Raw genomic sequence first — 54,928 nt, 5'->3', positions numbered from 1 at the left:
CCGCGGGGGGGGGGGGGCGCGCTGCTTTTTTTTTGTTGTGTGGGGGGGTGTTTTTTCTTGGGGGGGGGCGTCGTTTCCCCCCGCCCCCCCCCCCCTCGTCACTCCGTCAGACGTTCGCGTAGGCCAGCGAGGGGACCCGGTGCACGGCGAACGAGGCCCGCCGGTAGAACCACCAGGTGACCCCGGCCATCACCAGGAACGCGGCGGCGTACGCCCAGAAAGCCGGTTCCATGGTGCCGAAGTTGGTGTTGGACAGGCGCAACGCCTGCTGCAGGACGAAACCGCCGAAGGCGCCGACCGCGCCGATGACCCCGATCGCCGCGCCCGCCTGCCGTTTGGCCGAGGCCGCGGCTTCGAGCGGTTCGATTCCGTGTTCGGAGGCGTACTTCTTTGCTTCGGCGCTGAAGATGGACGGGATCATCCGGTAGGTGGAACCGTTGCCGATACCGGTGAGCACGAACAGCACCAGGAAGGCCATCAGGTACAGCGGGAAACTCTTCATCTCCAGCGCGGCCATGATGAGCGCCACCGCGACCGCCATCCCGGCGAACACGGCGATGGTGATCTTCGCGCCGCCCCCGAGTTTGTCCGAGATCCAGCCGCCGAACGGCCGGGAGAACGAGCCGACGAGGGCGCCGAGGAAGGCCAGGTTACCGAGGGTGGTGATCCAGCCGATGCTCGCCAGATCGGGGAAGTTGGCCTTGATCAGGGTCGGGAAGGCGAACGAGAACCCGATGAACGACCCGAAGGTGCCGATGTAGAGAAAGGCCATCACCCAGGTGTGCCGGTTGGTGAGCGCCAGTTTGTAGGAGCGGCCGTCGGATTTCGCGGTGGACAGGCTGTCCATATAGCGCAGTGCGCCGAACATGGCGGCGAGGATGAACGGCACCCACACCAGCACCGACAGGGTGATGCCGAACCGGTATCCGGCGGCGTCCTTCGCGGTGAGATGGGTGCCGAGGGTGATCAGCAACGGCAGCAGCAGCTGGGTCTGGGCCACCCCGAGATTCCCACCGGCGGCGTTGATTCCGAGGGCGGCGCCCTTCTTCCCGTCGGGGAAGAAGAACGAGATATTGGCCATCGACGAGGAGAAGTTGCCGCCACCGAAACCGGACAGTGCCGCCAGCACCACGAAAACCCACATCGGGGTGCCGGGCTGGTTGACGAAGAAGATCAGGCCCAGGGCGGGAATCAGCAGCATGCCCGCGCTGAACGCGGTGAAGGCACGGCCGCCGAAGCGGGGGATGGCGAAGGTGTAGGGGATGCGTAGCGCCGCGCCGACAAGTGTCGGGATGGAAGTCAGCAGCAGGGCGTTGCTCACCGCGACCGGGTTACCGCTGCCCAGGCCTTCCAGGAAGCCGAAGCCGGCGGCACCCATACTGGTGACCACGCTGGCCCAGAGGACCCAGATACTGAATCCGAGGTTCTCGGCGAAGACCGAGAAGATCAAATTCTTGCGCGCCGTGCGGTCGGCGCCGGCGGACCAGAACTGTTCGTTGTCGGGCTCCCAGCGGTCGATCCAGCGCCCGCGGCGCCGGTGGGTGAACGATGGTGCCGTATCGGATGATTGCTGGCCGGTGTCGACAATCGCGGTCATCGGCGTCCCTCTCGTCATGACTCGGTATGCCCGGAGAACCGGGGCGTACGGCGCGGCGGCCGGGTGGTCGAGTGCGGTGTTGTGACGTGAGAAAACGCTAGAAGCACGGTGTTTCAGCGGAATAGCGCGCTATGACGATCGGCGCAAATCCCGCTCACGATCACCGAATGGGTGGGTGATCGGTCCGTAACCTCGCTGGAACTCGTCAGCGGTCGGGGTATTCCGCGAGGAGTGAGTCCAAGAAGCAGCGGGTGGTTTTGGCGGCGCGTTCGGCGTCACCGTCGGTGATCGCCTGCACCAGTTCGGTGTGTTCGGCGCTGTACCAGCTGTCGATCCGGTTGGTCCGCGAGCGGATCGAGGATTCGATACAGCCGAGCAGCGAATCGTAGAACTCCAGGTACACCGCGTTGTGGCTGGCGACCACGATCGCGCGGTGCAGCTGGACGTCGGCTTCGATCGCGGCGGCACGGTCGATGCGCCACAACCGGTTTCGTTCCCCGAGCAGATGGGTGAGCTCGGCGATATCCGATTCGTCGCGGCGGTGGGCGGCCAGCGCGGCCGCGGTGGCCTCCAGACCGTGCCGTAGTTCGAGGACATCGCGTTCGGCGGCCTCGGCGAAGTATTTCCCGAGGGTGCCGCCGACTTCGGAGGTGGCGATGACATAGGTACCCGAACCCTGCCGCCGTTCCAGCATGCCGGCATGGACCAGCGCCTGGACGGCCTCGCGGAGGGTATTGCGACCGGTACCGGTCAGCTCGGCGAGTTCGGGTTCGGTGGGGATCCGCGTCCCGACCGGCCAGCGTCCCGAGCGGATATCCTCTTTGAGTTGCTCGGTGACCTGGGCGATGAGACTGGTGCGGCGAACGCTTTGCACGCTGACAGAGTACCGCCCGTCACAACTCCCTTGCCCCAGTCATAGGGTCATCCTATGATTTCTCGGTGACTGCAGCGTTGCCCCAGGCCACCCGTCCGGCCGACCCGTCTCCTGCGGGCCGGCGTCGCACGCTCACCGAAGGTCGCCTGCTGGTACTGGCGGCGATCATCATGTCGGCGCTCACCCTTCGCGTAGCCGTCACGGCATTCACCCCGCTCGCCGAGGAGATCGGCGAACGCATCGGCTATTCCACGGCCGTCGTCGGCGTCTTCGGCATGATCCCGACCCTGATGTTCTCGGTGACCGGTCTGCTCACGCCCATGCTGGCGCGGCGTCTCGGACTGGAATGGACCGTGCTCCTGGCCATGACCGCCGCCGGAATCGGCATGCTCGCCCGGGTGCTCGTTTCGGGCACCGCCGGACTGCTGTTGTTCTCGGCGCTGGCCCTGGGCGGTATGGGGATCGGCAATATCGTGGTGCCACCGCTGGTGAAGCGGTACTTTCCCGATCGCCTCGCCACGGTGAGCGCGCTCTACATCACCATGGTGCAGATCGGTACGGTCATCCCCGCTCTGGTGGCGGTGCCACTGGCCGAAGCGCACGGCTGGCGGGTCTCGCTGGGGGTGTGGGCGCTGCTCGGGTTCGCCGCGGCCCTCCCCTGGATCGGTGTTCTGCGCACCCGGCGTGGCGCGGCGGTGGCGGATACGACCGGCCTGCCCGGCGCGACCCCGGGTGCCGGCCCGAAAGTATGGCGCTCGCCGCTCGCCTGGGGGATGTCGGCCATGTTCGGGATGACCTCGCTGACCACCTATTCGGTGTTCACCTGGTTGCCGACCATTCTCTCCGACGCCGGCGCGGACGCTGCCTTCGGTGGCTCGATGGTCGCACTGTTCGCGTTGATGGGGCTCGTCGCGGCCCTCACGGCGCCGACGGTGGCGGCCCGCCTGGCCAATCCCTTCCCCGTGGCCGTGGGCTGCGCGGTGTGTTTCCTCGTGGCCTTCGCCGGCCTGCTGATCGCGCCGATGAGCGCGCCGGTGCTGTGGGTGGTGATCCTCGGGCTGGGGCCCAGCACCTTCCCGATGGCGCTCACCCTGATCAACCTGCGCACCCGTACTCCGGCCGGTTCCGCGGCCCTGTCGGGGTTCACCCAGGGCGTCGGTTACGCGCTGGCCTGTATCGGTCCGGTGGTGTTCGGAATGCTGCACACCGTAACGGGCGGCTGGGCGGCCCCGTTCGCGCTGCTCGGTGTCTCCGTGGTGGTGCTGCTGATCGGCGCCTGGCAGGCCTGTAAACCGCGGCTGCTCGAGGACGGGCCCGCCGGCGGCTGAGCACGCCGTGGGGCCGCGGGCCCATGACCGGATCCGGCTCCCCGGTTGCGCCCGGGCGTGACGCAGGTCATCATTTGCGCAGGCCCTCACCGTGTTTCCCGGTGAAAGTGGGCAGTTCGTGACGCCCGGAAACTCCTGTGTGACACCGAGTTAACAAGCGCGGGTTTCTCACCTGCCCGGTCCGAACCGCGTGAGAAACCGTTGATTCGGCGGTCATTTTGGGCAGCATTGCGGCAATACCCGTTTCCTAACGTGGGGTCGAACCACGTTGGGAGGCCCTTTGAACACGCAGACAGAAAGTCGCCGCAATGCCGTCCAGGCGTTGTTCCGGCGACCGAAGCTGGAGCGCTGGGACGCCGAGGACACCGCGGCCTGGGAGGCCGGCGGTAAGAAGATCGCCACGCGCAACCTCATCTGGTCGGTCGTCGCCGAGCACATCGGATTCTCGATCTGGTCCATCTGGTCGGTCATGGTGCTGTTCATGCCCACCGAGACCTACGGGATCGACGCGGCCGGCAAGTTCTTCCTGGTCGCGGTACCGACCCTGGTCGGTGCGATTTTGCGCATCCCGTACACGGTGGCGACGGCCCGTTTCGGCGGTCGCAACTGGACCGTCTTCAGCGCCGGCGCGCTGCTCGTTCCGGCCCTGCTCACGCTGTACTTCGTGAACCAGCCGGGCACGTCCTACACGACCTTCCTGATCGTCGCGGCGTTCGCCGGTCTGGGCGGCGGCAACTTCGCCTCCTCGATGACCAATATCAATGCCTTCTATCCGCAGCGCCTCAAAGGCTGGGCGCTCGGTATGAACGCGGGCGGCGGCAATATCGGCGTACCGGTCATCCAGCTGTTCGGGTTGCTGATCATCGCCACCCTCGGCAACGAGTACGCCTCGGTGATCTGCGCGACCTACCTGGTCCTGGTGGTCCTGGCCGGCCTCGGCGCCGCGCTGTTCATGGACAACCTGCCGAACCAGAAGGCCGATCTGTCCTACATGCTCACCGCGCTGAAGGTGCCGCAGTCGTGGGCGGTGTCGTTCCTCTACATCGGTACCTTCGGGTCGTTCATCGGGTACAGCTTCGCGTTCGGCCAGATCCTGCAGATCAGTTTCGTTGCCGGTGGCGATACCGCCGCCGAGGCCACCCTGCACGCCGCGCAGATCGCGTTCATCGGGCCGCTGCTCGGTTCGCTGGCCCGGCCCTACGGCGGCAAACTGGCCGATCGGATCGGCGGCAGCAAGGTCACTGTGTTCACCTTCGCGGCCATGATGGTCGCGGCGGTGGTGGTGGCGGTGGCCTCGACGGTCGCCGACGGGTCCGCGCACGGCTTCTCCGGTCCGGTGCTCGCGGTGCTGGTCGCCGGGTTCGTGGCGCTGTTCGTGCTCTCCGGGGTGGGCAACGGGTCGGTCACCAAGATCATCCCGTCGGTCTTCGACGCCAAATCGCGCAGTCTCGACGCGAGCCCCGCCGACCGCGCCGCATGGGCGCAGAACACCTCCGGTGCCCTCATCGGTTTCGTCGGTGCCATCGGGGCGCTCGGCGGGGTCGGGATCAACCTGGTGCTGCGGTCGTCCTACGCGTCGACGCAATCGGCGACCGCCGCCTTCTGGGTGTTCATGGCGTTCTACATCGTCTGCGCCCTCGTCACCTGGTCGGTGTTCCTGCGCCGGCCCCGCCGCACCGCGCCCGACCGGGAAATCGTCGCCGAAGCCGAGGCCCTGGTCCGCCGGGCCGAATCCGCCCGTACGCCCCAGCCCACCGAACCCCGGTCCGCCCGGTCGTCGGTCTGACCACCGGATCTCCACGGAGGACACCATGAACGCACAGCGCAGAACAGTCGTCGTCGCCGGTCACGGCATGGTCGGGCACCGGTTCGTCGAGGCGCTCCGCTCCCGTGACGAGGCCGGGCAGTGGCAGGTCGTCGTGCTCAGCGAGGAGCAGCTGCCCGCCTACGACCGGGTGGGGTTGTCCTCCTACGTCGGCAACTGGGATCCGGCCTCGCTGGCGCTGCCCGGTAACGAGTACGCCGGCGATGATCTGGTGGACCTCCGCCTGGGGCAGCGTGCCGAGGCCATCGACAAGGACGCCCAGAAGGTGACCACCACCACCGGCGAGGTGCTGGATTACGACGCACTGGTCCTGGCGACCGGGTCGTATCCGTTCGTCCCGCCGGTACCGGGCCACGATCACCCCGAATGTTTCGTCTACCGCACCATCGACGATCTCGACGGCATCAAGGCCGCGGCCGAAGCGGCCGGGCCCGGTGCGCACGGTGTGGTCGTCGGTGGTGGTCTGCTCGGCCTGGAGGCGGCCAACGCGCTGCGGATGCTCGGGCTCACCCCGCATGTGGTCGAGTACAACGACCGCCTGATGCCGGCGCAGGTCGACGAGGGCGGCGGCGCGATCCTGGAGAAACTGGTCACCGACCTGGGCCTGCGGGTGCACACCGGTGTCGGCACGCAGGAGATCGGACGCCGGGAAGCGGCCGTGCCCGCCGATCGGCTCGAGATCAAACTCTCCGACGACACCGTGATCGACGCCGCGCTGGTGGTGTTCTCCGCCGGTATCCGCCCGCGGGACCAGATCGCCCGCGACGCCGGCCTCGAGGTGGGCCCGCGCGGCGGCATCATCACCGATCTGGGCCTGGCCACCTCCGATCCGAATATCTACGCGATCGGTGAATGCGCCGCGGTGGAAGGGGTCTGCTACGGCCTGGTGGCCCCCGGCTACACCACCGCGGAAATCGTCGCCGACCGGCTGCTGGGCGGGGCCGGTGAGTTCCCCGGCGCCGATATGTCCACCAAGCTCAAACTGCTGGGCGTGGATGTCGCCAGTTTCGGTGACGCGCACGGGAAGACCGAGGGCGCACTGTCGGTGGTGCTGCACGACGCGGCGCGCGGCACCTACGCGAAACTGGTGATCTCCGACGACGCGCAGACGTTGCTCGGCGGCATCCTGGTGGGCGACGCCACCCAGTACGCGGCGCTGCGCCCGCTGGTCGGGCGGCCGCTGCCGGCCGAACCGGCCGCGCTGATCTCCCCGGCCGGCGCGGAACTCGGCGCCGACGCGCTGCCCGACGAGGCGCAGATCTGCTCCTGCAACGATGTGAGCAAGGGCGCCATCTGCGGGGCCATCGCCGAGGGTGCCTGCGATATCCCCGCGATCAAGGCCTGCACCAAGGCCGGTACCTCCTGCGGCGGCTGCGTGCCGATGATCAAGAAGGTGCTCGAACAGTCCGGCGTCGAGATGTCCAAGGCGCTGTGCGAGCATTTCGAGCAGTCGCGTGCCGAACTGTTCCAGATTGTGCAGGCCACGGGTATCCGCACCTTCTCGGAGCTGATCGCCCGGCACGGTAAGGGCGCCGGCTGCGATATCTGCAAGCCGACCGTCGCCTCCATCCTGGCCTCCACCTCCAGCGATCACATTCTCGAGGGCGAACAGGCCGCGCTGCAGGACACCAACGATCACTTCCTGGCGAACCTGCAGAAGAACGGCACCTATTCGGTGGTGCCGCGGATGCCGGGCGGGGAGGTCACGCCCGAGCAGCTGATCGTGATCGGTGAGGTCGCCAAGGAGTTCGGTCTCTACACCAAGATCACCGGCGGGCAGCGGATCGACCTGTTCGGCGCCCGCGTCGAACAGTTGCCGCTCATCTGGAAACGGCTCGTGGACGCCGGTATGGAATCCGGCCACGCGTACGGTAAATCGCTGCGTACCGTCAAGAGCTGTGTCGGTTCGACCTGGTGCCGGTACGGCCAGCAGGATTCGGTGGGTATGGCGGTGCTGCTGGAGAAGCGCTACCGCGGATTGCGGTCGCCGCACAAGCTGAAACTGGCGGTCTCCGGCTGCGCCCGGGAATGCGCCGAGGCCCGCGGCAAGGATGTGGGCGTGATCGCGACCGAGAACGGCTGGAACCTCTACGTCGGCGGTAACGGCGGACTCACCCCGAAGCACGCGGTGCTGCTGGCCGGTGATCTCGACGACGAGACGCTGATCCAATACATCGACCGATATCTGATGTTCTACATCCGCACCGCGGACCGCCTGCAGCGCACCGCCCCGTGGCAGGAAGATCTGGGCATCGACTACATCCGCGAGGTGGTCTGCGAGGACAGCCTCGGTATCGCCGCCGATCTGGAAACGGCGATGGCGGCGCATGTGGCCGGCTACCGCGACGAATGGGCGGCGGTGCTCGAGGACGAGCAGAAACTGTCGCGCTTCGTCTCCTTCGTCAACGCCCCGGCCGAAGCCGATCCGACCATCTCGTTCGACGAGAGCGGCGAACGCAAGGTCCCGGTGTTGCTCGGCTTACCCGCCATGCCCGGCGGCGGTGGAGCGTAACCACGGAGGCGTGGTGGGTAAGCCGCGACGGCGCAGCCCGCCTGCCCTGGCCGGAGCGGCAGCGGAGCGTAACCATGGAGGGCGTGGTGGGCAGGCCGCGACGGCGCAGCCTGCCCGCCGTGCCCGGAGCGGCAGCGAGCGTAACGATGGAGGGCGTGGTGGACGTCGGGGCGAATACCGGTCGGCCGACAGGCTGTGAGCAGCGGAGACGCCGGACGGCGTGGAACCGGCGGATCCGCGGGCGTGGCGGTGCCGGCCGCTACGAGTGGGAAATGACGGCTTAACCGTGAGGAAACAGGACGCCGGTACCAATGGGTAAGGCGTGTGGAGGAGACACCAAATGACCGTGATCGATACCCCTGGCGTTGCCCCGACCACCACCGGGTGGACGCAGGCCTGCCGTCTCGACTATCTGATCCCCGGCCGCGGTGTGGCGGTGTTGTTGCCCAGCGGCGCCCAGGCAGCGCTGTTCCTGCTGCCCGAGGGCACGCTGTACGCGGTGGGCAATATCGACCCCTTCGGCCGGGCAGCGGTGATGTCGCGCGGGATCGTCGGCGACCGCGGCGGTGAACCGGTGGTCGCATCGCCGCTGCTGAAGCAGGCGTTCTCGCTGATCGACGGCCACTGCCTCGACGACGCGTCCGAATCGCTGCCGGTCTACGCCGTGCGTGTGGACGACGGGCTGGTCTCCATTTCCGACGAGCCCATGGTCGTGACCCCGAACGGCAGTACGGCATGACGGTCCCGGATACGAACACCTCGCTGGCCGGGTTCACCATCGGGATCACCGCGGCCCGGCGCGCGGAGGAATTCGCCACCCTGCTCACCCGCCGGGGTGCGACAGTCGTGTCCGCGCCGGCCATCCGGATCATTCCGCTGGCCGACGACACCGAACTCGAACGGGTGACCCGTGAACTCGTCGCCGACCCGCCGCAGATCGCCGTCGCGACCACCGGTATCGGTTTCCGCGGCTGGATGGAGGCGGCCGAGGGGTGGGGGCTGGCCGAACAGTTGCGCACCACCTTCGGCAGTACCCGGATGCTGGCCCGCGGCCCCAAGGCCAAGGGGGCCATCCGGGCCGCCGAACTGCGAGAGGAATGGTCGCCCGCGTCCGAATCGTCGGCGGAGGTGCTCGATCATCTGCTCGCCGAGGGAGTCGAGGGGGTGCGGATCGCGGTCCAGTTGCACGGTGCGACCACCGAATGGGAGCCCATTCCGGATTTCTGCGAGGTGCTGCGCTGCGCCGGCGCCGATGTGGTGCCGGTGCCGGTGTACCGGTGGGAGCCGCCCGCCGATCGCGGTCCGATGGACAACCTGATCGAGGCCATCGTGACCTCCGCGATCGACTGCGTGACCTTCACCAGCGCGCCCGCGGTGGCGTCGATGCTGATGCGCGCCAAGGAAACCGGTGTGCTCGAGGGTGTGCTGCACGCCCTGCGCAGCCGGGTACCCGCGGCCTGCGTCGGGCCCATCACCGCGGCGCCGCTGGAGGAGCTCGGGGTTCCGGTCACCATGCCCGGCCGGGCGCGGTTGGGTGCGCTGGCCCGGCATGTGGCCGAGGAACTGCCTCGCCGGGCCGGGCGGATCAATGCCGCGGGCCACACCATCAGCGTGCGCGGGGCGTGCGTGGTGGTGGACGGCACGGTGAAACAGCTGGCACCCGCGCCGATGGCGCTGATGCGTTCCCTGGCCCGGCATCCGGGTCGCGTGGTTTCCCGGGAGGATCTGCTGGCGACCTTGCCCGGCGGCGGCGAGGACACCCACGCGGTGGAGACCGCCATCGCCCGCCTGCGGGCCGGCCTGGGCACCCCGAAAGCGATCCAGACCGTGGTCAAACGTGGTTACCGGCTGGCCATGGATCCGGCCGAATGTACCGACAACAATGCCGACACCGCACCGCTGCCCGCGGTCCCGGCCCGTAACCGTTATGTGCGGACGGTGGTTTCCGGGTGAGGCCGCCGCAACCGCCCGCGCTGGTTCTGGTGGCACACGGAACCCGCAGCGCGAAGGGCGTGGAGATGATCGCCGCGCTGGCCGAGGCGGTGGGCCGGGAATTGGGCCACCGGCCGGCCGAATCGGGTTGTGCGCACAACACCGCCCCCGGCGTCCGCGAACGCCGGGGGCCGCATCGGACCGGCCCGCACGGATTCGCGGGATGCGGGTGCGTGACCGATCCCCGCGCGGGCCTCGGCGCCGGAACCCCGGTGGCCGATGCGGTCCCGCCGGTGCGTACCGCGTTCGTGGATGTGCTCGGGCCTTCTCCGGCCGAGGTCTTGCGTGACCTCACCGCTACGGCCGCAACCCCGAATCCCGTTCCCGCCGTGGTGGTTCCGGCCTTCCTGGCTTCCGGCTACCACGTCTACCAGGACGTACCACGGGAGGTCGCGGACAGCGGCCACCCGGCGGTGATGGTCACGCCCGCGATGGGCCCCGATCCCGCACTCGCCCGGATCATGGCCATGCGGTTGCGCGCGGCCGGTTGGCGTCCCGGCGACGCCGTGGTGTTCGCCGCTGCCGGTTCCTCGGATCCGCGGGCGCGTGCCGATGTGCGCCGCGCCGCCGCCATGCTGACCGCCCAGCTCGCGACGCCGGTGCGCACCGCCTACGTCGCCACGGGCGCGCCCCGTGTTCCGGACGTGGTCGCCCAGCTGCGTGCGCGGGGGCGGCAGCGCGTCTTCGTCGCCTCCTACCTCTTGGCGCACGGACTGTTCCACGAACGCCTGCACCAGGCAGGCGCCACCGGCGTCGCCGATCCGATCGGCGTACATCCCGCCGTGGTCCGGTTGATCGCCGACCGCTACCGTGCCGCCGGCCTCGGCCGGAGCGCGCTACCGCACCCGACCGAAACGGCTATCCCGCGAGCGTGACCACCCGGACCGAGGGATATCGCGCCGCGAGCTGCTGATCGAGTGTCACCAGTGCGGCATTGCTCGTCTGGGCGAAGGCGGCGAGATAGTCGGCGGTCCAGAGTTTGTGACTCGTCTCGTCGCGGGCGGAGAGCGCCCGGAAAACGGCGTTGAGATCTGTGGGTTCGTCCGTCCAGACGACTCGTTCGTCGTCCAGAAGTTGATCGATCACCCGCCATGCCGCACTGCGGGTGATCACGTCCTCCCGCATCACCGACGGATTGGACAACAGCCGCAGCAGGGAGGTCTGGGTGACCCGGCACATCAGGATATCGCCGCTCTCGTCATCGAACCACTTCATGGCGGCATGATGGTGCACATGCCGTGCCCATACCGCGGCCAGCCACACCCCGACGTCGACGAGTGTTGTCATGCGTACTTGTCGGCGTCGTCCCGGCCGAGGGCTTCGTCGATATCGGCGTTGGTGATATCCGCTGTGGGTTGTGTGTCGGCAGCGCCTACCAAGGGAAACCGGACTCGCCCGGTTTTCGCCGACCGGACGCCGGTGCCCACCTCATGCGCCAGGGCCTTGCTGAAGAGTTCTTTGAGGCTGAGCCCGCGCTGAGTCGCGGCGACCTTGGCGGCCCGCATGAGCTCGGGCGGCAGGTCGATCGTTGTGCGCATAAAAGCATTTTTAGCGCATCCGTTCGGGGTCTGCGAGGAGTTGCAGAGGGGCGAGCCGAAGCCGGTGCGCTACCTTGCTCGGCAGGCGTAGTGTTTCGCCGCAGGTGGATTCCGCAGGTAGTCGTAGCGGCCCGGGCCGGGCGCCGGACGCGCATGGATCGGCGCGCGCTGTGACCCGTTCCGTGCCGACCGGACGCAGGAGGCGCGGGCAAGGTGAGGCACCAGGGAACGGGATCGGAGTATCCGCTGTCGGCCGCGCAATTGCGCTGGTGGGTGGCGCAGCAGCTGTACCCGGATATCGCGAATACCGTGGCGATGTACCTGGATCTGCGTGGTCCGCTCGAGGTCGAGTTGATGCGGGAGTGCGGCCGGCGGGCTGCCCGGGAGCTCGAATCGCCGGGTGTGCGGGTGCGGGAGGTGGCCGGGCGGCCGCGGCAACAGGTGCGTCCGGAGGCGGAGCTGCCCTTCGCTGTACTGGATCTCGCCGGCCGGCCGGATCCGGTGGCCGAGGCGCTGGGCCGGATGGCGGACGACCATGTCGCGCGGCTCGATCCGCGCACCGATGAGCTCACCGTCGCGGTTCTGTACCGGGTGGCCGCCCAACGGCATCTGCTGTATCTGCGCAGTCATCATCTGGTGCTCGACGGGGCCGGTGCCGTGGCACTGCTGCGCCGGACCGGCGAACTGTACCGCGCCACGGTCAGCGGTGTGGCAGTGGAGGATACGGGCGGACTGGGCATCTCGGGGTTGCTGGCCGCCGAAGAGGACTATCGGCGGTCGGCGCGGGCAGTGGCCGACCGCGAATACTGGCTTGCCGCGCTGTCGGGCCTGGCCGAGCCGGTCGGGCTCGCCGGGCACCCCGCGGCGCCGCGGCCGCGGCCGCACCGGGTGTCGGCGACACTCGCACCGGCGACCGCGCGCCACGTCGCCGCGGCCCGGGCTCGGTACGGGGCTTCTTTCGGCGAACTCCTGATCGCCGCGTTCGCCTGCTGGTTCGCCCGGCTCACCGGAAACGACGACCCCGTGCTGTCGCTGCCGGTACCGGCACGCACCACGGCCCGGCTGCGCCGGTCGGCCGGGTCGGTATCGAATGTCGTACCGCTGCGGCTCACCGGTATCGCCCGGGGGACCGTCGACGCGGCGGTATCCGCGGTGCACACGAAAGTACTTGCGGCGCTGCGTCATCAGCGGTATCCCTACGAGGATATCCAGCGCGACCGCGGCGGCGTCCGGGTGGAGCGCGGCGGTTTCGGGCCGGTGATCAATGTGCTGGGCTTCGTGGAACCGCTGCGGCTGGGGCCGCTCACCGGGCACGCGCAGCTGCTGTCGCTGGGGCCGGTGGAGGATCTCCTGGTCAACGCATATCAGTTGGGTCCATCGGAAAGCACGATCAGTATCGACTTCCAGGGCAACCCGGCTCGCTACTCCGCCGCCACTCTGGCCTGGTACCACCGCGAATTCCTCGGCTACCTCGAGCGTTTCCTCGCCGCCGAGCCCAACGCACAGGTTGTCTGCCTCGACAACCCCGAAAGGCGCTCGGAGGAAAACGAATCCGTCATCCGGGCGGGCGCGCCGGATACCCGGAGGCCGGAATCTGCCGCGGCCGTTCGGCTGCTGCCCGAACTACTGCGTGCGGGCATGCACCGTCCGGATGTGGTGGCCGTGAGCGACGAGACCCGGTCCCTGACGTATCGGCAGGTGGACGACCTGTCCCGCGGCTGGGCGCAGGTGCTGGCCGAATGCGGCGCCGGTCCAGGGGTTCCCGTTGCCGCGGCGGTACCGCGTTCGATCGAATCGGTGCTGGCGCTCTGGGCAATCGCCACCGTGGGCGCCTGTTTCGTACCGATCGATCCCGCCGACCCGCCCCACCGGATCGCGGCAGTACTGGCCGCTGCTGGGATCAGGCTCGGACTCACGGTGGCAGCGGTACGGCCGGACCTGCCCGGAAACGATGACGGCTCCGGCGGCGGGGCCGACGCCACCGAATGCGTGCGCTGGCTGGAGCTGGATGGACCGGCCGGGGCGGCGGCGCAGACAGGCCGCGCGTGCGACGGTGCGTCCGGTGCCGATATCGCGCCGAACCGATCGGGCGCGGCGGGGAGCGCACCGGCTACCCGGGTGGTGCCGGAGTTGTCCGCGGCGAGCCGGGAGCGTCCGGTCCCCGGCTCTGAACAGGGTGCCGGCTCGACCGAACGGCAGCGGGAACCGGAAGCCCCCGGGGACGATCCCGTGGCTGTGGCAGCGCAGCGTGCTCGGGGGCCGGTGCACGTAACAACCGCCTCCGCACCCCAGCCGGCGCGGGACGCGGAGACGATTCCGGATCGGCGGCTCGGCGAGCGCGGCGCGGGCCCGGGCCGGCCTGACCCGGAGAAGGCAATCGGCCGGGACCGGGGGAAGGGCGGCACTGGACTGCCGGATGTGTATCCGGCTGCGGACCTCGGTAATCGGGCGGTGCCATGGGCAGGGCTGCGTGCGGACCATCCGGCGTATCTGATCCATACTTCCGGAACGACCGGGACACCGAAAGGTGTGCTCATCGGCCACCGGGGGTTGGGCCCGCTGACGGACTACCTCGTGGATCACTACGAGGTCGATACCGATTCGATTGTTTTGCATGCGCATTCGCCTGTATTCGACGCCCATCTGCTGGAGGTGCTCGCGGCGTTCGCGGCCGGGGCACGGCTCGTGGTCGCCGCGGCGGGGCCGGTGGCCGGTGGTGGACTCGCCGACGTGATCGAGGCGGCCGGGATCACCCATTTGCTCAGCACTCCCGCGGTACTCGGCACCCTCGAACCTGCCGGACCGCCGAGCCTGCGGGTGGTGGTGACCGGTGGTGAAAGCCCCGGCGCCGAACTCGTGCGGAACTGGGCGCCGCGGGTCCGGTTGTACAACGGCTACGGTCCCACGGAGGCCACCGTGATGACGATGCAGAGCGACCCGCTGCGGCCGGACGATCCAGCGCTCATCGGTCCGGCGCTACCGGGGGTGCGGGCGGCGCTGCTGGATACCCGGTTGCGACCGGTGGCCGCCGGCGGGCGCGGTGAACTGTATATCGGCGGTCCCGGGGTTGCGCTCGGCTACCTGCACGATCCCGCGGCCACCGCCGCTCGTTTCGTCGCCGATCCGGCGGGCACCGGCGCACGGCTGTATCGGACCGGGGATCTGGTGCGCTTCGATCCGGGCGGCTACGAATACCTCGGGCGGGCCGACCGGCAGCTCACCCTGCACGGGCGCCGGATCGAACCGGGCGAGATCGAATCGGTGCTCACCGCGGGCGCGGAGGTCGCTCAGGCAGTGGTAACGATTGCGGGCCAAGGACCGGCGGCCCGGCTGGTCGGCTATGTCGTCGTTGCCGAGGGCCACCGGTTCGACCCCGCGTTCACCTTGCGCCGGCTGCGCACCGTGCTGCCCGCACCGCTGGTGCCGGCCGCACTGGTCGAGCTCGCGCGTATTCCGGTGACCACCAACGGCAAGCTCGACCGCAACCGGCTGCCCGAGCCCGTGCTGCCGCACGCCTACCGCGCCCCCGAAACCGAGACGCAGCGGTTGGTCGCGGCACGGGTCGCCGGCGCGGTCGGCCGCACGGCGGTCGGCCTGGACGACGATTTCTTCGCCCTCGGCGGTAATTCCCTGCTGGGCGTGGGTCTTTCGGCCGAACTCGCCGAAGCGACGGGAGTTCCGGTCACCGTGCGCTGGTTGTACACCACGCCGACGGTGGCGGATCTCGCCGACCGTATCGCGGGCCACCACGACCCCGGCGCCGCCGCCGCACACCGGGAAGTACCGGCAGACTCCGGCCGGTCGCCGGCCGCGGCCCCACCGAGCCGGGGTATCGGCCCAACAGCCGGCCACGACCACGACCCTGCGGTCGCGACCGACGAGCCCGCATCCGCTGCGGTCGCCGGCGATTCGTCCGGCGCGGTGGACCATCGCATGTCTGATGCGGTGGACTCCGCGTCCGGCCCGGGAACGGCCCATGAGCGTGGCGCCGGGACATTTGCCGAGCCTGTGACGCGGGACGGTGCGTCCGGTGTGGGGGTCGGCGTGGCGATGGATCGCGCGCCTGCTGCGGTCGGCAGTGCGGCGGGTGCCGGGGCGGACTCCGGAGCCGGGGCGGCGGACGACGAAGGGTTGCAGATTCTGCTGCCGCTGCGGCGTGGGGGTGCGCGGCCGCCGTTGTTCTGTTTCCATTCCGCTGTACCGCTGGCGTGGTGCTATGCGGGCCTGTCCCGGCAGATCGGCGACCGGCCGGTCTATGGGGTCCAATCGCCGGTGCTCACTTCCGGGGAACCCGGCGCCCTGACAGCCGAGGCCCTCGCCGAGTGCTATCTGCGCGAGATGCTGCGAGTCCAGCCCGCGGGGCCCTATCACCTGCTCGGCTGGTCGCTGGGTGGTCAGCTCGCGCACGCGGTCGCTGTCGGGTTGCGTGCGCGCGGCCGGGAGGTCGCGGTCCTCGCGATGCTCGACAGTGTCGTATTCCCACCGGACGCCCCGCCTCCGCCGCGACCGCGGATGCGGGACCTGCTGACCCATCTGCTCGGCGACGAACCCGACGAGGCGCAGGCCGCGCGGGCGCCGGACCTGACCGCCGCCGAAGCCGCCGCCGAACTGGCGGCCGCGGGCCCGACTCTGGGCGCCGGTCTCACCGCGGTTCAGCTCGACCGGCTGCATCGCGCCTACATCGCCGGGGTCGAGATATCGGCCCGCTACCGGCCCGGAGTATTCGACGGCGACCTGCTGTACTTCTCGGCGACCCGGGGGATGACCGAGCTGCTCGACGCGCAACTGTGGCGGCCGCACGTCACCGGCGAGCTGCTCGAGTATCCGGTCGACGCCACGCACGGCCAGTTGATGAACCCGGAAGCGGTCGCGGTGATCGCGCCCGTGCTGACCGGCCATCTGGCACGCTGCGGTGAACCGGCGGGCAGCCGATGAGCGGGCGGCGGGCCATCGACCCGCCGGCCGCGCGGCGGCACCCGCACCCGGCACCGGGCGACACGGCCACCCCTCCGTATCGCGGCCCGCGCAGTGGTTCGGCTTGGCACGATGTGTACGACGACGCCGCCCGCTGGACCGCCGAACATCCCGACGCCGCGGTGCTGGTCCGCTGGATCGCCGACTATCTCGGCCGGCCGCATCCCGAGCTGGGCCGGGCGGGCCCGGTATGCCCGTTCGTCCGGCAGACGGCCGATCACCATGCCCTGTGGGCAGCGGTGGTTCGCGGGGGCGACGACCTGACCGCCGAGCAGATATCGGCCACCGTGCTGGATGCACATGAGCTGTACAACCGGCTGCGCGCCGGTGATTCCGACAACCGCCGGCTCACCACGGTCACCGTTTTCCCCGGCCTCACCCGCCACGACCGGATCGACGCCGTGCACCGCCGGCACAAGACCGCGGTGGTGCACGACGGCCTGATGCTCGGCCAGTTCTATCCCGGCTGCCGGGTGCCGGGGCTGTGGAACGCCGAGTTCCGCCCACTGGACGCACCACTGCCGATGCTGGTGATCCGGCCCATGATGACCACCGACTATCCGTTCCTGGTCGCCCGGACCGATTGGCTGTACGCGTATTTCGGCAAGGTCGCACCACAGTTGCCGCGCGCCCTGCGCTGGTCGATCGCCGAGCGGATGCGGGTGCCGGAGGCCGAGGCGGGGGCGATCACCGCGTTGCGGGTGCACGACGGCGACGAACACGCCAGGTGAATACGGCCGGGCCGGGTATATGCCGTGGTAGAAACCTCGGCATGTACCGGCTGCCACGTTGCCTGGTGTACCTGTTCTTGCTCGCGCTGGTACCGGGCGGGCTCGTGGCGGCGCCGGCCGCGGCCGAGGGCCCGGCCCGGATCCTGGACGTGCGCCCGCTCGGGGGCCGCCAGTTCGAGGTCGTGGTGCATTCGGCGGCCATGGACAAACCGATCACGCTGTGGATATCGCATCCGGGCGCGGGCGCCCCGGCGCTGTATCTGCTGAACGCCGTCGACGGTGGCGAGGACGGCGGGCCGTGGATGCGGCGCACCGATGTGGTGGAGTTCTTCGCCGATAAACCGGTCAACGTGATCGTGCCGATGGGCGGCCGGGCCAGCTACTACACCGACTGGATCGCCGACGACCCGGTCCTGGGCCGCAGTAAATGGGAAACCTTTCTCACCCGCGAATTGCCGCCGCTGCTCGACGCCCGGTTCGGGATGACCGGCCGCAACGCGGTGGCCGGGTTGTCGATGTCGGCGACCTCGGCCCTGAACCTGGCGATCCACGCGCCGGGCCGATATCAGGCGGTCGGCGCGTACAGCGGCTGCACCCGCACCACCGATCCCGCGGCCCGCGCCATCGTGTACTCGCAGCTGGCGCTGTTCGGCGCGAACGCCACGAATATGTGGGGCGCGCCCGGCGATCCCGCCTGGCCGGACCACGATCCGATGCTGCACCTGGAACGGTTACGCGGAACCGCCCTCTACATCTCCTCCGGTAACGGCTCGCCCGGCCCGCACGAGGTGCTGAATTCGCGGGGTATCGACGGTAATCCGCTGCGGCTCGCCGACCGGATGCTCGTCGGCGGCACCATGGAATCCATTGTCGGCACCTGCACCGGCACGCTGGCCGCCGAACTGGCCGCTCGGCAGATTCCGGCGACCGTCCACGTCCATCCCGGAACCCACGCCTGGGCGTACTGGCAGGACGATCTGCACCGCTCGTGGCCGGTATTCGCGGGCGCGCTCGGAGTCTGACCCCGCCGTCAGACCCGGTACCAGACGAACGGATCCTCGCGGGTGGGTCCATAGCGTTCGATCTGGTCGAAGAGCCAGGCGGCCGGTTCCACGACCGCGCTGCGGCCCTGCGTATCGTCGTAGGCCACCAGGATGCCGACGAACGCCGCATGCCCGTCGGAGGTCTGACGGTAGACCACGGCGCCGGAGTCACCGGCTTCGGCGCCGAGGGCGTTGGTCGCGTACAGCCATTGCTCGTCCAGTTCGGTGATGGTGCCGCAACTCCAGCCGGTGGTGGCGCCGATCTTGCAGATCTCCTGCCCCAGTTGCGGTTTCATATCGACGGTGGACAGCCCGAACCGACCCATGGACGCGGCGACACCGATCCCGTCGTACAGCCGGATCAGGGCGAACCCGAACTTCAGGCCCTCGTCCGGGCGGTGGTGCTCGAACCAGCCGATCGGATTGCCGTTCTTATCGGTGACGATGCCGTCGTGGTAGCAGTGGCCCGCGGTCACCGCGTACTGCGCCGCGCCGACCGATCCGGTGAGTCCGATCGTGCAGCGGGTGACGACCTTCTTGCCGTCGGCGATCGCGGTGTGCCGGACCTCCATCCCGGGATGAACGGTGATAGCGGGATCGGCTCCCGCCGCGAGGCCGGGCAGTAGCGCCGTAGCCGCGGCCGTGAGCACTGCGACCGCGAGTGCCGTGGTCGTCCTTACCCGCTTGCGTCCCCACCGGCCAACGCTGAACATCGCGCACCTCGAATATGCTCGCGCGACCGCCGACGCGGTCGGATCGGGCAGTCAGCGTAGACGATTCGCGGCGGCGGCTACCTTCCCAGCCGCAGGAAGCGCCTTACCTGCCGCAATCGGTGGTGACGGCGGCCACTCCGGCATTTGTAAACAAATGTAAACCGCTGGAGAAGCACCGATTTCCGAACGTTCACCGCCGGCGCCGAAACGGGCCGGCCGAGTCGGCGAACGGTGGCCGGTGCCACTGTTTCCCCAGGTGGCCACGTCCGGTGGCAGTACCGCGACCCCGCCGACCGTGACAGCCGGATTGCGGTGGCCTCACAGCTCACGACCTGCCCATTTTCGTTGTGAGAAGACTGTTTGGCCTGGTCCGGCGCCGTCCTTACAGTCGAGACATCAGCCCGATCTCACCGCTTGCAGAAAAGGGGGCGTCGTGGTTGTTTCACGTACTCCGGGCTCACCGAATACGGCTCCGGGCACCCGCCCCGGTGAACCGGGCGCCGGCGACGCACTGCTGCGGCTGGGCAAATACTTCCAGCGCGGCGACGTCTCCACCGACCACCGCACCGTGCACAAGGTCGGTGGCCGCAGCGCCGACGAGTTCTACCGCGACCGCTGGTCGCACGACAAAGTGGTGCGCTCCACACACGGTGTGAACTGCACCGGTTCGTGCTCCTGGAAGATCTACGTGAAAGACGGCGTGATCACCTGGGAATCCCAGCAGACCGACTATCCGTCGGTGGGCTCGGACAAACCCGAATACGAACCCCGCGGCTGCCCCCGCGGTGCCTCGTTCTCCTGGTACACCTACTCACCTGCCCGCGTGCGTTACCCGTACGTGCGGTCCACGCTGCTGGAGTTGTACCGGGAAGCCAAACAGCGCTTGAAGGATCCCGTGCTGGCCTGGGGCGATATCGTGTCCGATCCCGAACGGTCCCGGCAGTACAAGGCCGCGCGCGGTAAGGGCGGATTCGTCCGCGCCGAATGGTGGGAGGCCGCCGAGATCGCCGCGGCCGCGCATGTGCACACCATCAAGAAATTCGGGCCCGACCGGATCGCCGGGTTCTCCCCGATCCCGGCGATGTCGATGGTCAGTCATGCCGTCGGCGCGCGGTTCATCTCGTTGCTCGGCGGATCGATGCTGTCGTTCTACGACTGGTACGCCGACCTGCCCGTCGCCTCGCCGCAGGTGTTCGGCGACCAGACCGACGTACCCGAATCCGCGGACTGGTTCGACGCCGGCTACCTCATCATGTGGGGATCCAACGTCCCGGTGACCCGGACCCCGGACGCCCACTACATGACCGAGGCACGCTATCGCGGCCAGAAGGTCGTGGTGGTATCGCCGGATTACGCCGACAACACCAAATTCGCCGACGAATGGGTCGCCGCCCGGCCCGGTACCGACGCCGCGCTGGCCATGGCGATGGGCCATGTGGTGTTGCGGGAATTCTTTGTCGACCGCAGTACGCCGCGCTTTCTCGACTATGTCCGCAAGTACACCGATCTGCCGTTCCTCATCACCGTCGACGAGGGCGCGGACGGGGTCGCGGTACCGGGCAAATTCCTCACCGCCGCCGATCTCGGCAGTACCGGGGAGGGTGCCGAATTCCGGACCGTGCTGCTCGGCTCCGACGGGGAACCGGTGGTGCCGAACGGATCGCTGGGGGATCGGTTCGGCGAGCACGGCACCGGACGCTGGAATCTGGATCTCGGGGGTGTCGAGCCACTCCTGACGCTGTACGGCCGCACCGACGATGCTGCGGCCGTACAGTTCCCCCGCTTCGACAGCGATATGCCGGGCGTACTGACCCGCGGGGTGCCGACGAAGGTCGTCGCCGGAAAACGGGTCACCACGGTATTCGATCTGCTGCTCGCCCAATACGGCGTGGGCCGGCCGGGCCTGCCCGGCAGCTGGCCCACCGGTTACGACGACGCCACCGAGCCCTACACCCCCGCCTGGCAGGAGGCCATCACCGGCGTTCCGGCCGTGCAGGCCCGGCGGATCGCGCGCGAATTCGCCGATAACGCCGACCGGTCCGGCGGCCGGTCGATGATCTTGATGGGTGCCGGGACCAACCACTGGTTCCATTCCGACCAGATCTATCGGTCGTTCTTCACGCTGACGCTGCTCACCGGCTGCCAGGGCGTCAACGGCGGCGGCTGGGCGCACTATGTGGGTCAGGAGAAATGCCGCCCGGTGACCGGCTGGTCCACCCTGGCCTTCGGCCTGGACTGGCAGCGCCCGCCCCGGCAGATGCAGGGCACCGTGTTCTGGTACCTGACCAACGACCAGTGGCGCTACGACCCGTTCACCGCCGACGCCTTCGCCTCGCCGCTGGGCACGGGTAAGTTCGCCGGGCGTACGGCCGCGGACAATATCGCCCTGGCGACCCGGCTCGGCTGGATGCCCTCCTACCCGACCTTCGACCGCAACCCGCTCGACCTCGCCGACGAAGCCCAGGCCGCCGGACGGACCGCGGCCGAACATGTGGTGGCCGGACTGAAATCCGGGGATCTGCGCTTCGCCTGCGAGGACCCGGACGCGCCCGAGAATTTCCCGCGTGTCCTGACCGTCTGGCGGGCCAATCTGCTCGGCTCCTCCGGTAAGGGCAACGAATACTTCCACCGCCACCTGCTCGGCGCGGATTCCAACCTGCAGACCGACGACACCGCCGGCGTCCGCCCGGAAGAACTCGTCTGGCGCGACGAGGCCGCCACCGGAAAACTCGACCTGCTGCTCTCCCTGGATTTCCGGATGACGAGCACCACGCTGTTCTCCGATATCGTGCTCCCGGCCGCCACCTGGTACGAAAAATACGACCTGTCCTCGACGGATATGCATCCGTTCGTGCACGCCTTCACCCCGGCCATCTCGCCGCCGTGGGAGGCGAAAACCGATTTCGAGGCATTCCACCGGATCGCGCGGGGTTTCTCCTGGCTCGCCGAGAAACATCTCGGGGTGCGCAAGGATATTGTCGCGGTCCCGCTACAACACGATTCGCCGGACGCCATGGCGCAGGCCGGCGGGCGGGTGCTGGACTGGAAAGCCGGTGAATGCGAACCGATTCCGGGTAAGACCATGCCGAAACTGGTGGTGGTCGAACGGGATTATCCGAAGCTCGCGGAGAAGATGGCGGCGCTGGGACCGCTGGTCGATACGCTCGGCCTCACCACGAAGGGCGTCACGACACATCCCGACGCGGAGGTCGCGTATCTCGCCGGGGTGAACGGCACAGTGGTGTCCGGGGTCGCGCAGGGCCGGCCTTCGCTGGCCAAGGACCATCAGGCCGCCGAAGCGATCCTGGCACTCTCCGGAACCACCAACGGACGTCTCGCGGTCGAGGGTTTCCAGGCGCTGGAACGGCGCACCGGTACCGAACTGGCCGATCTGGCCGCCGAGCACGAAGGGAAACGGATCACCTTCGCCGATACCCAGGCGCGGCCGGTGCCGGTGATCACCTCACCGGAATGGTCGGGCTCGGAAACCGGTGGCCGCCGGTACTCGCCGTTCACCATCAACACCGAACGGCTCAAACCGTGGCACACCCTCACCGGGCGCCAGCATTTCTATCTCGACCACGACTGGATGATCGAACTCGGCGAACAACTGCCCACTTTCCGGCCGCCGCTGGATATGACGGCGCTGTTCGCCGAACCCGGCGTCGGCGAGGTGAGCGAGCGCGGGGTCACCGTGCGCTACCTGACCCCGCACTCCAAATGGTCGATCCACTCCGCCTACCAGGACAACCTGCATATGCTCACGCTCTCCCGCGGCGGGCAGACCATCTGGATGTCCGATAAGGACGCCGCGAAAATCGGTGTCGCCGACAACGATTGGATCGAGGCGATCAACCGCAACGGCGTGGTGGTGGCCCGCGCCATCGTCTCGCACCGGATGCCCGAGGGCACCGTCTTCATGTATCACGCGCAGGACCGGGCGGTGGACGTCCCGCGGATCGAGGGAACCACGGGAGCGGAAACCTTCAAGGGCAAGGGCAAACGCGGCGGTATCCACAACGCGCTCACCCGGATCATGATCAAACCCACACATCTCATCGGCGGTTACGCCCAGCAGTCGTTCGCGCTGAACTACCACGGCCCGACCGGTAACCAGCGCGACGAGGTCACGACCATCCGCCGCCGCAGCCAGAAGGTGGAGTACTGACATGAACCCGACGCGCACGATTCCCGGAGAGGCGAACCAGCTATGCGTGTGATGGCGCAAATGGCCATGGTCATGAATCTGGACAAATGCATCGGCTGCCACACCTGCTCGGTCACTTGCAAACAGGCCTGGACCAACCGCGGCGGCACCGAATACGTCTGGTTCAACAATGTGGAAACCCGCCCCGGGCAGGGGTATCCGCGGCAATACCAGGATCAGGAGAAGTGGAAGGGCGGCTGGACGCTCGACAAGCGCGGCAAGCTCACCCTGAAATCGGGGTCGCGGTTGAAGCGGCTGCTGAATATCTTCGCCAACCCCGATCTGCCGACCATCGACGACTATTACGAGCCCTGGAGCTACGAATACGACAATCTGCTGTCCTCCCCGGCCCTCGACACCACCCCGGTGGCGCGGCCGAAATCGCTGATCACCGGGGACGACACCAAGGTCACCTGGGGTGCGAACTGGGACGACGACCTGGGTTCCGGCCCCGAACAGGTCGGTAAGGATCCGCTGCTGGCCCGGGTCTCCGAGCAGGTGAAGCTCGAATTCGAAGAGACCTTCATGTTCTACCTGCCGCGGATCTGCGAGCACTGCCTGAACCCGTCGTGCGCGGCGGCGTGCCCCTCCGGCGCGATCTACAAACGCTCCGAGGACGGTATCGTCCTGGTGGACCAGGACAAATGCCGCGGCTGGCGGCAGTGCATGACCGGCTGCCCGTACAAGAAGATCTATTTCAACCACAAAACCGGCAAAGCCGAGAAATGTACGTTCTGCTATCCGCGGGTGGAGGTCGGTATGCCGACCGTATGCTCGGAAACCTGCGTCGGCCGGCTGCGCTATATCGGCGTCATGCTCTACGACGCGGACGCGGTACTCGAGGCGGCGTCGGTCACCGAGGACAAAGATCTGTATCCCAGCCAGCTCGGGGTATTCCTGAATCCGCACGATCCGCGGGTGATCGCCGAGGCGGAACGCGCCGGGATCTCCCCGGAATGGATTCAGGCCGCGCAGGATTCGCCGGTCTACAAACTGATCGTCGATTACCAGATCGCGCTCCCGCTGCATCCGGAATACCGCACCATGCCCATGGTCTGGTACGTGCCGCCGCTCTCCCCGGTGGTGGATGTGCTCACCGAAACCGGGCACGACGGCGAGGACCACGCCAACCTCTTCGGCGCCATCGACGCCCTCCGCATCCCGGTGGAGTATCTGGCCGAACTGTTCACCGCCGGTGACGTCGGCCCGGTGCGGGCGGCATTGCAGCGGCTCGCCGGGATGCGTGCGTTCATGCGGTCGATCAACCTCGGCCAGGAACCGGACCCGTCGATCGCGCCCTCGGTCCGGTTGGAGCCGGAAGAGATCGAGGCCATGTACCGGCTGCTCGCCATCGCGAAATACGAGCACCGCTACGTGATCCCGACCGGCGCGGGTGCGCAGGCCCACGAACTGGACTCGCTGGCGACGGGTTGCAGCCTGGACAACGACGGCGGCCCGGGGATGACCGCCTTCGACCAGATGGTGGAGAAATTCCACCTCACCGATACCAACGGTGCGGCCCCGGAAGAGAAGTCGGGCCGGATCAACCTGCTCAACTGGGACGGCAAGAGCACCGAGGGGCTGATCCCGGCCGGCACGAACGGGTCCGCCGCCGAGCAGCCGGATCGTGAGCTCGCCGCGGTCGCGAACGGCGCGGGCACACGCCTGGGCAACGGGTCGAATGGGCACGGGAGCGACTCGGTGTCGGACGGAGCCGGATCCGAGGAGATCGGAGCGACTGGCCGCCGGAGCGACGACCATGCTCCGCACACCACCGCCGGGACACCGGGTGGCGAAAGAAAGGCAGGGGCGCCTGCGGGAACCGTGAGCCCGGCCGGCGGCTCGTCCGGTGACGGGTCCGCCGCGAATGGTGCGGCGCGGCCCGAACCCTCGGAGGTAGGCCGGTGAACCGCCCGGCTCTCGGGGAGCGAGGTGGACGATGTCGCTGCTGAAACTCCGCCGCCGGCCCGAACCCACGGTCGCGATGAGCGAACGGGACCGCCGGCTGGTCTGGCGGACCGCCGCCCTGTTGCTCGACTATCCCGCCGCCGCCACGATCACGATGCTCGACCAGGTGGCCGCTGCCGTCGCGGAACTGCCGGAACCGGTGCGCATCCACCTCACGCCGTTCTGCGAACATCTGCGCACCACCCCGCAGCTCGACCTCGCGGCACACTACGTCGAAACCTTCGATATGCGCCGCCGGGCCAGTCTGCACCTCACCTTCTACGCCTACGGTGACACCCGCAAACGCGGTATGGCGCTGTTGCGGTTCAAACACGCCTACCGGCACGCCGGGGTCGAACTCGACGACACCGAACTGCCCGATCACCTGCCGGTGCTGCTGGAATTCGCCGCCACCGTCGACCCCATCGGCGGTGAACGCCTCCTCGGCGAACACGTCCCGGTGATCGAACTGCTGCGCCTGTCGCTCTCCGACGCCGGTTCGCCCTACGCCGGCGTCCTGGCCGCCGTACTGGCGACGCTCGCCCCGCCGACCACCGCGGACCGGCGCAAGATCGCCGAACTCGCCGCGCAGGGCCCGCCCGAGGAAGAGGTCGGGCTGGAACCCTTCGCCATGGACCCGACGATGCCGCTCCGATCCGAAGGCCGCCGCTGATGCGGTACACCGCTACCCCCGCCGCGGCCCCTGGGCACCGCATGCGCTGCTCCGCGCGGTACAGCGTGCGGCAGCGCCCCCGCCCGTACTCCGGCCTCCGCCTACCGGATGAACCCGCACCGAGGACGACCTCATGACTACCTTCTTGTGGATGACCCTGCCCTATGTGGCCTTCACATCCTTCGTGCTGGGCCATATCTGGCGCTACCGCAACGATCAATTCGGCTGGACCACCAGGTCGTCCCAGATCTACGAATCCCGTCTGCTGCGTATGGGCAGCCCGCTGTTCCATTTCGGCATGCTCGGTGTGTTCGGCGGTCATGTGATCGGCGTGCTCGTTCCCGAATCATGGACGGCTGCCGTCGGGATCAGCGAACACACCTACCATCTGTTCTCCGTCTCGGCGGGCAGTGTCGCCGGTCTGGCGGTGATCGCCGGTATCGGGATCCTGCTGTACCGCCGCCTCACCGTCCCCGCGGTTCGCAAGGCCACCACGGCAAACGACAAGTTCATGTATTTCCTGCTGGCCGGGGCATTGATCACCGGGCTGCTGAACACCATGGGCAGCAACCTGCTGTGGGGCACCTACAACTACCGCGAAACGGTTTCCCCGTGGTTCCGCAGCTTGTTCACGTTCGGCCCCCAGCCGGAGTTGATGGTCGGCACTCCGTGGACCTTCCAAGCCCACGGCCTGTTCGTCCTGGCCTTGATCGCGGTCTGGCCCTACACCCGTCTTGTCCACATGTTCTCTGCCCCCATCGGCTATATGGTCCGCCCCTACGTCGTCTACCGCAGCAAGGAAATCGCCGGCCCCGACAAACGCCGCTACGCCCGCGCCTGGGAAGCCCCGGTCACCCCGGAACGCTGGAGCTGATCCGGCGCGACGTTCACCAGGGCGGTTTCGCCGGGTCAACCCGGTTCCGCGGCCTCTAGGAGCTGGTTCACGCGGATGAGAACGTCGACCTGGGCTTCGTTGTAGAGGTCGCGCAGGGCCAGGCCGAGGGCTTGAACCGCGCGCTGGGCGCCGACCGGGGAGTCGGCGACCGAGCGGAGACCGGGGTAGGTGGCGTGCAGTTCGCGGACGTAGGGCGCGGCGCGTTCGGCCAGGTCGGCGCGGGTTTGTTCGTCGGCGTCGGCCGGTAGATTATCGAATTCGACCATGGCGGGGTGACCGGGGGTCATGGCGGTCAGCAGTTCGCGCAGCGAGTCCAAGGCGGTCGGGCCGAGGACGCGGTTCATGATCACGGTGTAGGCGCGGTCGGCCGCGGTGAGTTGAGTGGCGGGCGGGGCCAGATCGGGTGGAAGGTCGGTGGGGCTGCCCCGGCGGAGGATGAGGGCGAGTTCCATGCGGATGCGCTGCAGGCGTTCGATGGTGGCGGCGAGCTCGGCGTCCAGGGTGTGCAGCGATTCGTGCGGGTATTCGTCGTCGCCCATCTCGGCGATCCGGGACAGCGGGATACCGAGATCGGACAGGCGTTTGATACGCAGGACCCGCAACAGGTGGGAGACACCGTAATGCTTGTAGCCGTTGCTGCCGCGTTCCGGCTGCTCGAGGAGACCGACATCGTGATAGTGCCGGATCGTCCGCACGCTGGTGCCGGCGAGTTCGGCGAGTTCACGAGTACTCCACGACATGTTCGGCTCCTCGGCTCGGCTTGACCGGAACGTACGCGCCCGGCCTTCACTCCAGGGTGAACTGTGCCGTTACGGCACAGTCAAGGTTGCCTCGGTCTCACCGTGCTTGCTGTCGATGGGCAGGTGGATGGCGGTTCCGCCGGGCTGGGGATCAGCGAGGGACCGGGATGAACTCGACCACGGCGCCGTCGCGGGCGTCGCCCGGAACGATGACCAGGCCGTCGCGGTCGACGAGGCCACCGAGGTGGGCGGTGCGGACGGTAGGGTCGCCGATCCAGCCGCCCGTGGGCTCCGCGGCGGTGCGGGCGGGGGTGATCCGGGTTACCGGGCCGGCGATTTCGGCGGCGTTGTGCAATGGGCCGCGCAGCGGGCGCGGCAGCTGCGCGCCGGTGCGACCCGCGACTACGGCCGGGGTGAGGGTCAGCAGGGTCGCGACCGCGGCGAAGGGATTGCCGGGGAGTCCGAGAACTGTTGTCGCCGAAGGGAGTTCGGCCACCACCGTCGATCCTCCGGGGCGTAATGCCAGGCGGGGGACCATGATCCGGGAGCCCGCCCGGTCGAGGGCGCCGCGGAGCTGGTCGGCGGCGCCGCCGCCGGTCGCGCCGACGACGACGAGGAGATCGCAATCGGTGGCGGTCGCGAGGACCTGGTCGAAACCATGGGCGGTATCGCGGAGATGGACCTGATCGAGAGTGATCACTCCCTGTGCGGCGAGCAGTACGGGCAGGATCGGACCGATCGAATCCCTGGTCTGCCCGGATTGCAGCGGGCCGGTGCTACGAATCTCGTCACCGGTCATGACGATTCGCGCGCGGACGGGCCCGCGGACGGCCGCGGTGGTCACCTCGACCGCCGCCGCGGCGGAAATCAGCGCCGCGGTGACGGCGGAACCGGCCGGGGCTATCACATCCCCGGGGGTGCGGTCCTCTCCGCGGCGGCGGATATCGGAGCGGTGCGGAGTGTCCGGGAGCCGATGCAGCAGACTGTCCAACCGGGCGAATTCGTCGCGTAGCACCCGGGTGGTGCCTTCGGGAACGTGGGCGCCGGTGGCGATGCGTACCGCCTCGCCGGGGAGCAGACCGTGCGGGCGCTGCCCACCGGCGAAGCCGATATCGGCCCGCAATTCCCAGGGGCCGTCGCCGGAGACGGCGTAACCGTCCATCGCCGAGACATCGAATCGGGGCAGCGCGCCGGCCGCGGTGATCGGTGCGGCGAGGGCCGCGCCGCGGGCGGCGGCAAGTTCGCGGTCGCGGCCCGGCAATCGGGACAGGCCCTCGCACAGGACTTCCCGGGCCTGATCCAGGGCTAGCGGAGCACCGGCGGTGGTACGGGCGTCGAACGGTCGGGAAGTGGCGAGGCTGGGATTACCGGGGCCGCCACCGAGCGCGACGCGGGCGGCGTCGATATCGTCAGGGGTATCGCAATCGTCGACCCCGGCGAGTGTCACGGTCCGGGTGCTCCGGGGCACCAGCGCTTTCATGGGCTGATTGACCACGCTGTCCAGTTCGCGCATCCGAGCCAGGAGCGTCTCGTACCGCCACACGCCGATGAGGTATTGCGGCCGGCCGTCGCTGTCGGCGGCGAAGACGGCGTCGTGATCCGCGCGGTGCCGGAGGAGTTCGCCGATCACCACGTCGGTGAGGAAGGGCAGATCGGCGGCGAGGATCACCACGTGATCGGGTGCCTCGTCCCCGAGGGCGGCCAGCCCGGCGGCGACGGCGGCCACCGGGCCCGAACCCGGTTCCGGTTCGCGGGTTTGCACGATGGATTCGGGGAGTTCGGCGCGCGGCGGGCCGACCACCACTATCGGACCCAACCCGGCTACCGCGGCCAGGGCGGTCTCCAGCATGGACCGGCCGCCGACCACGAGTCCCGGTTTGTCCACGCCGCCCATGCGGCTGGCCCGGCCCCCGGCAAGGACGATCACGGCCGGGGCAGGCGCGGAATTCGGCATAAGGGTCATGCTATTCGCCGTCTGGGACGACGCACCCGACCGGTGGACCGGTTTGCGACGGCCTCCTGCCGACCGTGAGTCTCATACGGTGGACGGTCGCGCCTGCGGAGTTCACCACTCCAAGGGAGTTATGGGAACACGTGCCGCGCGGCCCGCAGGTCGACCCGGCCGTCCGTGATGGGTACGCCCTCGGCCGCGAGCAACCGCAACTGCCGGTCGGCGAGATGGGCCGCGGGTTTTCCGGAGGCGCCCAGCACCCGGTGCCAGGGCAGGTCGCCGGAATCGGTGCGCATGATCCAGCCGACCGTCCGGGGTGTGGACAAGCCGACGACGGCGGCGATATCGCCGTAGGTAACAACCCGGCCCGGTGGAATCGAGGCGACCAGTGCGCGGACGTGCTCGATCTGTTCGTCGCTGGTGACCATCGCCGGGCCTACAGCGCCGCGCGGATCAGCGCCGCTGTCCGCTCGGGGAGAACCTGGGCAACCATATGCTCGCAATCCCATTCCTCGACGGTGAGGTGCTCGCCCAGCCGCTCGGCGAGTACCTCCTGCACCCGGGCGGAGAGGAACGGCGGGTCCACCTCGGTCGCGCGGACCAGCACCGTCGGGACGTCCGGCCGGGGGAATGCGGGGTCGCGGGCGAGCTGGCCCCAGTAGGCGATCAGTGCGGGCAGGCTCACCCGCCACCCGACCCGCCCGTTCGCGGTCGGCACCAGGTGGTCGTCGAGTTCGGCCTGCAACAGACCCGGGTCGGCCGCACCCCACCCGGTGGCCAGTTTGTCCATCCGGGCTTCCTCGGCGTCGGTGTAGTCCGGCGAGTCGAGGGTGGCCGCGGCGATCTCGTGCAGCCAGGCCGGGTCCAACGCGACGGCCGGGTCCAGCAGCACCAGACCGCGGACCAGGTCGGGCCGGCGTTCGGCCAGATGCAGGGCGCACGCGCCGCCGAAGGAATGCGCGACCACCAGCACCGGCTCCTCGGTTTCGGAGTCCAGCAGTGCTTCCAGATCCGCCGCGATCGTTTCGAAGTCCCAGGGCGGTAGCGAGGTGGAATATCCGTGTCCGCGCAGGTCGGGTGCGATCACCCGAAGGTCGGGCAGCCACCGCGCGGCCAGGTCTGCCCAGCGTTTGCCGTGACCGGTGAGACCGTGCAGGGCCAGCAGCGCCGGGCCGGTGGCCGGGCCGAATCGGTGAACATGCAGTGTGGACACGGTGACATTCTTGCCGCCGTATCGCACACCCGCAGCGCCCGCGGTGCCGACGTGGTACCGGCGGTGTCGGCCCCGTCTGTTGCAATAGCGGTCGTGGTGCGTTCGGATAGGCCGGTGCGGCTGGTGCGCCGGAGAACCGCGGCTCCCCGGGCTCGGACCTGGGGCGCCGGTATTCGCGCGCTGTTCGCCGAGGCGCCGGCAACCACCGCGCAATCGGGGCCGGGCCGGTTGTGGCGGGTGCTCGGCGGGCCGGGAACGGGTAAATCGGCGCTGCTGGTCGATGTGGCGGCCGCGCGGATCGCCGCCGGGGCCGATCCGGAATCCGTGCTGTTGCTCACCCATTCGAAGCAGGCCGCGGCCGCCGCGCGCGATGCCCTCACCGAGCGCCTGACGCACTGGGATGTCTGCGCCCCCGTCTTCGATACCGGTCCCGACGCCCACGGTCTCGCCGGCCCGGCCCTGTTCCCGCTCGAAGATCCGGAACCCACCCTCCCGCTCGGCGCCGCCGAGGACCCGATCACCGCCGGGAACGAGTCGCCGCGGCGTACCGCCGGGGCCGATCACCCGGCGGCTCGCGGGGCCGACGCCGATACGTCCGGGGCCGGCCATCCGGCCGCCGCACGAGCCGGCGGTGACCTGCTCGCCGCCTCGGCTGCCGAGGGGCCCGCGGCCGGCACATCGGATACCGCGACCTCGCCGTCGGCAGGGAGCGACCCGTTTGTTCCCGGCCCCGCGGTCGCGGGTGCGACGCGGGAACCGCTGGCCCGCACGATCCACTCCTACGCTTTCGGCATTCTCCGCCGCCAGGCCGCGCGGCACGGTAATCCGCCGCCGCGGCTGCTCACCGGCGCCGAACAGGACGCGGTCCTGCGGGAAATGCTGCGCGGCGATCTGGCCGATATCGCCGCCGGAGCCCACGACCTGTGGCCCCGGCGGCTACAGCCCGCGCTGAGTCTCAGCGGTTTCGCCGACGAACTACGCGACCTGATGTTGCGCGCCACCGAACGCGGCCTGGGCCCCGAGGACCTGATCGACCTGGGGCGCCGCCAGGACCGGCCCGACTGGGTGGCCGCCGGCCGGTTCGCGCTGCGCTACGAGCAGGCGATGCTGCTGCGCTGGTCGGTCGGGCTGGCGGCGCCGGAGGCCTCGGCGCCCGCGCTGAACGCCGCGGAGCTGGTGGGGGCCGCGCTCGACGCACTCGCCGGCGACCCCGAACTGCTCGCCGCCGAACGCGCCCGGCTGCGCTACCTGCTGGTGGACGACGCCCAGCACCTGGACCCGCAGGCCGCGCTGCTGATCCGGGTCCTCGCCGCGGGGGCGGGGACCACCGTGATCGCCGGCGACCCCGACCAGGCCGTCTACACCTTCCGCGGCGCCGACCCGCGCTTCCTCACCGACCTCGAGGTTCCGGTATCGCGGCGGATCGTCCTGCACACCAACCACCGCAGCGGTCCCGCCGTGCACACCGCCGCCGCGCGGATCGCCGCCCGGCTGCCCGGTACCGCCGCCCACCGCACCACCCTCGCCGATCTCGGTCCCGAGGAGCGCGCCGACCGGGATTCCGGTCAGATCCGGGTGCGAGTACTCGGCAGCCCGGCCAAGGAGGCATCGCTGATCGCCGACCACCTGCGGCGTGCGCACCTCACCGACGGTGTGCCGTGGTCGCGGATGGCCGTGATCGTGCGATCGGTGCCGCTGCTGCTCCCGCCGCTGCGCCGGGCACTGCTCGCGGCCGGGGTACCGGTCCGCCAGCCGGCGAACGACACCCCGTTGGCCCGCCGCCGCGGCGCCGCCTGGATGCTGCTCGCACTGCGCGCTGTCCTCGCGGGTGAGGCGGCCCGCCGGGGAACCGGCTCGACCGAGTCGCTGTTCGGCCCCGACGAAGCACTCGACCTGCTGGCCGGTCCGCTGGGCGGCGCCGATCAGATCAGCCTGCGCCGGCTGCGCCGCGGGATCCGGCGTACGACTCTGGAACTCACCCGGTCTGCACCGGACTCCGGGTCGTCCGCTACACCCGGCACCACCGCCGACCCCGCGGAAGCACCGGGCCCTGAATTCGGGGAAGCACCGGGCCTCGAACTCGGGGCGCCGGCCCCGGATGACGAGCCGCCGATCCCCGACCCCGAATCGGCTCAGGGACAACGCCCGGACGACTACCCGGACCCCGCTCCCGAGCCGATCACGTCCGCGGCCGACCCGGACCGCTACGCCGAGGACGCGGACTGGTTCGGTCTCGACGACGACCACATCTACACCGACCCCTGGGACGGGCTGCCGCCCGACCGCCCGGACGAGGAGCCCGAACCACCACCGGACGCCGACGATATGCGGCGGCCTACGCCGCAGGAGCGCGAGGGGGCGCGGCTCCCGGCGGACGAGCGGGATCCGGACGAGTGGGATCGGGGTGAGCCGGACCTGGGCGAGCAGAGCCTCGGTGGGCGGGACCCGGGTGGGCTGGACCTGGGCGCGCGGAGCATGGACGAGCGGAGCTCGGGGGAGCGGGACTCGGGTGAGTCGTACCTGGGTGAGCGGGACCCGGGTGAGTCGAACCCGGGCGCGCGGAGCATGGCCGAGCGGAGCCCGGACGAGCGGGACGTGGACGAGCCGGACACTGCGGACGCCCCGGCAGGCGATGCCGGGCTCGTACCCCCAACTGGCGGTGAACACAGCTCCGAGTCCGGGGCGGGCGAGACCGGTCACACGGACCCGGACCGCCATTCTGCGGCCGACCGTACCCTTGCGGTGGGTCGAACCGTGCGTACACGCGGCAACGGTGGTGCTACGACGGAATACCTGCGCGCCGGTCAGGCCGAGGACCGGATCGGCGATGCGGCTGACAACAATGGCCCCGCGGCCCGGCCGCCCGCGAATCCCGCCGGCACCGCGTACGGATCTGCCGGCCGCACTGCGGGTGACCGTGGTGACGCGGGCCGCGACGACCGAGCGTCCGTGTCTTCGAGCGGCGGCCGTGGAACCGGCAGCGATGCCGGCACGACCGCCGGGCGGATCGCCGACCGGCCCTCGGTGGATATCCTGCGCGACCTGCTCCTCGGTTCGGGGGACGAACGAATCCTCGCCGGGCTCACCGAGGTCGAGATCGCACCCCTGAATCGGGTGCTGCGGGCGCTGGACCGCGCCCGCCGGGTCCGGCGCGAGGGTGGCGGGCTCGAGGATGTGCTGTGGGCGCTGTGGACCGCGTCGCGGCTGGAGAAGCGCTGGCTGGCGCAGTCCGAGCGCGGCGGGGCCGCCGGGATGCAGGCCGATCGCGACCTCGATGCGGCCGTCGCGCTGTTCGATGCCGCGGCCGCCTACACCGACCGGCTACCCGGCGCGACCATCGAGGGGTTCGTCGAATACCTCACCCAGCAGCAGATCGCGCAGGACAGGGCGGCTCGCTCACGGCAGGACGACGCCGTCGACCTGCTCAGCGCGCATGCCGCGGCGGGGCGGGAATGGGAGGTCGTCGCGGTCGCCGGGGTGCAGGAGGGGATCTGGCCCGATCCACGCCCGCGGGGCACGCTGCTGCACACCGAGGATCTGGTGGACCAGGTCGCCGGGATCACCGAGCGGGTCAGCCGCACGGCGCCGATCCTGGCCGACGAACGCCGGCTGTTGTTCCTCGCGTGCAGCCGCGCGCGGCGATCGTTGCTGGTCACCGCCGTGGAATCGGTGACCGGTGAACGCGACCTGGTGCCGTCGCGATTTCTGGCCGAACTGCTCGGCGGCGAATCGGACGGGGAACCCGGCGCGCTGCCGATCGCCGAACCGGGCCGGGTGCTGGCTCTGCACGCGTTGATCGCCGAACTCCGCGCGGCCGTCTGCGATCCCGGCGCGGGCGACGAACGCCGCCGCCGCGCCGCCGGACAGCTGGCGCGGCTCGCGCTGGCGGGTATCCCGGGGACAGCACCCGGCGATTGGTACGGCGTCGGCGAACTCAGCTCCACCGAAACCCTGTGGGACGGTGACGACCCGGTCGCGCTGTCGCCGTCGACCGTGGAACTGCTGCGTACCTGCCCGCTGCGGTGGGCGCTGGAACGTCACGGTGGATCGGACGGTGACAACCCGCACGCCGTCAAGGGCACCCTGGTGCACACGCTGGTGCAGGCGCTGGCCGGCCGGGTCCCGCTCGACCAGGTGCGCGCCGAACTCGCCCGCAGCTGGACCGGTATCGATCCCGAATCGAGCTGGCATTCCCGGCAGGAGCTGCGCCGCACCGAGGCCATGCTGGACGCGTTCGTCGCCTGGGTGCGCACGACCCGGCACGAACTCACCCAGGCCGGTATCGAGGTGCCCGTCGACTGTGTCCTGCCGGGCCGCGGCCCGGACGCGCCGCCGGTGCGTATCCGCGGCCGGATCGATCGGCTCGAACGCGATGCCGCGGGCCGTTTCGTGATCGTCGATGTGAAAACCGGGAAGAACCCGGTCAGCGGGGCCGGTGCCGCCCAGCACGCCCAGCTGGCGACCTACCAGGTCGCGGCCGCGGCCGGTGCGCTCGACGCGACCGCCGCCGATCCCGAACCCGGTGGCGCCCGGCTGGTGTACGTCGGTCTACCTGCGGCCGACGGGGTCGCGAAGGAACGGGTCCAGCCCGCGCTCGACGCCGAATCGCTCGAGACCTGGCGCGAAACCATCCATGCCGCCGCGGCGGCCACCGCCGGCCCGGAGTTCCTGGCGATCCGCAACGACGGCTGCCGCCACTGCTCGGTGAAGAACAGTTGCCCGATCCAGGACGCCGGACGTCAGGTGACCGAGGAGTGAGCGCCCGGGTCACGCCGGAGCAGCTGGCCGACGCGCTCGGCCTGCCCCGGCCCACCGCGGAACAGGCCGCGGTGATCGCCGCGCCGCCGGGCCCGATGCTGGTGGTGGCGGGGGCGGGTGCGGGTAAAACGGAGACGATGGCGGCCCGGGTCGTCTGGATGGTGGCCAACCGTCTCGTCACCCCGGAGGAGGTACTGGGTCTCACCTTCACCCGCAAGGCCGCGCAGCAACTCACCGCCCGTATCCGGACGAGGCTGGCCCGGCTCGCCGGGTCGCGGTTGTTACGCGATCTCGACCCCACCGGCGAGCTGCGCGCCATCCTGACCGGTGCGGAACCCGAGATCAGCACCTACCACTCGTACGCCGGCCGGCTGCTCGGCGAACACGGGCTGCTGCTGCCCGTGGAACCGTCGGCGGCGCTGCTCACCGAAACCCAGCTGTGGCAGCTCGCGCATCAGGTGGTGCGCGGCTGGGACGGCGACCTGGAGACCGACCGCTCACCGCTGACCGTCACCGAGGCGGTGCTCGCCCTGTCCGGGCAACTCGCCGAACATCTGGTGGAGCCCGACGAGCTGACGCACGCCCATGCGGAGCTGGAGAAACTCGTGCACACCCTGCCGCCCGGCCCGCGGCAGCGCGGCGGGCCGAACAAAGAACTGCTCGGGATTCTGCGGGCCCAGCGTGAGCGGGTCGCGTTGCTGCCCTTGGTCGAGCAACTGCGCGAGACCCTGTATCAGCGCGGTGCCCTGGATTTCGGGGCGCAGATGTCGCTGGCCGCGCGGCTGGCGGCCGACCATCGTGAGGTCGCGGTCGCCGAGCGCGCGCGATTCCGGCTGGTCCTGCTCGACGAATACCAGGACACCGGCCACGCCCAGCGGATTCTGCTCTCCGCCCTGTTCGGTACCGGGTTCACCACCGGCCGCGGCGGGCCGCGGCGCACCGAGCCCCGCCCGTTGGCGGTGACCGCGGTCGGCGACCCCATGCAGTCGATCTACGGCTGGCGCGGCGCCTCGGCCGCCAATCTGCCCCGGTTCACCACCGATTTCCCACAGGGCACCGGTGACCCGGCACCCGTCCTGCCGCTGCTCACCAGCTGGCGCAACCCACCGGAAGCGCTGCGGCTGGCCAATTCGGTGGTCGAACCGTTGCGCGCCGCGGCCCGGGCGAGCGGTGGGGTCACGGTGGACGAGTTGCGGGCGAAACCGGATGCGACACCCGGAGATCTCGCGCTGGCGTTGTGCCCGACGGTGACCGACGAACGCCGCTGGGTCGCCGAGCGGATCGCCGCGGAATGGGCGCGGGCTCGCGACGAGCAGCGGCCGCCGCCGACCTCCGCGGTACTGATCCGCCGCAACGCCGATGCCGCCGAACTCGCCGAACAGCTGCGCGCGCAGGGGCTGCCGGTCGAGATCGTCGGTCTCGGCGGGCTGCTGGCAACACCGGAGGTCGCCGATATCGTCGCGACCCTGCGCCTCATCGCCGACCCCGGAGCCGGCAGCGCGGCGGTGCGAATCCTCACCGGCGCCCGCTGGCGCCTCGGTGTCGCCGATCTGGCCGCCCTGGCCCGCCGCGCCCGGGAGTTGTCGATCGGGCACGAGCCCGGCGGCGATATCACCGATTCCGCAGCATTGGCCGCGGCGCTGCGCGAGGTGGCACCCGAACCCGCCGAACGTGCCGGGCTGGCCGACGCGATCGCCGATCCGGGTCCCGCGCAACGCTATTCGGCCGCCGGCTACCGCCGGATCACGGCATTGGGCCGGGAACTGGCGATGCTGCGGGAACGGGCCGGACAGCCGTTGACCGAACTGGTCGCCGATGTGGAGCGCACCATCGGGGTCGGTGTCGAGGCCCAGGCCCGCCGGGCGCTGGCCGGTTCCGGTGCCGGCCGGGAGCATCTCGATGCGTTCGCCGAGGTCGTGGCCGGCTACGCCGCCGACAGCGGGGCCACCCTCGGCGGTCTGCTCGCTTTCCTGGCGGCGGCGGAATCGGTGGAGAACGGGCTGGAACCCGGCGAGGTGGAGGTCGCCCCGGATCGGGTTCAGGTGCTCACCGTGCACGCCGCGAAAGGGCTGGAATGGGAAGTGGTGGCGGTCCCGCATATCTGCAAGGAGGTGTTCCCGTCGACGCGCGGGGTGAACACCTGGCTCGGCGCGCTGGCCGAACTCCCGACCTCGCTGCGCGGCGACCGCGCCACCACGGACGCGCCGGACGGGGTCCCGGTGCTCGACCTGTCCGATTGCGCCGACCGTGCCGACCTGCAGCGGTGTCTCACCGCGCATAAACAGGCCCTGCAACGGCGCCGGCTCGACGAGGACCGCCGGCTGTTCTATGTCGCGCTCACCCGCACCGAACGCGTACTGCTGGTCTCCGCGCACCACTGGCCCGAATCCGGCGACAAACCGAAGGGCCCGTCGGAATTCCTGCTCGAGGTGAAGGCCGCCGCCGAACTACCCGGCAGCGGGGTCCGGATCGCGCACTGGGCGGACGAACCCGAACCGGGGGAACCCAATCCGCTGGCCGCCCTGCCCGATACCGCGGCCTGGCCCGACGACCCCCTGGGCGCCCGCCGGTCCGATATCGAGGAGGGCGCCGCGCTGGTGCACGCCGCGCTGTCCGAACTGGCCGCCGGGGAGCCGGAACCGGAAACCGATGCCGACCCGGACGGCTGGATCGCCGATGTCGATGCCCTGCTCGCCGAATACCGGTCGGCGGCGGCCACTGTCACCGAGGTGGAACTGCCCAGCCAGCTACCCGCCACGGCCCTGGTCGAAATGCGTGCCGACCCGGGCAAACTCGCCGCCCGGCTGCGCCGCCCGCTGCCCTATCCGCCGAATCCGCTGGCACGCCGCGGCACCGCCTTCCACGCCTGGGTGCAGCGCTGGTTCGCCACCGATCAGCTGCCCGGACTCGACGATCTGCCGGGCGCGGCCGACGCCGGGGCCGCCGCCGATGTGGAGCTGGCCCGCATGCAGGAGGCGTTCCTCTCCTCTCCGTGGTCCGCGCGCCGCCCGATCGATATCGAGGTGCCCTTCGAAACCACCATCGCCGGCATCGTGATCCGCGGCCGGATGGATGCCGTCTTCGCCGAACCCGGCGACCGCTGGACCGTCGTCGACTGGAAGACCGGCGCCGAACCGGGCCCGGCCGACGAACCCGCGGTCGCGATGCAGCTGGCCGTCTACCGGCTGGCCTGGGCCCGCCTGCTGGCGGCCAGGACGGGGGAAGACGAAGAACAGGTGCTGCGGCGAGTAGGCGCCGCGTTCCACTATGTGCACACCGGCCGCACCGTCTCCCCCGACCGGCTACCCGGACCCGCGGAGCTCGCCGAACTGCTCATGAGTACATCGGGCCCGCCGGGCGCCGAATTTCCCGGCGAGAAATCCGGGCAATAGTGGCGATCCGTATTGCGCTCGCCACCACGAGATTTTCGAGGCTCGGCTGGGGCCCGCGGTTTCCGGCGCCGGCCCCGCGGTTCGTTGCGGTGCGCCGGTGCCCGGCGCCGACCCGTGGTTCTCCGGGCAACCGCAGCCGCGCGGGCGGCCGATTCAGCGGCGCGGTGTGCGCCGGCTGACAGCCAGTGCCTGGGTGATCATCGGCAGTTGCAGGGGCAGACGGAGCACCGAGATCGCTTTCAGTGCCCACGGTGCTTTCGGATTGCGCACCGAATCCGCCGTGAACTGGATATTGGCGGGGAACACCGCGATGAACAGCAACGCCGCCAGCCGGCCGCCGAGCCGGCGGGTGCGCGGGATCAACAACGCGGTGCCGACCCCGATTTCGGCCACCCCGGACCAGTATGTATAAGAACGCGCCTTCCCCGGCAATTGCGGCGGCACGATGGAATCGAACGGCTTCGGCGCCACGAAATGCATGACCCCGGCGCCGAGGAGCAGCGCGGCCAGCCGCAGAGCGGGGGTGCGGCCGGTATCGGTCACGCCGGCGGGTTGGTCTTGTGCCATACCGCACACGGTAATGCGCGGAGCCCGGCCGGGCCCAGCCCGCAGCACGGCGCCGGACGGCGCTGCCGGACCGGCTCGAAGGCCGGTGCCGTGCCGGGAGTACACGGTCACAGCGCAGGTGGAGCCCAGAGGAATCGGCCGCAGTAGCGGTGCGGGCCCGTGGCGGTGACGCGGTGGCGCCGTTCCGGGGGAGGGGCGGCAGTGGCGAAGCAGCCCGCAGGAGTCGGTGCGGTGGCGGATGGTCGTGTGCGCCGGGCGTGCCGTCGCGGGGGCCGAGGCCGGTGCCGTGGTGGCGAATACGGTGTTCCGCGACAGGGTCTCGGGATGCGGGCCGGCCGGTGGTTGCCCGGTGTCCGCGGGTCCGGTGACCTTCGGGCGCGCGGCCCGGCGCCTGCGGAAGTGAGCGGGTAGGCTCCCGAGCTGTGTCGGAGGGACTACGGAAGACGAAATCCCGGGGTGGCCGGTGGTAGCCCCGATCAGCGCCCGGTTCGCCCAGCTGGGCGGGCGGGCGCCGCGGGCCACCGACCGGCCGGATTTCGCGCTGGTCGGGGTATTGCGTATTCCGGAGGTGCAGAACAGCCCGTGGATTTCGCTCACGCGCCGGGTGCTGTTCGCGATCGGCCTGCTGTGCACGGCCGCGATCGTCGTGTATATCGGACGTGACGGTTACAACGACAACGCCGACGGCTCGGTGACGCTGCTCGACTCGTTCTACTACGCGACCGTATCGCTGTCCACGACCGGATACGGCGATATCACCCCGGCCAGTCCGTCGGCCCGGCTGGTGAACATCTTCGTCATCACACCGCTGCGTGTGCTGTTCCTCATCGTCCTGGTCGGCACCACCCTGGCGGTGCTCACCGAACGTTCCCGCCAGGCCTTGAAGATCCAGCGTTGGAGGCGCACCGTGCGTAATCACACCGTCGTCGTCGGGTACGGCACCAAGGGCCGGACCGCTATCGACGCCATGCTCGGCGACGGCGTACAACCTGCCGATATCGTCGTCGTCGATACCGACGCGGTGGCGCTGGAGGCCGCCGCGACCGCCGGCCTGGTCACCGTGCACGGGACGGCCACCCAGTCCGATGTACTGCGGCTGGCCGGCGTGCAGAACGCCGCCTCGGTGATCGTGGCCGCCAATCGCGACGACACCGCGGTCCTGGTCACCCTGACCGCCCGGGAGCTCACCAAGAAAGCCAAGATCGTCGCCTCGATCCGGGAATCGGAGAACACCCATCTACTGCGCCAATCGGGCGCCGATTCGGTGGTGGTGTCCTCGGAGACCACCGGCCGGTTGCTCGGTATCGCCACCACCACCCCGAGCGTGGTGGAGATGATGGAGGATCTGCTCACCCCCGAACACGGTTTCGCGGTCGCCGAACGGGAAGTAGAACCGAACGAGGTCGGCGGTTCGCCGCGGCATCTCAGCGATATCGTGCTGGGCGTGGTGCGCGCCGGCGAGCTGATCCGGGTCGGCGAACCCGCCTCCGATGCCCTGGAGAACGGGGACAAACTGCTCTATATCCGGCGAGCTCGCTGACCCGGACACGCCGTTTATCGGGCCGCGATAGTCTCGAGACGTGGCGTTATTCGAGCTCAACCAGATCCCTCTGCTGTCCCGTTCGGCGCTCGACCGCGCCGACCATCTGCGCGGCGACGCGCACGCGCTGAAGGAGGGCTGGGCGAGCGCCCGGCTGCTCCGGGTGGGCCGCCGCGGTGCGGTGCGCTACGAATCCGGCGAACTCGTGTGGGAATCCGCCCTCGAGCTGTCGGACGAACCGAGCCCGGACGCTGTCTTCCTGGGGGTCCGCGACGAGGTGCACCTGTGGGCGGTCCGCGATCGTGAGCTCACCGGCGAGCTGCGTGATCTGCGTCAACTCGCCGACGAGCCGCTCGACGATTTCACCGCCGGGGTCCTGTCCACCGCGCTCGCGCTGATCAACTGGCATGCCGGCGCCGCCTTCCACGGCGCGGACGGCAGCCCCATGGTCTCCGCGAAGGCGGGCTGGTCCCGGGTCACCGAGGACGGCCGCGAGGATTTCCCGCGCACCGATCCGGCGGTGATCTGTCTCATCCACGACGGTGGCGACAGGGTGCTTCTCGCCCGCCAGAGCAGTTGGCCGCCGACCATGTTCTCGCTGCTGGCCGGTTTCGTGGAGGCGGGCGAATCGCTGGAACGGTGCGTCGAACGGGAGATGCGCGAGGAAGTGGGCCTCGACGTGCGCGAGATCCGCTACCTCGGCAGCCAGCCCTGGCCGTTCCCGAGGTCGCTGATGCTCGGCTTCAGCGCGCTGGCCGATCCCACGCAGCCGCTGGAGTTCTCCGACGGTGAGATCGCCGAAGCGCACTGGTTCACCCGCGCCGAGGTGCGAGCGGCGCTGGCGGCCGGCGGCTGGCCGGCTCGTCCCGGTACGGGTCTGGACACCGATTCCGGTGAGGCGAAGTTGCTGCTCCCCGGCGCGGTCTCGATCGCCCGCACGATTGTGGAGTCCTGGGTCGCCGCGAGCCCGGCCGACTGATCGGATGGCGTGGGGTCGCTGCCCGGCGGCGAACACACAGGTGCCGGATCGCTTCGTGGCTGCCGGGAGGGTGTTCACCCAGCGCGAAGCGGCCCCGGGTATGGCGGACCGGCCGGTTCGCCGCGCCTACTATGGACAACATGCAGCTTCACGAAGCGCCGGCCGGCTCGCCCGGTGCGCGCGCGCTCCCCGGACACCACCCGGACGTCGTATCGGCGGGTGAGGCGTAATGAGCGATTTTCCGTTCGGATTCTCCCAGGGCGGCGATGACGACGACCGCAATCGCGGTGACAAACCGGGTGGCGGTAACAACCCGTTCGATTTCGGCGCCGGCGGGGCCGGTTTCGATCCGGCGGCACTGGGGCAGATGCTCACCTCGCTGGGGCAGATGCTCAGCGGTATGGGTCAGGGTGTGGCCGGTGGTGACGCCGGGCCGGTGAACTACGACGTGGCCAAGCGGCTGGCCCGCCAGCAGCTGGGGAAAACCGTTCCGCCGGTCACCAGCGGCACCGCGGCCGCCGTCGCCGATGCCGCGCATCTGGCCGAACTGTGGCTCGACGACGCGACCACCTTCCCGGCCGGTGCGACGAGCACCGTGGCCTGGACTGCCAACGACTGGATCGAGAAAACGCTGCCCACCTGGCAGCGCCTGTGCGATCCGGTCGCCCAGCAGATCTCCGGTATGTGGACCGCCGGGCTCCCCGAGGAGGCCCGCGAAATGGCCGGTCCCATGATGGGGATGCTGGGTCAGATGGGCGGGTTGGCCTTCGGTTCGCAGCTCGGCCAAGCGCTCGGCCAGCTGGCCAAGGAGGTGCTCACCGGCACCGATATCGGCCTGCCGCTGGGTCCGGCCGGTACGGCGGCGCTGCTGCCCACCGCGATCTCACAGTTCAGCGAGGGCCTGGAACAGCCCGAGAGCGAAATCATGGTGTTCCTCGCCGCTCGTGAGGTCGCGCACCAGAGATTGTTCGTGCACGTCCCGTGGCTGCGCCAGCAGGTGCTCGGTGCCGTGGAGGATTACGCCCGCGGTATCACCATGGACTTCTCCGCGCTCGAAGAAGCCGCCCGCGATCTCGACCCCTCGGCGCTGACCGATCCGAGCAAACTCGAGGAGATCCTGTCCCAGGGCAGTTTCGAACCGCAGACCACACCGGAGCAAAAGCAGGCGCTGGACCGGCTGGAGACCTTGCTCGCGCTGATCGAGGGGTGGGTCCAGGTGGTCGTCGCCGCGGCCGTCGGCGAACGGCTGCCGGGTGCGGGTGCACTGGCCGAGACACTGCGCCGCCGCCGTGCCACCGGCGGCCCTGCCGAACAGACTTTCGCCACCCTCGTCGGCCTGGAACTGCGCCCCCGTAAACTGCGGGAGGCCGCCACCCTGTGGCAACGCTTGACCGACGACGCCGGGATCCGAGCCCGCGACGGTGTCTGGGCCCACCCCGATCTGCTGCCCGATTCGGCCGACCTGGACGCACCCGCCGGTTTCATCGATTCGGTGATCGGCGGCGGGGCGGGTGCCTTCGACGATCCGCTGGCCCAGCTGGCCGCCACCGAAGCCGCCGAACGCGAGCAGGCGGGCGGCAGCCCGCAGACTCCCGGCGAGCAGGCCGACGACGAATCGTCCGGCCCGGAGGAGCCCGGGCCCGGCAAGGAGTAACCGCCCGCTTCCCGTCGAAATCTGCCGCGTCGCACAACTCCGTCGTCTGTTGCGCGTCAATTTCCGCGCGTCGCTGTCGCGGTCTCGGGGAGCGCGCGCAACCTGGGCAGATCCGGGTTATCCACAGGCTGCAAACCTGTGGATAACCCGCCTGCGGAACCTCTTGCGCCGCAACGGCTATCGCATACTTCGGGCATGACGACGCTTCGGCCACGCGGCCCGCTGTTGCATCCCCGGGTACCGATCCTGGTGCGTTCCACCGGCCAGGTCCAGCTCGGCTGGGATCCCGACACCGCCGTACTGTGCGATGCCCCGGGCCTGGAAACCCAGCAGGTCCTCGGGTTCCTCCGACTACTCGACGGCCTGAACAGCCGGCCTGCGATCATCTGGCAGGCGCGTACCCTCGGGCTCGAGCCGCAACCGGCTACGGCCCTGTTCGAAGTGATCGATGCGGCGGGTCTGGTCGTTCACCCACCGCAGCCGAGCGGTTCTGTGCAGACCATCCGAATACACGGGACCGGCCCACTCGCGGAGGCAATCAGTGCCGGGCTGCGCGTCGCGGGTATCCGGGCCGCGCGGTCGCGCGACCATCGTGGCGAGACCCGCCGCGCGGTCGCGCCGGCCGACCTGGTTGTGCTGGCCGATGCGCTGATACCCGATCCGTGCCTGGTCCGCGAATTGTTCCGGGCCGGGATCGCGCATCTGGCCGTGCGCCTGCGTGACGGCAAGGGCGTGGTCGGGCCGCTGGTACTGCCCGGGGAGACGAGTTGCCTGCGCTGTGCCGATCTCGCCCGGGCCGACCGGGATGCGGAATGGCCCCGGTTGGCCGCGCAGTTGTACGGCCGGATGGGGCATGCGAGCCCGGCCGGGATCGCGGCCGTTACCGCTCTCGCGCTCGGTGAGCTGGAAACCATCGTCGCCTGTGAGCCGGGTTCGGCACCGGAAACCCTCGACGGCACGCTCGAGCTCGACCTCGCCACCCGCGAGCTGACCCGCCGCTCGTGGTCGCCGCACGCACGATGCGGCTGCACTCCACCGCGGAGACAGGATGTGTTGTGATAGCAATCACACTTCTCGCCGTGGTGGTAAATCTCTTCGGTTTTCCATGGCAGATCAGCCGCTCCGTCGGCCATGATGGGGGAGTGTCTGAGATCGTGCGCCGGCCCATGTCCCGCAATGCGAAGTTAGCCAAGATTCCGCTCGGTGTGGCGGGCCGTGCCGCCGTCGGTTTCGGTCGCAAACTCGCGGGTGGCGATCGCAAGGAGATCAACACGGAGCTGAACCAGAAGGCGGCCGAACAGCTGTTCACCGTCCTGGGTGAGCTCAAGGGCGGCGCCATGAAGTTCGGCCAGGCGCTCAGTGTGATGGAGGCCGCGGTTCCCGAGGAGTTCGGCGAGCACTATCGCGAGGCGCTCACCAAACTGCAGGCCGCGGCCCCGCCGATGCCCGCCGCGACGGTGCACCGGGTCCTCGATCAGCAACTCGGCACCGACTGGCGCAAGCGGTTCGAATCGTTCGACGACACCCCGGCCGCCTCGGCCAGTATCGGCCAGGTGCACAAGGCGGTGTGGTCGGACGGCCGCCCGGTCGCGGTGAAGGTGCAGTACCCCGGCGCGGACGAGGCGTTGCGCGCCGACCTGCGGACCCTGAACCGGATGACCGGCCTGTTCGCGAAGGTGATTCCCGGCGCCGATGTGAAACCGCTGCTCGCCGAGATCACCGAACGCACCGAAGAAGAACTGGACTACCGCAACGAGGCCGCCAACCAGCGAGCCTTCAGCAAGGCCTACGAGGGGCATCCGGAATTCGTGGTGCCCAAGGTGGTCGCGAGCGCGCCCAAGGTCATCGTCAGCGAATGGCTCGACGGCACACCGGTTTCCGCCATCATCGCCGCGGGCGAGGCCGATCCGGAGGGCACCCGTGTTCTGCGTAACCGGGTGGCCGGGCTGATGGGCCGCTTCCATTTCTCGGCACCCGAGATCGTCGGCCTGCTGCACGCCGATCCGCATCCGGGCAATTTCATGATCACCCCCGAGGGCAAGCTCGCGGTGATCGACTACGGCGCCTGCGCGCCGCTACCGGGTGGTTTTCCCGAACTGCTGGGCCGGATACTCGCGCTGGCCGTGGCCGAGGAGTACGGCGAACTGGCGGAACTGTTGCACGCCAACGGCTGGGTGTTGCCCGGAAAAACTCTCACCGAACAGGAGATCGCGGACTATCTGCGGCCGTTCACCGATCCCATCCGCTCCGAGTCGTTCCACTTCACCCGCCGGTGGATGCAGCGCGTGGCGGGTAAGGCCACCGACTACTCCTCGCCGGAAATGAAAACCGCGCGTGCGATGATCCTGCCCGCCGAATACGTCATGATCTTCCGCGTGCTGGGCGGATCGATCGGTATCTGCGCCCAGCTCGATGCCGAAGTGCCGTTCATACAACTGGCCGCGCGGTGGCTGCCCGGCTTCCGGGAAGAACGCGATAGCGCCTGAAACGCGAACGAGGCCCCCCAAGGGGCACCGCAGCGGGGGGCGGTTACGCTGGCCGCCCCGATACGCCGGCGGGGGCCGCGTTTCCGGTGCCGGCACGTATCCGCGGGCGGCTCAGACACAGCTGGCGACCTTGCGCGGCCGGCCCCGCGGGCGCTTACGGGCGATGACGACCCCCTGGTCGAAGATCTCCCCGCCCCAGACACCCCACGGCTCCCGGCGATCGATGGCCGCGCTCAGGCAGCCCTTACGGATCGGGCAGGACGCGCACAGCGCCTTGGCCTGCTCCAGCTGGACCGGGCTTTCGGCGAACCAGAGATCCGGATCACCCGCCCGGCAGGGCAGGGTGGTCAGCGGCTGAGTTCCGGGATCGGTTGCCACGGTGCGACATGCCACGTCAGTAGTGGCCGGTGGCCGACTCTGGGTGGTGGTGACCACGTCGTTCTCCTTCAGCTTGTTGTGCAGCGGTTCGGTGTTCGTGCTGCGAAACCGATGCCTTGTGAGCTGAAGGCCAGAAAAATGGCCACGGTTTCGCATGTGCGACCCGTGGCCAGGAGGTTCGGGGTGATACCCCTAACCTGGTCGGCGGTCGGGCCGCCTGTTCACGGTCGCGTGGTGTCCTTTGCGGAGGCTTGCCTCTCGCTTATCGGCCACCGCGGGTGCTGCGGCGGGATCGATAGCGAGAGAGCCGGCGGCTGCGAAGGCAGCTGCCGGGTGCCAGATCGCGACGGACTGGTCCTGCTGTTCGACGATGTTCGGCTGGTGCGAATAGCGCATACGCGGCTGCGCACCGAAACGATCGATGCAGGACGGGCCGGTCCCCTGCAGAGCGAGGAACCCCCGGGAGACAGCCGACAACCGCGTATTCGGGATTACGGTGACGATTCCGTAATTCGTCATGCCGTTCATCTGTCTGCCTCCCTCCTGTACTCGTGATCCGAAATATTCCAATGGTGCGCGTGGATGTACCCTCCCGAGCGCGATTCCCACCATATGCAATCTCGCCGGGCTCGACAACCTATTTTCTACCTGCGGTTTTGCGGGGCGTCGTGCTACGGCTTCGGCAGGGCCCGCCGCCGAGACCCGACGATCGCCAGGACCTCGGCGCCGTACTGCCGCAGCTTCGCCTCGCCCACCCCGAGCGCCGCCAGCCCAGCCTCGTCCGCGGGCAGTTGTTCGGCAATCGCGGTGAGAGTGTTGATTCCGAGGATGCCGCGCGGATCCACCGCGAGCTCGGCGGCCTTCTCTCGGCGCCAATCCTGAAGGGCCCCGAGTAGTTCCAGATCCGGTTCGCCCGCACAGGTTTTGCAGCGGCGGAGCAGCAGGCCTTCCGGATCGAGCAGCACCCGGCCGCATACCCGGCACACCGGCCGCGGTGCCGCGGTACCGGTCCGGGTGGGTGTGGCGATCCGGGAGGCCGGGGACTCCTCGGGGATCAGGCCGGTGAGGAACCGGGAGCGCCGCCGGCTGCGGCGGTCACCGTCACCGCGGGACAGTGCCCAGGACAGGTACAGGTGGATCCGCGCCCGCGTGACCCCGACGTAGAACAGCCGGCGTTCCTCCTCGAGCGCGGCCGGATCGGTGACCGCTCCGTCGCCGCCCAGCACATAGGTGATCGGCAGGGTGCCGTCGGTGAGCCCGACCAGGAACACCGCGTCCCATTCCAGCCCCTTGGCCGCGTGTAACGACGCCAGGGTCACACCCTGCACGGTCGGTGGGTGACGCGCCTCGGCGCGGGCCGCGAGTTCCCGGAGCAATCCCGGCGGGTCCAGCGCGGGTTGTTGCCCGGTGAGTTCCTCGGTGAGGCGTACCAGCGCGACCAGCGATTCCCAGCGCTGCCGGGCCTGCGCCCCGGCCGGGGCGGTGGCGGTGAGCCCGATCCGGGCCAGTGCCGCCCGGACCAGGGTGACCAGTTGTTCGCCGGTGCGCGCCGCGGCGGGCAGATCGTCGCGGGCCGCCGTCTTGTGTAGTTCCGCCACCGCCTGCCGGACCTCCGGGCGCTGGAAGAACATTTCCCCACCGCGTACCTGGTAGGCGATACCGTGCTCGGTGAGCGCCTGCTCGTAGGCCTCCGATTGGGCATTGATCCGGTACAGCACGGCGATCTCGGCGGCCGCGGTGCCGCCGGCCAGCAGTTCGCCGACGCGGCGGGCCACCGCCGCGGCCTCCGCGTGCAGGTCGGGGTATTCGGCGAACTCGGGTTCCGGCCCGTCGGCGCGCTGTCCGATCAATTGCAGCCGGGTCCCGGCGATACGGCCCTTCGCCATCCCGATCACCCGGTTGGCGAGATCGACCACCTGCGGCGTGGACCGGTAGTCGCGTTCCAGGCGCACCACGGTGGCGTCCGGGTAGCGGCGGGAGAAGTCGAGCAGATAGCCGGGGCTGGCGCCGGTGAAGGAATAGATGGTCTGGTTGGCGTCACCCACCACGGTGAGGTCGTCGCGGTCGCCGAGCCAGGCATCCAGCACCCGCTGCTGTAGCGGAGTGACGTCCTGGTACTCGTCGACGACGAAACAGCGGTACCGTTCGCGGAACTCGTCGGCGACCGCCGGATAGTCCTCGAGCGCGGCGGCGGTGTGCAGCAGCAGATCGTCGAAATCGAGCAGTACGCCCTCGGGTGTGGTCTTCAGCGATTCGTAGGTTGCGTAGACCTCGCCGATCCGCGCCGCCGGAAAGGGGATATCGCGGCGGCGAGTGGTGGCGGCGGCCGCGTAGTCCTCGGGCGCGATCAGCGCGGATTTGGCCCATTCGATCTCGGTCAGCAGATCCTTGACGCTGTCGGTGCCCGAGGCGAGCCCCACCCGGTTCGCGGCCTGGGCGACCACCGGAAACTTGCTGTCCAGCAGCCGCCACGGCACCTCGCCCACCACCTGCGGCCAGAAGTACCGCAGCTGGCGCAGTGCGGCCGCGTGAAAAGTGCGGGCCTGCACGGTATTCGCCGCGTCGCCCAAACCGAGGGTGCGCAGTCGGCTCCGGAGTTCGCCCGCCGCCCGCGCGGTGAAGGTGACCGCCAGCACCTGGTCGGCGCGCACCTGCCCGGCCGCCACCAGATGCGCGATGCGGTAGGTGATGGTGCGCGTCTTGCCGGTACCGGCACCCGCGAGCACACAGACCGGCCCCCGCGGCGCGCGAACGGCGGCGGCCTGCTCCGGATCCAGCGCGGAGAGATCGAGGGCGGCCACGCGTCCATTGTGCACAGGCCGCCGGACAGGTCGGCAGCCCCTGCGCCCGGCTGTCGCGAGGCTCACCCGGTGCTTGTGCCGCTTGCGAGTGCGCGACCCCTCGGATGCGCTGCGGCCGAGGCCACGGACAGTGGCGGCGCCGCTCGCTGCGGCCGGCGGAGCGTGGGCCGCACCCGCGCGATCTCTCCGGCTACCGAGACGGAACACCCGGGCCCTTTACTGCGTTGGTTTCAGGCGTGAGTGATTCGACGCCCGATCTGACCATGTACTCCACGACTTGGTGCGGCTACTGCCGCCGGTTGAAAACCCAGCTGAAAGAGGCCGGGATCAGCTATGTCGAGATCGATATCGAGGAGGATCCGGCCTCGGCGGAGTTCGTGGGCAGCGTGAACAACGGCAACCATGTGGTCCCCACCGTGAAGTTCGCCGACGGGTCGACCGCGACGAACCCGTCGCTGGCCGAGGTCAAGCAGGCCCTCGCCCGGCTGGCCTGAGCGCTGCGCGGGATCGTGACCTCGGGCCGGCCCGGAGAGGGCACGTTGCGGTGACCCGCGCGTGCCTGTCGGTGCCGGGCGGGTTCGGATCGCTAGTGTTGACCGAGTGAATCGTCGGATCATCACGCTGCTGGTCGCCCTGGTCCCCGTTGTGCTGCTCGGCGTGATCGGCAGCGTGTACACGGTGCCTTTTGTCGCGCTCGGACCCGGACCCACGCACGACACGCTGGGGAAGTTCGAGGGACGCGAGGTCGTCGAGGTCACCGGGGCCGAGGTGGACCGCACCGCCGGGCACCTCAATATGACCACGATCGCCATGCGTGACGGCCTGACGCTGTTCGAGGCTCTCGGTTTCTGGGTCAGTGGGCGGCACGGCATCGTGCCGCGCGCCGAGGTGTATCCGCCCGGGCTCACCCGCGAGGAAGTCGACAAGTCCAACGAGCAGGAGTTCAGCACCTCGGAGAGCAATGCCGAGGTGGCGGCGATGCGCCAGCTCAACCTGCCGACCGCGGTGCTGGTGCACGAGGTGGCCGAGCAGGCCCCGGCCCGCGATGTGCTGCGCCCGGACGACCAGATCGTCAGCGTGAACGGCACCCCGATTTCCACCCCGGCCGATGTCGTCGCCGCGGTGTCGAATCAGCCACCCGGGACTGTGCTGCCGATGGTGATCCGGCGCGACGGTGCCGAACAGACGGTGAACGTCACTCTCGGTGCCCGCCCGGACGACCCCGCCAAAGGCTTTCTCGGCGTGACCACCACCGAGGCCGCGGCGCCGCCGATGAAGGTCGAGTTCTACCTGCCCGATATCGGCGGGCCGTCCGCCGGTCTGATGTTCAGCCTGGCGCTGGTGGAGAAGCTGAGTCCCGGTGATCTGGACGGTGGCTCGTTCGTGGCCGGCACCGGAACCATCGACGAGAACGGCAAGGTCGGCGCGATCGGCGGTATCCAGTACAAGATGATGGCTGCCCGCGAGGCGGGTGCCGAAACCTTCCTGGTGCCGGCAGGTAACTGCAACGAGGCGATCCAGCGGGTTCCGGACGGCCTGCGGCTGGTGCGGGTGGAGACTCTGGCCGGTGCCGTACAGGCCCTGGAGGATCTTGCGGCGGGCGGGCAGGCGCCGAGCTGTAGCTAGCGCCGGCACCGCCCCGCCGCCCGCGCCGGGGCGACGGGTGGATCGCCGGGCGGCGCTCAGTCGCCGGACTCCTCCAGCGTATGCCGCAGCGCCTCGACCAGGTTCGGGGCGAGGTTCGGGTAGGTGCGCAGGTCCAGTGCGTCCGCTTCCTCGTCTTCGTCTTCCGGACGTAACTGCAACAGGCACAGGCTGTTTCCGCTGCGTAGCGCCGCGGCGAACAGGCGCGCGTCGCGACGTTCGGGATGCGCGTGCGCGGCGGCCCGGCCGGCGGCGTCGGCGGCATCGGCGTCGGCCAGCAGCGGTGTCAGGGCATCGTCGAGCGCGTCCTCGGCATCCGGCGGCAGGACGACGATCTCCTGCACCAGCACACAACCGGCCACGGCGGGCGGCCAGCTGGTGGTGGCCAGGAACTCGTCCAGCGGCATGGTTCCGGCGGCCACCGAGTCGGGCAGTGGATCCTGGGCCACCGGAGTGAGTTCGTCGGTGGCGTCGACCTGATCGATGAGCGCGGGTTCGGCGGCGACCAGATCAGCGGTTCGCACCAGCGCGAACATCTGCGGCGCTCTGCCCCAGCCCTCGGCGTCCACGAACTCGGCGACCTCGTGGACGGAACGGGCAAGGACGATTTCGGCATGCAGGTCGGCGCTCACCGGTCCATCCTCGCATCCGCCGCCGCGACACCGCGCAACCCTGCGGTCGCGAAGATGTCCGTTTTCCGTAAAGTGGGCGCTGAGGGTCCGTACGGACCCGACCCGCAACAATTCGGACTGCGGCGCAGCGGCCGGTGGCGCTACCGGTTCGCCCGCCGCCGGACCCTGGAGAGTGGCATCGTGGGCATGCGCCCCCAAGCCGGTTTACCCTCGCTGTCCCGGCGCAGCCGTCTGCTGCTGGTCGCGGCGGTGGTGCTGGCCGCACTGCTGTTGGTAGGGCCGCGGCTCGTCGACACCTACACGAACTGGTTGTGGTTCGGGGAGGTGGATTTCCGTGGCGTCTACCTGACCGTTCTGCTGACCAGGGTCGCGATCTTCCTGGCGGTCGCACTGGTGGTCGGCGCCATCGTCTGGCTGGCGTTGCTGCTGGCCTACCGATCCCGTCCGGTGTTCGTGCCGACCTCCGGCGCCGGCGATCCGATCGCGCGCTACCGCACCACGGTGCTGAGCCGCCTGAAGTTGTTCGGGCTCGGTATCCCGGCGCTGCTGGGTGTGCTGTCCGGGTTGGTGGCGCAGTCGAACTGGGTGACGGTTCAGCTGTTCCTGCACGGCGGGTCGTTCGGGCGTACGGAACCGCAGTTCGGCCTCGACGTCGGTTTCTACGCCTTCGATCTGCCGTTCTACCGGATGGTGCTGAACTGGCTGTTCGTCGCCGTGGTGATCGCGTTCTTCGCAAACCTGGTGACCCACTACATCTTCGGTGGCCTGCGGCTGACCGGACGCGAGGGCGTACTCACCGCCCCCGCGCGGATCCAGCTCGCGGCGCTGGCCGGAACCTTCGTTCTGCTCAAGGCCGTCGCGTACTGGTTCGACCGGTATCAGCTGCTGATGAGCAGCCGCAAGGAGCCCACCTTCAACGGTGGCTCGTTCACCGATATCAACGCGGTGCTGCCGGCCAAGCTGATCCTGATGTCCATCGCGATCATCTGCGCGATCGCGTTCTTCGCCGGGATCGTATTGCGTGATCTGCGGGTTCCCGCGATGGCGGCGGCGCTGCTGGTGCTCTCGTCGGTGCTGGTCGGGGCGGTGTGGCCGCTGATGGTCGAGCAGTTCTCCGTGCGCCCGAACGCCGCGGAGAAGGAGAGCGAGTACATCGAGCGCAATATCGATGCCACCCGGCACGCCTACGGAATCACCGACGACAAGATCGAATACGTCGACTACAAGGGTGAGAGCAGTAAGAACCCGGTGAACGTGCCGGTCGACCATGCCACCATCGCCAACGCCCGGCTGCTCGACCCCAACATCCTGTCGCCGACCTTCACCCAGCTGCGCCAGTTGAAGAATTTCTACGGCTTCCCCGAGGAACTCGATATCGACCGGTACGAGATCAACGGCCAGGTCCAGGACTACATCGTCGCGGCCCGCGAGCTCTCGCCGGCCACCCTGAGCGGTAACCAGACCGACTGGATCAACAAGCACACCGTCTACACCCACGGCAACGGCTTCGTCGCCGCACCCGCGAACCGGGTCAACCGGCCGCAATCCGAGGACCCCAACGCCGCGGGCGGTAGCAGCGACTCCGGGTACCCGATCTTCCTGGTCAGCGATCTGTTCACCCCGCAGGATCAGCAGCGGATCAAAGTTCAGCAGCCGCGGATCTACTACGGTGAGCTGATCTCGCAGTCCGACCCCGACTACGCGATCGTCGGTACCGAGGAGGGCCAGGAACCCCGCGAGTACGACACCGACCAGGCGCGGTTCACCTACGACGGCGCCGGTGGTGTGCCGATCGGCAACTGGTTCAACCGGCTGGCCTTCGCCGCCAAGTACGCCGAACGCAATATCTTGTTCTCCTCGGCGATCAGCGGCGATTCGAAGATTCTCTACAACCGTTCGCCCCGCGACCGGGTGCAGAAGGTCGCGCCGTGGCTCACCACGGACGGCAACGCCTACCCCGCGGTGGTCGACGGCCGGATCAAGTGGATCGTGGATGCCTACACCACACTGGACAACTACCCGTACGCGCAGACCACCTCGCTGGAGGGCGCGATCGAGGACAGTATCGACCAGCGCACCGGCCGGCTGCTGCCGCGTAAAGAGGTCAGTTATATCCGCAACTCGGTGAAGGCGACCGTCGATGCCTACGACGGCACCGTCGAACTGTACGAGACCGACCCCACCGACCCGGTCCTGAAGGCCTGGCGCGGGGTGTTCCCGGACGCGGTGAACCCGGAGAGCGAGATCAGCCCCGAGCTGCGCGCGCACTTCCGCTACCCGGAGGATCTGTTCAAGGTCCAGCGCGAGATGCTCACGAAGTACCACGTGGACGATCCGCGCGAGTTCTTCACCAACAACGCCTTCTGGTCGGTGCCCGCCGATCCGACGGTGGAGGGTGTCTCGGCCAGCCAGCCGCCCTACTACGTGCTGCTCGGTGATCCGAAGACCGCCAAGCCGGTGTTCAACCTGACCAGCGCGATGGTCGGGTACAACCGGCAGTTCCTGTCGTCCTATATATCGGTGAACTCCGACCCCGAGGGTTACGGCAAGTTCAGAATTCTGCAGCTACCGACCGATACCCAGACCCAAGGTCCGCAGCAGACGCAGAACACCATGACGACGGCACCCCAGGTCTCCCAGGAGAAGACCCTGCTGTCGAACTCGAACAAGATCAGATATGGCAATCTGCTGACCTTGCCCGTGGCCGACGGCGGGATCCTCTACGTCGAGCCGTTCTACAACGAGCGCAATACCGGCCAGAACACCGCGACGTTCCCCCAGCTGCTGCGCGTACTGGTGAGCTACCGCGACCAGGCCGGAAGTGTGAAGGTCGGCTACGGCTCGACCCTGGCCGATGCGCTGAATCAGGTCCTGCCCGGCGCGGGCGCGCTGGCGACCCCGTCGGGCGGTGATCCGGCCACCCGGCCCAGCCCCGGCGCCACACCGCCACCGGCCGACACGGAGGACCGGCCCGAGAATCAGGGCGCCGGCACCAACGGGGGTACCGCTCCGCCGCCGGCGGCTACGGGTTCGGCGGCGCAGAATGCCGCCGCGGCCGAGCTGAACCGCAAGATCGAGGCGGTACGCACCGCGATGCGCACCGGTAATTTCGAGGACTTCGGCCGGGCGCTCGACGAGCTGGAGGCCGCGGTCAAGGCCTATCAGGACGCCGGGAGATAAGGGTTCCGCTCTACCGGCCCCGATAGGCGGGGCCGGAAACGGAAGAGGGGGGGGGCGCCACACAGGGGGGCCGCGGCGCGGGGGTGAAGCGGGGGGCCGCGGCGGGTGTAGGGCCGCGGGGGGGGGGCGGGGGGGAGCCCCCCCCCCCCCCCCGCCGGGGGCCG

General features: G+C 69.5%; 36 protein-coding genes and 1 pseudogene. 23 read left to right on the top strand and 14 right to left on the bottom strand.

Annotation, left to right across the window (positions count from 1 at the left end; translation table 11 throughout):
• Nucleotides 1-106: 106 nt before the first annotated feature.
• Complete coding sequence (locus tag QH276_RS30055) at nucleotides 107-1,597, bottom strand: MFS transporter (protein ID WP_280397887.1); 1,491 nt, start codon at nucleotides 1,595-1,597, stop codon at nucleotides 107-109.
• Nucleotides 1,598-1,802: 205 nt separating this feature from the next.
• Nucleotides 1,803-2,471, bottom strand: a complete 669-nt coding sequence (locus QH276_RS30050; protein ID WP_280397886.1) for a FadR/GntR family transcriptional regulator — start codon at nucleotides 2,469-2,471, stop codon at nucleotides 1,803-1,805.
• Between the two features lie 65 nt (nucleotides 2,472-2,536).
• Here QH276_RS30050 and QH276_RS30045 point away from each other — a divergent pair, with 65 nt between their 5' ends.
• From QH276_RS30045 to QH276_RS30020, 6 genes are all read left to right on the top strand, one after another.
• Nucleotides 2,537-3,799 carry an MFS transporter gene (locus QH276_RS30045; RefSeq protein ID WP_280397885.1) on the top strand — a complete coding sequence of 421 codons (1,263 nt, stop codon included), beginning with the start codon at nucleotides 2,537-2,539 and terminating at the stop codon, nucleotides 3,797-3,799.
• Nucleotides 3,800-4,121: 322 nt separating this feature from the next.
• The gene (locus QH276_RS30040) at nucleotides 4,122-5,585 is read left to right on the top strand and encodes a nitrate/nitrite transporter (RefSeq protein WP_432278586.1); all 1,464 of its coding nucleotides are present in this window, start codon (nucleotides 4,122-4,124) and stop codon (nucleotides 5,583-5,585) included.
• 25 nt (nucleotides 5,586-5,610) lie between these two features.
• Nucleotides 5,611-8,136 carry a nitrite reductase large subunit NirB gene (gene nirB / locus QH276_RS30035; protein WP_280397883.1) on the top strand — a complete coding sequence of 842 codons (2,526 nt, stop codon included), beginning with the start codon at nucleotides 5,611-5,613 and terminating at the stop codon, nucleotides 8,134-8,136.
• A gap of 340 nt (nucleotides 8,137-8,476) precedes the next feature.
• Nucleotides 8,477-8,875: a nitrite reductase small subunit NirD gene (gene nirD, locus QH276_RS30030; protein WP_280397882.1), complete on the top strand. Its 399-nt coding sequence runs from the start codon at nucleotides 8,477-8,479 to the stop codon at nucleotides 8,873-8,875.
• The gene (locus tag QH276_RS30025) at nucleotides 8,872-10,089 is read left to right on the top strand and encodes a uroporphyrinogen-III synthase (RefSeq protein WP_280397881.1); all 1,218 of its coding nucleotides are present in this window, start codon (nucleotides 8,872-8,874) and stop codon (nucleotides 10,087-10,089) included. Before nirD ends, QH276_RS30025 begins: the two co-directional genes overlap by 4 nt.
• Nucleotides 10,090-10,154: 65 nt before the next feature.
• Complete coding sequence (locus tag QH276_RS30020; protein ID WP_280397896.1) at nucleotides 10,155-11,003, top strand: sirohydrochlorin chelatase; 849 nt, start codon at nucleotides 10,155-10,157, stop codon at nucleotides 11,001-11,003.
• On the opposite strand, the gene QH276_RS30015 is transcribed toward QH276_RS30020, so the two are convergent.
• Both QH276_RS30015 and QH276_RS30010 read right to left on the bottom strand, forming a co-directional pair.
• Nucleotides 10,987-11,415: a TA system VapC family ribonuclease toxin gene (locus tag QH276_RS30015; RefSeq protein WP_280397880.1), complete on the bottom strand. Its 429-nt coding sequence runs from the start codon at nucleotides 11,413-11,415 to the stop codon at nucleotides 10,987-10,989. The two genes, QH276_RS30020 and QH276_RS30015, sit on opposite strands and share 17 nt — an antisense overlap.
• Nucleotides 11,412-11,666 (bottom strand): hypothetical protein, encoded by a 255-nt coding sequence (locus QH276_RS30010; RefSeq protein WP_280397879.1) that lies wholly within the window; start codon nucleotides 11,664-11,666, stop codon nucleotides 11,412-11,414. The genes QH276_RS30015 and QH276_RS30010 overlap by 4 nt, the downstream gene beginning before the upstream one ends.
• Nucleotides 11,667-11,879: 213 nt before the next feature.
• On the opposite strand from QH276_RS30010, the gene QH276_RS30005 reads away from it, so the two are divergent.
• Genes QH276_RS30005 through QH276_RS29995 form a run of 3 tightly spaced genes read left to right on the top strand, consistent with a single transcriptional unit; the run spans nucleotide 11,880 to nucleotide 18,393 of the window.
• Complete coding sequence (locus tag QH276_RS30005) at nucleotides 11,880-16,601, top strand: AMP-binding protein (RefSeq protein ID WP_280397878.1); 4,722 nt, start codon at nucleotides 11,880-11,882, stop codon at nucleotides 16,599-16,601.
• Entirely contained in the window at nucleotides 16,598-17,371 is a 774-nt protein-coding gene (locus tag QH276_RS30000; RefSeq protein WP_280397877.1) for a DUF6875 domain-containing protein, read from the top strand. Before QH276_RS30005 ends, QH276_RS30000 begins: the two co-directional genes overlap by 4 nt.
• 41 nt (nucleotides 17,372-17,412) lie before the next feature.
• Entirely contained in the window at nucleotides 17,413-18,393 is a 981-nt protein-coding gene (locus QH276_RS29995; RefSeq protein ID WP_280397876.1) for an alpha/beta hydrolase, read from the top strand.
• An 8-nt stretch (nucleotides 18,394-18,401) separates the two neighbouring features.
• On the opposite strand, the gene QH276_RS29990 is transcribed toward QH276_RS29995, so the two are convergent.
• Nucleotides 18,402-19,127: a hypothetical protein gene (locus tag QH276_RS29990; RefSeq protein ID WP_280397875.1), complete on the bottom strand. Its 726-nt coding sequence runs from the start codon at nucleotides 19,125-19,127 to the stop codon at nucleotides 18,402-18,404.
• Between the two features lie 433 nt (nucleotides 19,128-19,560).
• On the opposite strand from QH276_RS29990, the gene QH276_RS29985 reads away from it, so the two are divergent.
• From QH276_RS29985 to narI, 4 genes and pseudogenes are all read left to right on the top strand, one after another.
• Nucleotides 19,561-23,295, top strand: coding sequence for a nitrate reductase subunit alpha (locus tag QH276_RS29985; protein ID WP_432278583.1), 3,735 nt, complete (start codon nucleotides 19,561-19,563; stop codon nucleotides 23,293-23,295).
• A 42-nt stretch (nucleotides 23,296-23,337) separates the two neighbouring features.
• Nucleotides 23,338-24,940, top strand: a pseudogene (gene narH / locus QH276_RS29980) (nitrate reductase subunit beta); the annotation flags it as partial.
• A gap of 333 nt (nucleotides 24,941-25,273) precedes the next feature.
• Nucleotides 25,274-25,954 (top strand): nitrate reductase molybdenum cofactor assembly chaperone, encoded by a 681-nt coding sequence (narJ, locus tag QH276_RS29975; RefSeq protein WP_280397874.1) that lies wholly within the window; start codon nucleotides 25,274-25,276, stop codon nucleotides 25,952-25,954.
• Between the two features lie 133 nt (nucleotides 25,955-26,087).
• Nucleotides 26,088-26,828: a respiratory nitrate reductase subunit gamma gene (narI, locus tag QH276_RS29970; RefSeq protein ID WP_280397873.1), complete on the top strand. Its 741-nt coding sequence runs from the start codon at nucleotides 26,088-26,090 to the stop codon at nucleotides 26,826-26,828.
• Nucleotides 26,829-26,863: 35 nt separating this feature from the next.
• On the opposite strand, the gene QH276_RS29965 is transcribed toward narI, so the two are convergent.
• The 4 genes from QH276_RS29965 to QH276_RS29950 form a co-directional block, all read right to left on the bottom strand.
• On the bottom strand, nucleotides 26,864-27,589 hold the full coding sequence (locus QH276_RS29965) for a MerR family transcriptional regulator (protein WP_280397872.1): 726 nt from the start codon (nucleotides 27,587-27,589) through the stop codon (nucleotides 26,864-26,866).
• A gap of 151 nt (nucleotides 27,590-27,740) precedes the next feature.
• Nucleotides 27,741-29,543, bottom strand: coding sequence for an NTP transferase domain-containing protein (locus QH276_RS29960; protein ID WP_280397871.1), 1,803 nt, complete (start codon nucleotides 29,541-29,543; stop codon nucleotides 27,741-27,743).
• A 128-nt stretch (nucleotides 29,544-29,671) separates the two neighbouring features.
• Nucleotides 29,672-29,968 (bottom strand): MGMT family protein, encoded by a 297-nt coding sequence (locus QH276_RS29955; RefSeq protein ID WP_280397870.1) that lies wholly within the window; start codon nucleotides 29,966-29,968, stop codon nucleotides 29,672-29,674.
• A gap of 8 nt (nucleotides 29,969-29,976) precedes the next feature.
• The gene (locus QH276_RS29950) at nucleotides 29,977-30,753 is read right to left on the bottom strand and encodes an alpha/beta fold hydrolase (protein ID WP_280397869.1); all 777 of its coding nucleotides are present in this window, start codon (nucleotides 30,751-30,753) and stop codon (nucleotides 29,977-29,979) included.
• A gap of 228 nt (nucleotides 30,754-30,981) precedes the next feature.
• On the opposite strand from QH276_RS29950, the gene QH276_RS29945 reads away from it, so the two are divergent.
• Together QH276_RS29945 and QH276_RS29940 are read left to right on the top strand one after the other, a co-directional pair.
• Nucleotides 30,982-35,511 carry a PD-(D/E)XK nuclease family protein gene (locus tag QH276_RS29945; protein WP_432278585.1) on the top strand — a complete coding sequence of 1,510 codons (4,530 nt, stop codon included), beginning with the start codon at nucleotides 30,982-30,984 and terminating at the stop codon, nucleotides 35,509-35,511.
• Nucleotides 35,508-38,903: an ATP-dependent DNA helicase gene (locus tag QH276_RS29940; protein WP_280397868.1), complete on the top strand. Its 3,396-nt coding sequence runs from the start codon at nucleotides 35,508-35,510 to the stop codon at nucleotides 38,901-38,903. Before QH276_RS29945 ends, QH276_RS29940 begins: the two co-directional genes overlap by 4 nt.
• A 153-nt stretch (nucleotides 38,904-39,056) precedes the next feature.
• Here QH276_RS29940 and QH276_RS29935 read toward each other — a convergent pair whose 3' ends face one another.
• The gene (locus tag QH276_RS29935; RefSeq protein WP_280397867.1) at nucleotides 39,057-39,470 is read right to left on the bottom strand and encodes a DoxX family protein; all 414 of its coding nucleotides are present in this window, start codon (nucleotides 39,468-39,470) and stop codon (nucleotides 39,057-39,059) included.
• 463 nt (nucleotides 39,471-39,933) lie between these two features.
• Between QH276_RS29935 and QH276_RS29930 the strand changes: the two genes are divergently transcribed.
• From QH276_RS29930 to QH276_RS29910, 5 genes are all read left to right on the top strand, one after another.
• On the top strand, nucleotides 39,934-41,010 hold the full coding sequence (locus tag QH276_RS29930; protein ID WP_280397866.1) for a potassium channel family protein: 1,077 nt from the start codon (nucleotides 39,934-39,936) through the stop codon (nucleotides 41,008-41,010).
• 40 nt (nucleotides 41,011-41,050) lie between these two features.
• Complete coding sequence (gene nudC, locus QH276_RS29925; protein ID WP_280397865.1) at nucleotides 41,051-41,989, top strand: NAD(+) diphosphatase; 939 nt, start codon at nucleotides 41,051-41,053, stop codon at nucleotides 41,987-41,989.
• 229 nt (nucleotides 41,990-42,218) lie between these two features.
• Nucleotides 42,219-43,643: a zinc-dependent metalloprotease gene (locus QH276_RS29920; protein WP_280397864.1), complete on the top strand. Its 1,425-nt coding sequence runs from the start codon at nucleotides 42,219-42,221 to the stop codon at nucleotides 43,641-43,643.
• A gap of 195 nt (nucleotides 43,644-43,838) precedes the next feature.
• Nucleotides 43,839-44,702 (top strand): TOMM precursor leader peptide-binding protein, encoded by an 864-nt coding sequence (locus QH276_RS29915; RefSeq protein ID WP_280397863.1) that lies wholly within the window; start codon nucleotides 43,839-43,841, stop codon nucleotides 44,700-44,702.
• A gap of 83 nt (nucleotides 44,703-44,785) precedes the next feature.
• A complete protein-coding gene (locus QH276_RS29910; protein WP_432278582.1) occupies nucleotides 44,786-46,129 on the top strand; it encodes an ABC1 kinase family protein in 1,344 nt (447 codons plus the stop codon).
• Nucleotides 46,130-46,240: 111 nt separating this feature from the next.
• On the opposite strand, the gene QH276_RS29905 is transcribed toward QH276_RS29910, so the two are convergent.
• The 3 genes from QH276_RS29905 to QH276_RS29895 form a co-directional block, all read right to left on the bottom strand.
• On the bottom strand, nucleotides 46,241-46,522 hold the full coding sequence (locus tag QH276_RS29905; protein ID WP_348536962.1) for a WhiB family transcriptional regulator: 282 nt from the start codon (nucleotides 46,520-46,522) through the stop codon (nucleotides 46,241-46,243).
• A gap of 177 nt (nucleotides 46,523-46,699) precedes the next feature.
• The gene (locus tag QH276_RS29900; RefSeq protein ID WP_280399914.1) at nucleotides 46,700-47,035 is read right to left on the bottom strand and encodes a hypothetical protein; all 336 of its coding nucleotides are present in this window, start codon (nucleotides 47,033-47,035) and stop codon (nucleotides 46,700-46,702) included.
• 143 nt (nucleotides 47,036-47,178) lie between these two features.
• A complete protein-coding gene (locus QH276_RS29895; RefSeq protein ID WP_280399913.1) occupies nucleotides 47,179-49,308 on the bottom strand; it encodes an ATP-dependent DNA helicase UvrD2 in 2,130 nt (709 codons plus the stop codon).
• Between the two features lie 263 nt (nucleotides 49,309-49,571).
• Here QH276_RS29895 and QH276_RS29890 point away from each other — a divergent pair, with 263 nt between their 5' ends.
• Nucleotides 49,572-49,802: a mycoredoxin gene (locus tag QH276_RS29890; RefSeq protein WP_063129630.1), complete on the top strand. Its 231-nt coding sequence runs from the start codon at nucleotides 49,572-49,574 to the stop codon at nucleotides 49,800-49,802.
• 106 nt (nucleotides 49,803-49,908) lie between these two features.
• Complete coding sequence (locus QH276_RS29885) at nucleotides 49,909-50,934, top strand: YlbL family protein (protein WP_280399912.1); 1,026 nt, start codon at nucleotides 49,909-49,911, stop codon at nucleotides 50,932-50,934.
• A 56-nt stretch (nucleotides 50,935-50,990) separates the two neighbouring features.
• Here QH276_RS29885 and QH276_RS29880 read toward each other — a convergent pair whose 3' ends face one another.
• Nucleotides 50,991-51,584, bottom strand: coding sequence for a PPA1309 family protein (locus QH276_RS29880; RefSeq protein ID WP_280399911.1), 594 nt, complete (start codon nucleotides 51,582-51,584; stop codon nucleotides 50,991-50,993).
• A gap of 180 nt (nucleotides 51,585-51,764) precedes the next feature.
• On the opposite strand from QH276_RS29880, the gene QH276_RS29875 reads away from it, so the two are divergent.
• Nucleotides 51,765-54,764, top strand: coding sequence for a UPF0182 family protein (locus QH276_RS29875; protein WP_280399916.1), 3,000 nt, complete (start codon nucleotides 51,765-51,767; stop codon nucleotides 54,762-54,764).
• Nucleotides 54,765-54,928: the final 164 nt, after the last annotated feature.

This window comes from Nocardia carnea, assembly GCF_029869215.1.
Lineage (GTDB): Bacteria > Actinomycetota > Actinomycetes > Mycobacteriales > Mycobacteriaceae > Nocardia > Nocardia carnea_B.
This window is presented reverse-complemented; position numbering and strand designations above follow the sequence as displayed.

Excerpts from the sequence above, each read along its gene's own strand:
- QH276_RS30055 (WP_280397887.1), bottom strand. The coding sequence starts at position 1,597 with ATGACCGCGATTGTCGACACCGGCCAGCAATCATCCGATACGGCACCA.
- nirB (WP_280397883.1), top strand. The coding sequence starts at position 5,611 with ATGAACGCACAGCGCAGAACAGTCGTCGTCGCCGGTCACGGCATGGTC.
- nirD (WP_280397882.1), top strand. The coding sequence starts at position 8,477 with ATGACCGTGATCGATACCCCTGGCGTTGCCCCGACCACCACCGGGTGG.
- QH276_RS30025 (WP_280397881.1), top strand. The coding sequence starts at position 8,872 with ATGACGGTCCCGGATACGAACACCTCGCTGGCCGGGTTCACCATCGGG.
- QH276_RS30020 (WP_280397896.1), top strand. The coding sequence starts at position 10,155 with ATGATCGCCGCGCTGGCCGAGGCGGTGGGCCGGGAATTGGGCCACCGG.
- QH276_RS30015 (WP_280397880.1), bottom strand. The coding sequence starts at position 11,415 with ATGACAACACTCGTCGACGTCGGGGTGTGGCTGGCCGCGGTATGGGCA.
- QH276_RS30010 (WP_280397879.1), bottom strand. The coding sequence starts at position 11,666 with ATGCGCACAACGATCGACCTGCCGCCCGAGCTCATGCGGGCCGCCAAG.
- QH276_RS30000 (WP_280397877.1), top strand. The coding sequence starts at position 16,598 with ATGAGCGGGCGGCGGGCCATCGACCCGCCGGCCGCGCGGCGGCACCCG.
- QH276_RS29995 (WP_280397876.1), top strand. The coding sequence starts at position 17,413 with ATGTACCGGCTGCCACGTTGCCTGGTGTACCTGTTCTTGCTCGCGCTG.
- QH276_RS29990 (WP_280397875.1), bottom strand. The coding sequence starts at position 19,127 with ATGTTCAGCGTTGGCCGGTGGGGACGCAAGCGGGTAAGGACGACCACG.
- narJ (WP_280397874.1), top strand. The coding sequence starts at position 25,274 with ATGTCGCTGCTGAAACTCCGCCGCCGGCCCGAACCCACGGTCGCGATG.
- narI (WP_280397873.1), top strand. The coding sequence starts at position 26,088 with ATGACTACCTTCTTGTGGATGACCCTGCCCTATGTGGCCTTCACATCC.
- QH276_RS29965 (WP_280397872.1), bottom strand. The coding sequence starts at position 27,589 with ATGTCGTGGAGTACTCGTGAACTCGCCGAACTCGCCGGCACCAGCGTG.
- QH276_RS29960 (WP_280397871.1), bottom strand. The coding sequence starts at position 29,543 with ATGCCGAATTCCGCGCCTGCCCCGGCCGTGATCGTCCTTGCCGGGGGC.
- QH276_RS29955 (WP_280397870.1), bottom strand. The coding sequence starts at position 29,968 with ATGGTCACCAGCGACGAACAGATCGAGCACGTCCGCGCACTGGTCGCC.
- QH276_RS29935 (WP_280397867.1), bottom strand. The coding sequence starts at position 39,470 with ATGGCACAAGACCAACCCGCCGGCGTGACCGATACCGGCCGCACCCCC.
- QH276_RS29920 (WP_280397864.1), top strand. The coding sequence starts at position 42,219 with ATGAGCGATTTTCCGTTCGGATTCTCCCAGGGCGGCGATGACGACGAC.
- QH276_RS29915 (WP_280397863.1), top strand. The coding sequence starts at position 43,839 with ATGACGACGCTTCGGCCACGCGGCCCGCTGTTGCATCCCCGGGTACCG.
- QH276_RS29900 (WP_280399914.1), bottom strand. The coding sequence starts at position 47,035 with ATGAACGGCATGACGAATTACGGAATCGTCACCGTAATCCCGAATACG.
- QH276_RS29890 (WP_063129630.1), top strand. The coding sequence starts at position 49,572 with ATGTACTCCACGACTTGGTGCGGCTACTGCCGCCGGTTGAAAACCCAG.